Origin of the sequence: Streptomyces sp. NPDC048191 (assembly GCF_040652655.1) — a bacterium.
Lineage (GTDB): Bacteria > Actinomycetota > Actinomycetes > Streptomycetales > Streptomycetaceae > Streptomyces.
This window is the reverse complement of the sequence record NZ_JBEZMO010000014.1, coordinates 131,233-186,122: the sequence shown is the minus strand read 5'-3', so window position 1 is coordinate 186,122 and position 54,890 is coordinate 131,233. Positions and strand designations below refer to the sequence as shown.

The 54,890-nt window shown below is 71.8% G+C and carries 55 protein-coding genes, 4 pseudogenes and 1 riboswitch (2 of these 60 only partly in view); of the genes and pseudogenes, 35 read left to right on the top strand and 24 right to left on the bottom strand.

Features of this window, described 5'->3' with window-relative positions; all coding sequences use genetic code 11:
• From AB0D93_RS23460 to AB0D93_RS23430, 7 genes and pseudogenes are all read left to right on the top strand, one after another.
• Positions 1-914, top strand: partial view of a cytochrome c oxidase assembly protein gene (locus AB0D93_RS23460; protein WP_362122271.1) — the 3' portion only. Its footprint begins 37 nt before the window's first position; 914 of the gene's 951 nt are visible here — the last part of the coding sequence; its start codon lies off the left edge, out of view; it ends in the stop codon at positions 912-914.
• 155 nt (positions 915-1,069) lie between these two features.
• Positions 1,070-1,237, top strand: a complete 168-nt coding sequence (locus AB0D93_RS23455) for a hypothetical protein (protein WP_107093214.1) — start codon at positions 1,070-1,072, stop codon at positions 1,235-1,237.
• A 37-nt stretch (positions 1,238-1,274) separates the two neighbouring features.
• Positions 1,275-1,760 carry an Lrp/AsnC family transcriptional regulator gene (locus AB0D93_RS23450; protein ID WP_362122269.1) on the top strand — a complete coding sequence of 162 codons (486 nt, stop codon included), beginning with the start codon at positions 1,275-1,277 and terminating at the stop codon, positions 1,758-1,760.
• 152 nt (positions 1,761-1,912) lie between these two features.
• A complete protein-coding gene (gene ddaH / locus AB0D93_RS23445) occupies positions 1,913-2,722 on the top strand; it encodes a dimethylargininase (protein WP_362122267.1) in 810 nt (269 codons plus the stop codon).
• Entirely contained in the window at positions 2,722-3,942 is a 1,221-nt protein-coding gene (gene rocD, locus AB0D93_RS23440; protein WP_362122265.1) for an ornithine--oxo-acid transaminase, read from the top strand. Before ddaH ends, rocD begins: the two co-directional genes overlap by 1 nt.
• Positions 3,943-4,066: 124 nt before the next feature.
• Positions 4,067-6,523 (top strand): SpoIIE family protein phosphatase, encoded by a 2,457-nt coding sequence (locus tag AB0D93_RS23435; RefSeq protein ID WP_362122263.1) that lies wholly within the window; start codon positions 4,067-4,069, stop codon positions 6,521-6,523.
• Between the two features lie 40 nt (positions 6,524-6,563).
• Positions 6,564-7,499 (top strand): annotated as a pseudogene (locus AB0D93_RS23430) (SpoIIE family protein phosphatase); the annotation flags it as partial.
• 5 nt (positions 7,500-7,504) lie between these two features.
• On the opposite strand, the gene AB0D93_RS23425 reads toward AB0D93_RS23430, so the two are convergent.
• The 3 genes from AB0D93_RS23425 to AB0D93_RS23415 are packed head-to-tail and all read right to left on the bottom strand — an operon-like array spanning position 7,505 to position 11,246.
• Positions 7,505-8,512 carry a substrate-binding domain-containing protein gene (locus tag AB0D93_RS23425; protein WP_362122261.1) on the bottom strand — a complete coding sequence of 336 codons (1,008 nt, stop codon included), beginning with the start codon at positions 8,510-8,512 and terminating at the stop codon, positions 7,505-7,507.
• A gap of 56 nt (positions 8,513-8,568) precedes the next feature.
• The gene (locus tag AB0D93_RS23420) at positions 8,569-9,660 is read right to left on the bottom strand and encodes an ABC transporter permease (RefSeq protein ID WP_362122259.1); all 1,092 of its coding nucleotides are present in this window, start codon (positions 9,658-9,660) and stop codon (positions 8,569-8,571) included.
• Positions 9,657-11,246 carry a sugar ABC transporter ATP-binding protein gene (locus AB0D93_RS23415; RefSeq protein ID WP_362122257.1) on the bottom strand — a complete coding sequence of 530 codons (1,590 nt, stop codon included), beginning with the start codon at positions 11,244-11,246 and terminating at the stop codon, positions 9,657-9,659. Before AB0D93_RS23415 ends, AB0D93_RS23420 begins: the two co-directional genes overlap by 4 nt.
• A gap of 416 nt (positions 11,247-11,662) precedes the next feature.
• Between AB0D93_RS23415 and AB0D93_RS23410 the strand changes: the two genes are divergently transcribed.
• Positions 11,663-12,388: a lysophospholipid acyltransferase family protein gene (locus AB0D93_RS23410; protein WP_362122255.1), complete on the top strand. Its 726-nt coding sequence runs from the start codon at positions 11,663-11,665 to the stop codon at positions 12,386-12,388.
• A gap of 62 nt (positions 12,389-12,450) precedes the next feature.
• Positions 12,451-13,475 (top strand): annotated as a pseudogene (locus AB0D93_RS23405) (NAD-dependent epimerase/dehydratase family protein).
• 53 nt (positions 13,476-13,528) lie between these two features.
• Here the strand turns inward: AB0D93_RS23405 and AB0D93_RS23400 are convergent.
• Complete coding sequence (locus AB0D93_RS23400; RefSeq protein WP_362122253.1) at positions 13,529-15,127, bottom strand: alpha/beta hydrolase; 1,599 nt, start codon at positions 15,125-15,127, stop codon at positions 13,529-13,531.
• Between the two features lie 536 nt (positions 15,128-15,663).
• On the opposite strand from AB0D93_RS23400, the gene AB0D93_RS23395 reads away from it, so the two are divergent.
• Positions 15,664-16,194: a hypothetical protein gene (locus AB0D93_RS23395; protein ID WP_362122251.1), complete on the top strand. Its 531-nt coding sequence runs from the start codon at positions 15,664-15,666 to the stop codon at positions 16,192-16,194.
• Here the strand turns inward: AB0D93_RS23395 and AB0D93_RS23390 are convergent.
• The 8 genes from AB0D93_RS23390 to AB0D93_RS23355 form a co-directional block, all read right to left on the bottom strand.
• The gene (locus AB0D93_RS23390; protein ID WP_362122249.1) at positions 16,184-16,786 is read right to left on the bottom strand and encodes a hypothetical protein; all 603 of its coding nucleotides are present in this window, start codon (positions 16,784-16,786) and stop codon (positions 16,184-16,186) included. The genes AB0D93_RS23395 and AB0D93_RS23390 overlap by 11 nt on opposite strands.
• Positions 16,787-17,008: 222 nt before the next feature.
• Positions 17,009-17,767: an urease accessory protein UreD gene (locus AB0D93_RS23385; protein ID WP_362122353.1), complete on the bottom strand. Its 759-nt coding sequence runs from the start codon at positions 17,765-17,767 to the stop codon at positions 17,009-17,011.
• Positions 17,764-18,441, bottom strand: coding sequence for an urease accessory protein UreG (gene ureG / locus AB0D93_RS23380; RefSeq protein WP_362122247.1), 678 nt, complete (start codon positions 18,439-18,441; stop codon positions 17,764-17,766). The genes AB0D93_RS23385 and ureG overlap by 4 nt, the downstream gene beginning before the upstream one ends.
• A 46-nt stretch (positions 18,442-18,487) precedes the next feature.
• Positions 18,488-19,162, bottom strand: coding sequence for an urease accessory UreF family protein (locus AB0D93_RS23375; RefSeq protein ID WP_362122245.1), 675 nt, complete (start codon positions 19,160-19,162; stop codon positions 18,488-18,490).
• A 10-nt stretch (positions 19,163-19,172) separates the two neighbouring features.
• On the bottom strand, positions 19,173-20,894 hold the full coding sequence (locus tag AB0D93_RS23370; RefSeq protein ID WP_362122243.1) for an urease subunit alpha: 1,722 nt from the start codon (positions 20,892-20,894) through the stop codon (positions 19,173-19,175).
• Positions 20,887-21,198: an urease subunit beta gene (locus AB0D93_RS23365; RefSeq protein WP_362122241.1), complete on the bottom strand. Its 312-nt coding sequence runs from the start codon at positions 21,196-21,198 to the stop codon at positions 20,887-20,889. Before AB0D93_RS23365 ends, AB0D93_RS23370 begins: the two co-directional genes overlap by 8 nt.
• A 9-nt stretch (positions 21,199-21,207) precedes the next feature.
• Complete coding sequence (locus AB0D93_RS23360; RefSeq protein WP_362122239.1) at positions 21,208-21,510, bottom strand: urease subunit gamma; 303 nt, start codon at positions 21,508-21,510, stop codon at positions 21,208-21,210.
• Positions 21,511-21,738: 228 nt separating this feature from the next.
• Positions 21,739-22,017, bottom strand: coding sequence for a type II toxin-antitoxin system Phd/YefM family antitoxin (locus AB0D93_RS23355; RefSeq protein WP_362122237.1), 279 nt, complete (start codon positions 22,015-22,017; stop codon positions 21,739-21,741).
• A 252-nt stretch (positions 22,018-22,269) separates the two neighbouring features.
• On the opposite strand from AB0D93_RS23355, the gene AB0D93_RS23350 reads away from it, so the two are divergent.
• The 3 genes from AB0D93_RS23350 to AB0D93_RS23340 all read left to right on the top strand — a co-directional run bounded on the left by AB0D93_RS23350 (position 22,270) and on the right by AB0D93_RS23340 (position 24,250).
• Complete coding sequence (locus AB0D93_RS23350; protein ID WP_362122235.1) at positions 22,270-22,725, top strand: HAD hydrolase-like protein; 456 nt, start codon at positions 22,270-22,272, stop codon at positions 22,723-22,725.
• Between the two features lie 29 nt (positions 22,726-22,754).
• Complete coding sequence (locus AB0D93_RS23345) at positions 22,755-22,934, top strand: hypothetical protein (RefSeq protein ID WP_362122233.1); 180 nt, start codon at positions 22,755-22,757, stop codon at positions 22,932-22,934.
• Between the two features lie 104 nt (positions 22,935-23,038).
• A complete protein-coding gene (locus AB0D93_RS23340; protein WP_362122231.1) occupies positions 23,039-24,250 on the top strand; it encodes a UDP-N-acetylglucosamine--N-acetylmuramyl-(pentapeptide) pyrophosphoryl-undecaprenol N-acetylglucosamine transferase in 1,212 nt (403 codons plus the stop codon).
• Here the strand turns inward: AB0D93_RS23340 and AB0D93_RS23335 are convergent.
• From AB0D93_RS23335 to rfbB, 4 genes are read right to left on the bottom strand one after another with little or no spacing between them, the layout of a single operon-like run.
• Positions 24,204-24,635, bottom strand: a complete 432-nt coding sequence (locus AB0D93_RS23335; RefSeq protein ID WP_362122229.1) for a low molecular weight phosphotyrosine protein phosphatase — start codon at positions 24,633-24,635, stop codon at positions 24,204-24,206. The genes AB0D93_RS23340 and AB0D93_RS23335 overlap by 47 nt on opposite strands.
• Positions 24,620-25,768 (bottom strand): DegT/DnrJ/EryC1/StrS family aminotransferase, encoded by a 1,149-nt coding sequence (locus AB0D93_RS23330; RefSeq protein ID WP_362122227.1) that lies wholly within the window; start codon positions 25,766-25,768, stop codon positions 24,620-24,622. The genes AB0D93_RS23335 and AB0D93_RS23330 overlap by 16 nt, the downstream gene beginning before the upstream one ends.
• On the bottom strand, positions 25,765-26,772 hold the full coding sequence (locus AB0D93_RS23325) for an ATP-grasp domain-containing protein (RefSeq protein ID WP_362122225.1): 1,008 nt from the start codon (positions 26,770-26,772) through the stop codon (positions 25,765-25,767). Before AB0D93_RS23325 ends, AB0D93_RS23330 begins: the two co-directional genes overlap by 4 nt.
• Positions 26,765-27,787 carry a dTDP-glucose 4,6-dehydratase gene (gene rfbB / locus AB0D93_RS23320; protein ID WP_362122223.1) on the bottom strand — a complete coding sequence of 341 codons (1,023 nt, stop codon included), beginning with the start codon at positions 27,785-27,787 and terminating at the stop codon, positions 26,765-26,767. Before rfbB ends, AB0D93_RS23325 begins: the two co-directional genes overlap by 8 nt.
• Between rfbB and AB0D93_RS23315 the strand changes: the two genes are divergently transcribed.
• The 5 genes from AB0D93_RS23315 (at position 27,753) to AB0D93_RS23295 (ending at position 32,307) form a co-directional block, all read left to right on the top strand.
• Positions 27,753-28,526, top strand: coding sequence for a helix-turn-helix transcriptional regulator (locus AB0D93_RS23315; protein ID WP_362122221.1), 774 nt, complete (start codon positions 27,753-27,755; stop codon positions 28,524-28,526). The genes rfbB and AB0D93_RS23315 overlap by 35 nt on opposite strands.
• Positions 28,430-29,302 (top strand): XRE family transcriptional regulator, encoded by an 873-nt coding sequence (locus tag AB0D93_RS23310; RefSeq protein ID WP_362122219.1) that lies wholly within the window; start codon positions 28,430-28,432, stop codon positions 29,300-29,302. The genes AB0D93_RS23315 and AB0D93_RS23310 overlap by 97 nt, the downstream gene beginning before the upstream one ends.
• A 1,006-nt stretch (positions 29,303-30,308) precedes the next feature.
• The gene (locus tag AB0D93_RS23305; protein ID WP_362122217.1) at positions 30,309-30,944 is read left to right on the top strand and encodes an ATP-dependent Clp protease proteolytic subunit; all 636 of its coding nucleotides are present in this window, start codon (positions 30,309-30,311) and stop codon (positions 30,942-30,944) included.
• Positions 30,945-30,951: 7 nt separating this feature from the next.
• On the top strand, positions 30,952-31,257 hold the full coding sequence (locus tag AB0D93_RS23300) for a hypothetical protein (protein WP_362122215.1): 306 nt from the start codon (positions 30,952-30,954) through the stop codon (positions 31,255-31,257).
• Between the two features lie 435 nt (positions 31,258-31,692).
• A riboswitch (cyclic di-AMP (ydaO/yuaA leader) is annotated at positions 31,693-31,831 on the top strand.
• A 2-nt stretch (positions 31,832-31,833) separates the two neighbouring features.
• Positions 31,834-32,307 carry a C40 family peptidase gene (locus AB0D93_RS23295; protein ID WP_362122213.1) on the top strand — a complete coding sequence of 158 codons (474 nt, stop codon included), beginning with the start codon at positions 31,834-31,836 and terminating at the stop codon, positions 32,305-32,307.
• A 7-nt stretch (positions 32,308-32,314) separates the two neighbouring features.
• Here AB0D93_RS23295 and AB0D93_RS23290 read toward each other — a convergent pair.
• A pseudogene (locus AB0D93_RS23290) lies at positions 32,315-32,509 on the bottom strand (LysE family translocator); the annotation flags it as partial.
• Between AB0D93_RS23290 and AB0D93_RS23285 the strand changes: the two are divergent.
• Positions 32,481-33,322, top strand: a pseudogene (locus AB0D93_RS23285) (LysR family transcriptional regulator); the annotation flags it as partial. The pseudogenes AB0D93_RS23290 and AB0D93_RS23285 overlap by 29 nt on opposite strands.
• A 21-nt stretch (positions 33,323-33,343) precedes the next feature.
• On the opposite strand, the gene AB0D93_RS23280 reads toward AB0D93_RS23285, so the two are convergent.
• Complete coding sequence (locus AB0D93_RS23280) at positions 33,344-33,904, bottom strand: ATP-binding protein (RefSeq protein WP_362122211.1); 561 nt, start codon at positions 33,902-33,904, stop codon at positions 33,344-33,346.
• Between the two features lie 211 nt (positions 33,905-34,115).
• Between AB0D93_RS23280 and AB0D93_RS23275 the strand changes: the two genes are divergently transcribed.
• Positions 34,116-34,976 (top strand): helix-turn-helix transcriptional regulator, encoded by an 861-nt coding sequence (locus AB0D93_RS23275; protein WP_362122209.1) that lies wholly within the window; start codon positions 34,116-34,118, stop codon positions 34,974-34,976.
• Positions 34,977-34,985: 9 nt separating this feature from the next.
• Positions 34,986-35,207 carry a DUF397 domain-containing protein gene (locus tag AB0D93_RS23270; protein ID WP_362122207.1) on the top strand — a complete coding sequence of 74 codons (222 nt, stop codon included), beginning with the start codon at positions 34,986-34,988 and terminating at the stop codon, positions 35,205-35,207.
• Between the two features lie 75 nt (positions 35,208-35,282).
• On the opposite strand, the gene AB0D93_RS23265 is transcribed toward AB0D93_RS23270, so the two are convergent.
• Complete coding sequence (locus tag AB0D93_RS23265) at positions 35,283-36,410, bottom strand: 8-amino-7-oxononanoate synthase (protein ID WP_362122205.1); 1,128 nt, start codon at positions 36,408-36,410, stop codon at positions 35,283-35,285.
• A 147-nt stretch (positions 36,411-36,557) separates the two neighbouring features.
• Here AB0D93_RS23265 and bioB point away from each other — a divergent pair, with 147 nt between their 5' ends.
• From bioB to AB0D93_RS23245, 4 genes are all read left to right on the top strand, one after another.
• A complete protein-coding gene (gene bioB, locus AB0D93_RS23260) occupies positions 36,558-37,757 on the top strand; it encodes a biotin synthase BioB (protein ID WP_362122203.1) in 1,200 nt (399 codons plus the stop codon).
• Complete coding sequence (locus AB0D93_RS23255) at positions 37,750-39,039, top strand: adenosylmethionine--8-amino-7-oxononanoate transaminase (RefSeq protein ID WP_362122201.1); 1,290 nt, start codon at positions 37,750-37,752, stop codon at positions 39,037-39,039. Before bioB ends, AB0D93_RS23255 begins: the two co-directional genes overlap by 8 nt.
• 1 nt (position 39,040) lies before the next feature.
• Complete coding sequence (bioD, locus tag AB0D93_RS23250) at positions 39,041-39,757, top strand: dethiobiotin synthase (RefSeq protein WP_362122199.1); 717 nt, start codon at positions 39,041-39,043, stop codon at positions 39,755-39,757.
• A gap of 237 nt (positions 39,758-39,994) precedes the next feature.
• Positions 39,995-40,687, top strand: a complete 693-nt coding sequence (locus AB0D93_RS23245; protein WP_362122197.1) for a class I SAM-dependent methyltransferase — start codon at positions 39,995-39,997, stop codon at positions 40,685-40,687.
• On the opposite strand, the gene AB0D93_RS23240 is transcribed toward AB0D93_RS23245, so the two are convergent.
• A complete protein-coding gene (locus AB0D93_RS23240) occupies positions 40,688-41,062 on the bottom strand; it encodes a fic family toxin-antitoxin system, toxin component (RefSeq protein WP_362122195.1) in 375 nt (124 codons plus the stop codon). It lies immediately after the preceding gene.
• A 4-nt stretch (positions 41,063-41,066) separates the two neighbouring features.
• Entirely contained in the window at positions 41,067-41,306 is a 240-nt protein-coding gene (locus AB0D93_RS23235; RefSeq protein ID WP_053666859.1) for a toxin-antitoxin system antitoxin component, read from the bottom strand.
• A 117-nt stretch (positions 41,307-41,423) separates the two neighbouring features.
• Here AB0D93_RS23235 and AB0D93_RS23230 point away from each other — a divergent pair, with 117 nt between their 5' ends.
• From AB0D93_RS23230 to mug, 9 genes are all read left to right on the top strand, one after another.
• A complete protein-coding gene (locus AB0D93_RS23230; RefSeq protein ID WP_362122192.1) occupies positions 41,424-42,230 on the top strand; it encodes an ABC transporter ATP-binding protein in 807 nt (268 codons plus the stop codon).
• A 5-nt stretch (positions 42,231-42,235) separates the two neighbouring features.
• The gene (locus tag AB0D93_RS23225; protein ID WP_362122190.1) at positions 42,236-44,806 is read left to right on the top strand and encodes an ABC transporter permease; all 2,571 of its coding nucleotides are present in this window, start codon (positions 42,236-42,238) and stop codon (positions 44,804-44,806) included.
• 47 nt (positions 44,807-44,853) lie between these two features.
• Positions 44,854-45,741, top strand: coding sequence for an LLM class F420-dependent oxidoreductase (locus tag AB0D93_RS23220; RefSeq protein ID WP_362122188.1), 888 nt, complete (start codon positions 44,854-44,856; stop codon positions 45,739-45,741).
• Positions 45,742-45,786: 45 nt separating this feature from the next.
• Positions 45,787-46,212 (top strand): GNAT family N-acetyltransferase, encoded by a 426-nt coding sequence (locus AB0D93_RS23215; RefSeq protein ID WP_362122186.1) that lies wholly within the window; start codon positions 45,787-45,789, stop codon positions 46,210-46,212.
• A 154-nt stretch (positions 46,213-46,366) separates the two neighbouring features.
• Positions 46,367-47,710 (top strand): hemolysin family protein, encoded by a 1,344-nt coding sequence (locus AB0D93_RS23210; RefSeq protein ID WP_362122184.1) that lies wholly within the window; start codon positions 46,367-46,369, stop codon positions 47,708-47,710.
• Positions 47,707-48,726, top strand: a complete 1,020-nt coding sequence (locus tag AB0D93_RS23205; protein WP_362122182.1) for a hemolysin family protein — start codon at positions 47,707-47,709, stop codon at positions 48,724-48,726. The genes AB0D93_RS23210 and AB0D93_RS23205 overlap by 4 nt, the downstream gene beginning before the upstream one ends.
• 85 nt (positions 48,727-48,811) lie before the next feature.
• On the top strand, positions 48,812-49,600 hold the full coding sequence (locus AB0D93_RS23200) for an SGNH/GDSL hydrolase family protein (protein ID WP_362122181.1): 789 nt from the start codon (positions 48,812-48,814) through the stop codon (positions 49,598-49,600).
• Between the two features lie 74 nt (positions 49,601-49,674).
• Positions 49,675-51,120, top strand: a complete 1,446-nt coding sequence (gene purB / locus AB0D93_RS23195; protein WP_362122179.1) for an adenylosuccinate lyase — start codon at positions 49,675-49,677, stop codon at positions 51,118-51,120.
• Between the two features lie 62 nt (positions 51,121-51,182).
• Positions 51,183-51,680: a G/U mismatch-specific DNA glycosylase gene (gene mug, locus AB0D93_RS23190; RefSeq protein WP_362122177.1), complete on the top strand. Its 498-nt coding sequence runs from the start codon at positions 51,183-51,185 to the stop codon at positions 51,678-51,680.
• A gap of 4 nt (positions 51,681-51,684) precedes the next feature.
• Here mug and AB0D93_RS23185 read toward each other — a convergent pair whose 3' ends face one another.
• On the bottom strand, positions 51,685-52,128 hold the full coding sequence (locus tag AB0D93_RS23185; protein ID WP_362122175.1) for a hypothetical protein: 444 nt from the start codon (positions 52,126-52,128) through the stop codon (positions 51,685-51,687).
• A 307-nt stretch (positions 52,129-52,435) separates the two neighbouring features.
• Here AB0D93_RS23185 and AB0D93_RS23180 point away from each other — a divergent pair, with 307 nt between their 5' ends.
• Positions 52,436-53,590, top strand: a complete 1,155-nt coding sequence (locus tag AB0D93_RS23180) for an ROK family transcriptional regulator (protein WP_362122173.1) — start codon at positions 52,436-52,438, stop codon at positions 53,588-53,590.
• A 136-nt stretch (positions 53,591-53,726) separates the two neighbouring features.
• On the opposite strand, the gene AB0D93_RS23175 is transcribed toward AB0D93_RS23180, so the two are convergent.
• The gene (locus tag AB0D93_RS23175; protein ID WP_362122171.1) at positions 53,727-54,488 is read right to left on the bottom strand and encodes a GntR family transcriptional regulator; all 762 of its coding nucleotides are present in this window, start codon (positions 54,486-54,488) and stop codon (positions 53,727-53,729) included.
• Between the two features lie 239 nt (positions 54,489-54,727).
• On the bottom strand, positions 54,728-54,890 hold the 3' end of the coding sequence (locus tag AB0D93_RS23170; protein WP_362122169.1) for an RNA polymerase sigma-70 factor. The gene runs 722 nt beyond the window's last position; the window shows 163 of its 885 coding nt (coding positions 723-885); the start codon falls outside the window, past its right edge; its stop codon occupies positions 54,728-54,730.

Below are 54,890 nucleotides of genomic sequence, written 5' to 3'. Positions count from 1 at the left end.
CGCCGTTCACGCTGGCACGGGGGCTGGTGTGGTCGGCGGACCCGTTCTTCCTGGTGGCCTGCCTGGCCGGGCTCGGCCTCTACGGCTGGGGCGTCGTACGGCTGCGGCGGCGCGGGGACGCGTGGTCGGCCGGCCGTACGGTGTCGTACGTCGTCGGTGTGCTGACCGTCGCCCTGGTGATGTGCACCAGGCTGAACGACTACGGCATGGTCATGTTCAGCGTGCACATGGTGCAGCACATGGTCATCAGCATGCTGTCGCCGATCCTGATCCTGCTGGGCGCGCCGGTCACGCTGGCACTGCGGGCGCTGCCGACCGCCGGCCGGGGCCGCAGGGGCCCGCGCGAGCTGCTGCTGGCGCTGCTGCACAGCCGGTACATGCGGATCATCACGCACCCGGCGTTCACCATCCCGCTGTTCATCGCGAGCCTGTACGCGCTGTACTTCTCCCCGCTGTTCGACTTCCTGATGGGGTCCAGGGCCGGGCACATCGCGATGATGGTGCACTTCCTCGCGGTCGGCGTGGTGTTCTTCTGGCCGATCATCGGTGTCGACCCGGGCCCGCACCGGCCGGGGCATCTGATGCGGATGCTGGAGCTGTTCGCGGGCATGCCGTTCCACGCGTTCTTCGGCATCGCGCTGATGATGGCGTCGACGCCGATGGTGGAGACCTTCCAGCATCCGCCGGCCTCGCTCGGCATCGACGCGCTGTCCGACCAGAACGCGGCCGGCGGCATCGCCTGGGCGTTCAGCGAGATCCCGTCCGTGCTGGTGCTGATCGCCCTGCTGTTCCAGTGGTACGGCTCCGAGCAGCGGCAGGCCAGGCGCAAGGACCGGGCCGCCGACCGGGACGGCGACAAGGAGCTGGAGGCGTACAACGCCTACCTGGCCTCGTTGAACGCCCGCGAGAGCTGAGCGCACGCGAGAGCGGAGCGCAAGCGGGGGCCGGACGCACGCCGGGGTTGGGCGCACGCGGGGGCCGGGCGCACGCCGGGGATGGGCGGAGCCGTCCCCTCCGGCCCGGAATCGGGGCACCATGGTCATGGACGGACCACGAGGAGGGTGTCGCGATGCCCGGTTCCACGAACGGTTCCACCAAGGCGATGGGGGCTCTCACGGTCGGCGGGCTCGTCGTCGTGACCGCCTACACGGTCGCGCTCGGCAGCAACGGCTGGCTGTGGTTCGGCTGGGTGGTGCTGGGGCTGCTGACACTCGCCATGGTCGTCACGCAGTCGTAGCGAAGACCGGCGGGTACGGGCTGGCTACAGTGCCCGCATGAACAGCAGGACGCCCTCGTTCGACGACCTCGACCGCAAGATCATCACCGCGCTGATGGCGAACGCCCGGACCAGCTTCGCCGAGATCGGCACCGGCATCGGGCTGTCCGCGACGGCGGTGAAGCGGCGTGTGGACCGGCTGCGGGAGACCGGGGTGATCACCGGGTTCACGGCGACGGTGCAGCCCTCGGCGCTCGGCTGGCGCACGGAGGCGTACGTCGAGGTGTACTGCGAGGGCGCCGCCCCGCCCCGGCGGCTGGCGGAGGTCGTCCGCAACCATCCGGAGATCGCGGCGGCCATGACGGTCACCGGCGGCGCCGACGCGCTGCTGCACGTGCGGGCGCGGGACGTGGAGCACTTCGAGGAGGTGCTGGAGCGGATCCGCGTCGAGCCGTTCATCCGGAAGACGATCAGCGTGATGGTGCTGTCCCACCTGCTCCCGGAAAGCCCGGAAGCGGGAGCGACGCACGCCGCACCGGAATGACGCGGACCATGCGCAGCGATGATGCGTGATCCGCTCGAAGGACGCAGTGATGCTGCACATCTGCGCAGCTCTCGTTTCTTGTCCGCCGTCCTCCTCCCTTTCTACCGTGGTGTCACCCCAAGTGACACCCCGCAAAGCGGAGGAAACCCTCTGTGTCCGATAGCCGTGTACAGCGCCCTCGGCGCTTCCTCGTCTGTGAACCCAGACATTTCGCCGTGCAGTACGCGATCAATCCGTGGATGCATCCGGACCGGCCGGTCGATCTGGACCTCGCCCAGGAGCAGTGGCGGACGCTGATCCACGCCTACCGCACCCACGGGCACACCGTCGACGCGGTCGAGCCGGTCGCCGGCCTGCCCGACATGGTCTTCGCCGCCAACGCGGCGTTCGTGGTCGATGGCCGGGTCTTCGGGTCGCTGTTCCACGCGCCGGAGAGGCGCCCCGAGTCGTTGCACTACGACACCTGGTTCAAGGCCGCCGGTTACGACGTGTACCGCCCCGAGTCGGTGACCGAGGGCGAGGGCGACCTGGTGTGGACGGGCCGCTACGTGCTCGCCGGCACCGGGTTCCGCACCACCCGGGAGGCGCACCGCGAGGCACAGGAGTTCCTCGGCCACCCCGTGATCGGCCTGACCCTGGTGGATCCGTACTTCTACCACCTGGACACGGCGCTGTTCGTCCTCGACGACGACAACATCTGCTACTACCCGGAGGCGTTCTCGGCGGGCAGCCGGGAGGTGCTGCGCCGGCTGTACCCAGAGGCGGTGCTCGCCACCCGCGAGGACGCCATGGCGTTCGGTCTGAACTCGGTGTCCGACGGCCGCAACGTCTTCATCGCACCCCACGCCGAGGCGCTCGCCGAACGTCTCGCCGGCCACGGCTATGTCCCCGTCCCCGTCGACCTGTCCGAGTTCCACAAGGCCGGCGGCGGCATCAAGTGCTGCACCCAGGAGATCCGCTGATGAGCGCACCCGCGCGCACCCGTACGTCCGACGACCTGATCCGTGCCGAGGAGCCGGTCCTCGCGCACAACTACCACCCGCTGCCGGTGGTGGTCGCCCGCGCCGAGGGCACCTGGGTGGAGGACGTCCAGGGCCGCCGCTACCTCGACATGCTCGCCGGCTACTCGGCTCTGAACTTCGGCCACCGGCACCCGGCGCTGATCGAGGCCGCGCACCGCCAGCTCGACCAGCTGACGCTGACCTCCCGGGCTTTCCACAACGACCGGCTGGCGGAGTTCGCCGAGCGGCTCGCGGAGCTGACCGGCCTGGACATGGTGCTGCCCATGAACACCGGCGCGGAGGCGGTGGAGAGCGCGGTCAAGGTGGCCCGCAAGTGGGCCTACGACGTGAAGGGCGTCCCCGCCGACCGGGCGACGATCGTGGTCGCGGCGGACAACTTCCACGGCCGTACGACGACGATCGTCAGCTTCTCCACGGACGAGACGGCCCGGACGGGCTTCGGCCCCTTCACCCCCGGTTTCAGGATCGTGCCGTACGACGACCTGGCCGCGCTGGAGGCGGCCGTCGACGACACCACGGCGGCCGTGCTGATCGAGCCCATCCAGGGCGAGGCGGGCGTGATCATCCCGCGCGACGGCTATCTCGCCGGGGTGCGGGAGCTGACCCGCCGCAAGGGCTGTCTGTTCATCGCGGACGAGATCCAGTCGGGCCTCGGCCGCACCGGCCGCACCTTCGCCGTGGAGCACGAGGACGTCGTGCCGGACGTGCTGCTGCTCGGCAAGGCGCTGGGCGGCGGGATCGTGCCGGTGTCGGCGGTGGTGGCCCGGCGCGAGGTGCTGGGCGTGCTGCACCCCGGCGAGCACGGCTCCACGTTCGGCGGCAACCCGCTCGCGGCGGCGGTCGGCACGGCCGTGACCGAGCTGCTGCGGACCGGCGAGTTCCAGCGGCGGGCCGCCGAGCTGGGCGGGGTCCTGCGGGACGGGCTGACCGAGCTGGCCGGCAAGGGCGTGGTCGGCTTCCGCTCCCGTGGCCTGTGGGCCGGCGTCGACATCGACCCGGCGATCGGTACCGGCCGTGAGATCAGCGAGCGGCTGATGCGGGAGGGGATCCTGGTGAAGGACACCCACGGTTCCACCATTCGCCTCGCTCCCCCGCTGACCATCACGGCGGAGGAACTGCGCTCGGCGCTGGCGGCGCTGGAGAAGGTGCTGGGTTCGTGACCTCGGATGGGGGTGGCCGGCCGGCCACCCCCATCCGCTCGTTTGCGCGCCCCCATCCGATGCCCGCAGGGTGAAGACTGAGCCAGGAGGGGGTAGACCACTCTCAGCTACAGAGAGGTCGGCCGTGAGCACTCACGAGGAGCAGGACGTCGCCCGGCGGCGGTTCGACGTGGCCGACGCCGCGCCCCTGCTGCTCGACGCGCAGGGCGTGGTGACGAGCTGGACACGTGGCGCCCAGCAACTGCTGGCGTACACGGCCGCCGAGGTCGTGGGCACCAAGGTGACCGGACTGCTGTCCCCCGAGGACGCCGCGCGGGTGCCCGAGCTGGCCGACCGGTGCCGCCGGGACGGTGGCTGGGTGGGCCTGCTGACCGCGCGGCGCAAGGGCGGTCGGCCGGTGCGGGTGATGGTGCGGATCACCCCGGCCGTGGAGCCGGGCGGTGCCCCGCACTGGCTGGTTCTGGTGTCCGACGTGGCGGGCGAACGCGGCTGGGACATGACCCGCGGCGTGCTGGAGCAGATGGTGACCGACTCCCCCGTCGGCATCGCGATCGTGGACACCGATCTGCGGTGCGTCTGGTCGAACGAGGCACTGGAGCGGTACGGCGGCGGCTCCCCACGGGAGCGGCTGGGGCGACGGCTGGCGGAGATCCAGCCGGGCCTCGACTCCGAGGGCATCGAGACACAGATGCGGCAGGTGCTGGAGAGCGGCCGGCCGGTGGTCGGGTACGAGCACGTGGGCCAGATACGGTCCGCGCCGCACCGGGAGACGGCGCACATGATGTCCTTCACCCGCCTCGACGACGACCAGGGCCACCCGATGGGCGTGTACTACACGGTCGTCGACATCACCGAGCGGCACCGCGCCCGGCAGCGGCTGGCCCTGCTGGACCGGGCCGGTGAGCAGATCGGCCGCAGCCTGGACATCACGCGGACCGCGCAGGAACTGGCCGACGTGGCCGTACAGGACTTCGCCGACTTCGTCAGCGTGGATCTGCTGGAGTCCGTGCTGCGGGGCGCCGAGCCCGAGCCGCTGGGCGACGCGGACCAGGTGCCGCTGCGGCGCGCCGGGCACCAGTCGGTGAACCCGGGGATCCCGGAGGCCGTCGTCGAGATCGGTGCGGCGGCCACCTACCTCGCCGGATCACCCCCGATCCGCTGTCTGACCACGGGCCGCTCCTGGCGCGAGGAACGGCTCGACCCGCTGGCCAGGGAGTGGGCCACGGACGTCCCGGACGGCAGGCCGGCGACCTTCCTGGAGCTGGGCCTGCACAGCGTGATGATCGTGCCCATCCAGGCGCGCGGCGTCACGATGGGCGTCACCTCCTTCTTCCGGCGCCACCGGCAGGACCCGTTCGACGCGGACGACCTGAACCTCGCCGAGGACCTGGTGTCCCGGGCGGCCATCTGTGTGGACAACGCCCGCCGCTACACCCGCGAGCGGGACTCTGCGCTGGTCCTGCAGCGCAGCCTGCTGCCGCAGCGGCTGCCCGAGCAGGACGCGGTGGAGGTGGCCGCCTGCTACCGCCCGGCCGACGAGCTGACCGGCCTCGGCGGCGACTGGTACGACCTGATCCCGCTGTCCGGTGCGCGGGTCGCCCTGGTCGTGGGCGAGGTGCCGGGGCACGGGATCGACGCCGCGGCGGCCATGGGACGGGTGCGTACCGCCGTACGCACGCTCGCGGCGCTCGATCTGCCGCCCGAGGGGGTGCTCGCGCACCTCGACGACCTCGTGGCGCGGATGGCCCGCGAGGAGGGCGTCCGGCCCCTGACTGCGGAGGAACCCGGTGAACAGGCGGTGGGCTCGGGGTGCGTGTACGTCGTCTACGACCCCGTCGACGGGCAGTGCACGATGGCCGCCGCAGGCCATCCCGCGCCCGCCGTCGTCCTGCCCGACGGCATCGTCCGCTTCGTCGACCTCCCGCAGGGGCCGCCGCTCGGGGCGGGCGGTCCGCCCTTCGAGGCGGTCGAACTGGCCCTGGCCGAGGGCAGCACGCTCGCCCTGCACACCGACGGGCTGCTGGCCCACGTGGACGACGGCGGGGCCCTCGCCACGGACCGCGACCGGCTGCGCCACGCCCTGGAGCAGCGTGTCTCCTCGCTCGACCTGCGCTGCCAGGCCGTGGTCGACGCCCTGGTCCCGGCCCGGCCGCACGACGACGTGGCCCTGCTGATGGCCCACACCAGGCGGCTCGGCGCCGACCGGGTCGCCGACTGGGACCTGGCCGCCGACCCGGCGGTGGTCGCCGATGCCCGCAAGGAGGCCGCCCGGCAGCTGACCGAGTGGGGGCTGGAGGAGCTGGCGTTCACCACCGAACTGGTCGTGAGCGAACTGGTCACCAACGCCATCCGGCACGCGGAGGGGCCCGTGCGGCTCCGGCTGATCAGGGGCCGCGCGCTGATCTGCGAGGTCTCCGACGGCAGCGCCACCGCACCCCATCTGCGCCATCCCCGCGCCACGGACGAGGGTGGCCGGGGGCTGCTGCTGGTCTCGCAGTTCAGCGAGCGGTGGGGTACCCGCTTCGCCCCCGGGGGGAAGGTCATCTGGGCCGAGCAGTCCCTGACGCGTCCACCGGCCTGACGCAAACAGGCCGTGAACCCGGCGGACGGACGGGAGTGCCATGAACGACGCGGCCATCGACTACGGGGGGGTTCCAGGCCCTGCCGGGCAAGGTGGCGCTGCTGACGCCCGACCTGGTCTTCGCGGAGGCCGACCAGGAGTTCCTGCAGGCGGCCGGGCGCCCTCGCGAGCAGGTGGTCGGGCGCTACCTCTTCGACGTCTTCCCGGACAGCCCGAACGACCCCGGCGCGTCCGGCGGTCACAATCTGGCCGCCTCGCTTGCCCGGGTGGCGGCCACCGGCGGGCGCGACACCATGGCCCTGCAGCGCTACGACGTCGAGGATCCCGAGCGGCCCGGGGAGTGGGAGGAGCGCTACTGGAGCCCGTTCAACGCGGCGGTGTTCGGCCTGGACGGCAAGGTGGTCCTGCTGGTGCACCGGATCGAGGAGGTCACCGAGCTGATCCGGAGCCGCGGCGGGCCCACCGGCGGCGGGGCCGGCTTCTCGAGGCCGAGCTGTACACGCGCGCCCGCGAACTGCAGGAGCTCAACGAACAGCTGCGGCAGGCCCATAGCCGCGAGCGCGAAGGGGCCCTCGCCCTGCAGGAGGCGATTCTCCCCGCCTGCCGGCAGGTCGGCCACCATCGCGCCGCCGTGCGCTACCGGCCCGCGGTCGGCGCGCTGAACGTGTGCGGGGACTGGTACGACCTCGTCGACCTGGTGGACGGCAACTGCTTCGGTGTGGCCGTGGGCGACGCGGTGGGGCACGGCCTCGGGGCCGCCGGCGTGATGGGTCAGCTGCGCAGCGCGCTGAGCGCCGCCTCCCGGGTCGCCGCGGGGCCGGCCGAGGCCCTGAACGTGCTGGGGCGGTACGCGAACGTCGTCGACGGCGCCGAATCGGCCACCGCCGCGACGACGTTCATTGGCTGCGACGAGCACACGATCACCTACAGCAGCGCCGGACATCCACCGCCCCTGCTGGTCCACCCCGACGGCCGTCCGGATCAGCCGAGCTTGGCCGACATGTCGTACTGCTTGTAGATGTCGGCGGCGTTGTCCTTGGTGATCTGGGTGGTCTGCAGGGTCTGCTTCTTGCCGACGGTCTTTCCGTGCACGACGGCCTCGGCGGTGGCCGCCGCCTGCTGGGCGCCGGTCGGATAGATGAAGGTGGTGTACATCTGGCCGAGTTGGACGGCGCGGATGCCGCCGGTCGGGATGGCGAGGCCGTCGATGCCGATGAACTTGATGCCATCGGCCTTGCCGGCGCCGCGGGCGGCGAGAACGGCACCGAGGGCCATGTCGTCGTTCTCTCCGTAGAGGAGATCGATCTTCTTGTTCTGGTCGAGCCAACGCTGCGTGATCGTGGTGGCGTTGGCCTTCAGCCACTTCGCCTCCTGGTGGTACACGATGTTGATGCCGTGTCCGGCGATGGCGTCTCTGAAGCCCTTGTCGCGGTCGATCTGCGGCTGGTCGGACAGGGTGCCCTGCAGCTCGGCCACGTTGCCGCCGTGCGGCAGGGCCCGCACCGCCGCCTCACCGGCCATCTTGCCGATCTTGTAGTTGTCGCCGCCGATGAAGGACGTGTAGCAGTCGGTGTTGACGGTGCGGTCCAGGACGACGACCGGGATGTGCGCGTTGCACGCCTGCTGCACCGCGGCGGTCAGCGGGGCCGGCTCGTTGGGCGAGAGGATCAGGACGTCGACCTTCTGCTGGATGAAGTTCTGCACCTGGCTCACCTGGGTGGCGCTGTCCTGGTGGGCGTCGGTGATGGGCAGCAGCTTCAGGTCCGGGTACTTCTTGACGAAGTACTCCAGCTGCGCGTTGAGCTGGGCGCGGTACGGCTCGGCGTTGTTGGACTGGGAGTAGCCGACCACGAACGTCTTCTTGGCGCCGCTGCCCGAGCCGGCGGCGGCGGTCTTCGGCGCGTGGGCGGCACAGGAGGTGAGGGCGGCGACGGTGGCGACCGCGCCGGCGACGGCCACAGCGGTGCGGCTCAGGGACACAGCGGACACAGCGGACTCCTTGCGAGGGTGAGGGTGGTGGGGGCGAGCGGTGGTGCGGGGGAAGGTCAGGCGCGGGCGCGCAGGCGGCGCAGCGGTTCGACGAGGGGCTGGAGGAAGCCCGGACGCTGCAGCACGACGGCCACGACGACGATGAGGCCCTTGATGATCATTTGCATGTTGTCGCTGATGGCGTTGAGCCCGAGGATGTTGTCGAGCAGGGTGAGGATCAGCGCGCCGACGGCGGTGCCGGTGATGGTGCCCTTGCCCCCGGCCAGGCTGGTGCCACCGATGACGGCCGCGGCGATGGCGTCCAGCTCGTAGGAGGTGCCGGCCAGCGGGTCGGCCGAGGCACTGTAGGCGGCGTCGATCGGACCGGCGAAGCCGGCCAGCAGACCACACAGCGTGAAGACGACGATGACGACCAGGCTGACGTTGACCCCGGAGAGCCGGGCGGCGGTGGGGTTGCCGCCCACGGCGTACACATGTCGGCCGAACCGGGTTCTGGACAGCAGCAGTTGGACCGCGACACAGACCGCGACGAACGCGATCACCGGGTAGCCGATGCCCCCGATCAGGGTGTGGCCCGGGGTGCCGAGCGCGGCGAACGCGGCGGCCTTGGGCGTGAGGTGGCCGTGGGGGTCCACCAACTGCACGCCGATGGCCACGTTGTTGCTCAGCTGCCGGTCGATGCCGCGTACCACCGAGAGCATGGCCAGGGTCATCACGAAGGACTGGATGCGCAGCCAGGTGGTGCCGATGCCGTTGAGGAAGCCGAAGAACGCGCCCACCAGCGCGCACAGCGGAACGATCGCCCAGGGCGACAGGCCGTGGTGGACCAGCAGCATGGCCGCGGTCATGGAGCCGATGCCGAGCACAGAGCCCACGGACAGGTCGATCCCCGCGGTGAGGATGACCAGGGTGACGCCGACCGCGAGGATGCCGCGTGAGGCGAAGGCGGTGACGGCGTTGGTGAGGTTGTCCTGGTTCCAGAAGATCTGGCCCTTGGTGACGATACCGACGGCGACCACCAGCAGCAGTCCGACGTAGCTCTGCAGGGAGCCGAGTGCCGGCAGCGCCCGGGACAGCCGGTCGCGCAGCGCCTGGGGGTGCTCGCCGGTCCCGGTGGCCGTCTCGGCCGGTGGGAGTGTCTTGCTCATATCGCTGCCTCGTTCCCGTCCGCCGGTGGTCCGGCCACAACGTCCTGCCGTGCCATCGCCGCGGTCAGGATGGCTTCCTGGGTCGCGGCCGGCCCGTGGGCCGGGTCGCGGTGGAACTCGCCGGTCAGCCGCCCCTCGCACAGGACGATGATCCGGTCGCACATGCCGATCAGCTCCGGAAGCTCGGAGGAGACGGCGATGATCGCGGTGCCCTGGGTCGCGAGGGCGTCCATCAGGGCGTGGATCTCCGCCTTGGCCCCGACGTCGATGCCCCGCGTCGGCTCGTCGAGCAGCAGCACCGAGGGCTCGGTGAGCAGGCACTTGGCCAGCACCACCTTCTGCTGGTTGCCGCCGGAGAGAGTGCCGACGACGGCGTCCAGGCTGTGCGTCTTGGTGCGCAGCTCCGCGACCTTGCCAGCCGCGGCCGCCTTTTCCCGGCGGGCGTCCACGGTGCGCCAGGGCCTGAGGTAGCGGTCGAGGGCGGCCAGGGTGGTGTTGAACCGCACCGTGTTGCCGATCACCAGGCTCTGCGCCTTGCGGTCCTCGGCCACCAGGGCGATGCCCCGGCGGATCGCCGTACGGGGAGTGTGCGGGGTGTATGCGCGGTCGTTCAGGGTGATCTCGCCGCGCACGCGGTCGCCGACCCCGAAGAGGGCCTCCAGCACCTCGCTGCGCCCGGCGCCCATCAGCCCGGCGACGCCGAGGATCTCCCCGGCCCGCACCTGGAAGTCCACCGAGTGCAGGGGCGTACGGGTGCCGGCGGGCGCGGGAGTGGTCGTCAGGCCCCGCACGCACAGCCGTACCGGGCCGTCGGACCGCTGTTCCGCCGCCCTGGGGAACAACTCCCCCAACGGCCGTCCGACCATCAGCCGCACCAGCTCGGCGCGGTCGGTGCCGGCGATCGGGCGGTGGCCCGCGAAGGTACCGTCGCGCAGCACGGTCGCTGAGTCGGCGATCTCCTCCAGTTCCTCCAGCCGGTGGGAGATGTAGATCAGCCCGACACCGCGGGCCGCCAGCCGGCGGATGACAGAGAAGAGCCGCTCCACCTCCGCCTCGGCGAGCGCGGAGGTCGGCTCGTCCAGCACCAGGATCCGCAGGGTGCCGTTCAGCGCCTTGGCCACCTCGACGAGCTGCTGCTCGGCGATGCGGCAGTCGCGGACCAGCCGCCCGGGGGGCAGAGTGAGGCCGAGGTCGGCCAGCAGCTCCGCGGTGCGGGTGTGCATCGCCGTTCGGTCCAACATGCCGCGGGCGGTGCGCAGTTCGCGGCCGAGGAAGACGTTGTCGGACACGGACAGCTCGGGCACCAGGTTCAGCTCCTGGTGGATCATCGCGATGCCGTGCTGCTGGGCGTGCTTCGGTGAGTGGATCCGCACCGGCTCGCCGTCGATCTCGATGGTGCCCGCGTAGTCGGCGTGGACCCCGGCGAGGATGTTCATCAGCGTCGACTTGCCGGCGCCGTTCTCGCCGAGCAGTGCCACCACCTCGCCGGGGTGGACGGTCAGTTCGACGTCACTGAGCGCCCGGACGCCCGGGAACTCCTTGCTGATGCCCCGCATTCGCAGCAGGGCGGGCGGTGCGCCGCTCATGCCGCGCCGTCCGCGTTCATCCGCGCCATCGCGGACCTCCATGGTGCACAGGTGACTTGGTAGGAATCGATCTAGGGAGAAAACGATTTCAGGAGAATGCGCGCCGATTCCCTTCGGCAAGAGCTGGGTGGTTCAGGAAGGGCCGTAGTCCAGCGCAGTTCGACCGGCAACGCCTCTGAAATCCTTTTCAGAGGGAACGTAGGGTTTGATCTCCGAGGGTGTCAAGAGTCCGGTACGGTCGCCCGTTCGCACGAAGGCCCTGCCCAGCCATCAGCCAACTCGGCACGGGTCGGCATGAGACCGGCCGAACGTGGTTACGGATGACGACGGATGCACATCGGCCAATGTTGGTGATTGCTGAGCTGACCTGGGGAAACGCAGGTATCAAGGGAAGCCGGCAAAGTGAGGAGCGAGCCGTGTTCTACTACCTGCTCAAGCACGTGTTGCTGGGGCCCCTGCTCAGACTCGTCTTCCGGCCCCGGATCGAGGGGCTGGAGCGTGTGCCGGCCGACGGACCCGCGATCGTCGCCGGCAACCATCTGTCCTTCTCCGACCACTTCCTGATGCCGGCGATGCTGAAGCGCCGGATCACGTTCCTCGCCAAGGCGGAGTACTTCACCGGGCCGGGGCTGAAGGGCCGGCTCACCGCGTTCTTCTTCCGCAGCGCCGGGCAGATCCCGGTGGACCGCTCGGGCAAGGACGCCGGGCAGGCGGCGATCCGCGAGGGCCTCAAGGTGCTGGGCAGGGGCGAACTGCTCGGGATCTACCCGGAGGGCACCCGTTCGCACGACGGCAGGCTCTACAAGGGCAAGGTCGGCGTCGCCGTGATGGCGCTGACGGCGGGCGTGCCGGTCGTACCGTGCGCCATGATCGGCACGTTCGAGGCCCAGCCTCCGGGGAAGGTCATCCCGAACGTGCACCCGGTGACGATCCGCTTCGGCAAGCCCCTCGACTTCTCGCGCTATGCCGGCATGGAGCACGAGAAGGCGATCCTGCGGGCCGTCACCGACGAGATCATGTACGCGATCCTGGTCCTGTCCGAGCAGGAGTACGTCGACGAGTACGCGGCCGTCGTCAAGGAGCGGCAGGCGGCGGAGAAGGGTGCCAAGGAGCGCAGGTTCCCCCGGGCGCCGCTGAGTTGACGGGCTCTGCCGTCGGCAGAAGGGCCCCGGCGGGGGCGGCCCCGCGTGCCTAGGCTCGTCGTATGAAGAGTGCTGTGGTGATCGGGGCGAGCGGGCAGATCGGCCGTCCTACGGTGGACGCGCTGGTGCGTGACGGCTGGGAGGTGACGGCCGCCTCGCGGGGCGGCGGCCGGGACGAGGCATGGGACCCGGGGGTACGGACGGTCCGGCTGGACCGCTCCGACGACGCGGCCTTGGCGGAGGTGGTCGGCGACGGCTGCGATCTGGTGGTCGACCTGGTCGCCTACGACGCCGCGCACGCCCGCCAGTTGACGTCCCTCGCGGGCCGGATCGGCTCGGCGGTCGTGATCTCCAGCGTGGCCGTGTACGACGACGGGAAGGGCCGCAACTTCGACACGATGGACGAGCCGGACGGCTTTCCGGTCTACCCCGTCCCGGTCCCCGAGACCCAGCCGACGGTGGCCGCGGGCGAGGCGTCGTACAGCGCGCGCAAGGTGGCGCTGGAGGATGAACTCCTCGCGGCCGCCGACGAGTTGCCGGTCACCGTGCTGCGGCCGGGCGCGGTGCACGGGGCCCTGCAGTCCGTTGCCCCGCGAACTGTATTTCGTGAAGCGGAATCTGGACGGACGGCGCCGGCGGGTGCTCGCCTTCCGGGGGGGAGAGCCGGTTCCATCCGTCCGGCGCGCGGAACATCGCCGAGCTGGTACGGCTGGCGGCGGCCCGGCCGGGTGCCCGGGTGCTCAACGCCTGTGACGACGAGGCGCCGACCGTCGCCGGGATCGGCGCGGCGGTCGACGCGGTGATGGGCGTGGAGACGGAGACGACGTTCCTCGACGGTCCGCCCGACGGCTCCGCCGGGAAGACCCCGTGGTCGGTTCCGCTGCCGGTCGTCTTCGACATGTCCGCCGCCGAGCGGGAGTTGGGGTACCGGCCGGTGGTGTCGTACGCGCAGAGCCTGCCGGAGACGGTGGAGTGGCTCACCGGTCGCCTCGCCGAACGCGACTGGCGGGAGTGCTTCCCCCTCCTCGCCCGGGTGTATCCGGACCTGTTCGACTACGCGGCCGAGGACGCCCGGTTCACGGCATGAGCGAGGGGCGGCCGGTGAGAGTCCGGCCGCCCCTCGTCACCGCGTGAACCCGGTTACGGCTTGGGCGTGGCGTGCGGGCCGCAGGTCACGTCCGCACCGTCCAGCCTGCCGTCCACCAGGTAGGCGTCGACGCGCTGGTTGATGCAGGGGTTGACCAGGCCGGTCACACCGTGGGAGCCCGCGTCCTTCTCCGTGATCAGACGGGAGCCCTGGAACCGCTTGTGCAGTTCGACGGCGCCTTCGTACGGGGTGGCGGCGTCCCGGGTGGACTGCACGATCAGCACCTGCGGCAGGCCCTTGTGGGTCTTCACGTCGACCGGGGTCAGCTGCTTGACCGGCCAGGTGGCGCAGGGCAGGTTCATCCAGGCGTTGGCCCAGGTCATGAACGGGTAGTCCTGGTTGAGCCGGGTGTTGTCCCGGTTCCACTTCCGCCAGCTGGTGGGCCACTTGGCGTCGGTGCACTCGACGGCGGTGTAGACGGCGTTGCCGTTCTCCGCGGAGAAGTTCCCGGCCGTGTCCGACGGGTCGGGGGCGGCCGCGTCGACCAGCGCCTGGGTGTCACCGGCGACGTACTTGCTGAACACCGTGGCGACCGGCACCCACGAGGAGTCGTAGTACGGCGCGCTCTGGAAGAAGGAGATCAGCTCGGCCGGGCCGACGACCCCGCCGATGGGGCTCTTCTTGGCAGTGGCGCGCAACTGGAGCCACTTGGCCTGGACGGCGTCGCGGGTGGTGCCGAGGTGGAAGGCGGCGTCATTGGCGGCGACCCAGTCCTCCCAGTCCTTCCAGCGGCCCTCGAACGCGATGTCCTGGCCCAGGTTGGCCTGGTACCAGATGTTCTCGCGGGCGGGGTTGACCACGCTGTCCACGATCATGCGGCGCAGGTGGCCCGGGAAGAGGGTGCCGTAGACGGCGCCGAGGTAGGTGCCGTAGGAGACACCGAGGTAGTTGAGCTTCTTCTCGCCCAGCGCGGCGCGGATGACGTCCAGGTCGCGGGCGGTGTTCGGCGTGGTCATCTGCTGGAGCATCGCGCGGCCGGTGCGGTCCAGGCAGCCGTCCGCGTACTCACGGGCGAGCTTGCGCTGGGCCGTCTTGTCCGCCTCGGTGTCCGGCACCGGGTCCATCTTCGGCGCCTTGACGAACTCCTGCGGGTCCTCGCAGGAGATCGGCGCGGAGTGGCCGACGCCGCGCGGGTCGAAGCCGACGAAGTCGTAGGCCTTGGCGACGTTGGCCCAGACGGCGTTCTTCGTGGTGACGCGGCGCGGGAACCTCAGGCCCGAGCCGCCCGGGCCGCCCGGGTTGTAGACGAGCGCGCCCTGGCGCTCCTGCGGGGTGCCGGTGTTGCCGATGCGGTCGACGGCGAGCTTGATCTGCTTGCCGTACGGGTGCGCGTAGTCGACGGGCACGCTGACCCAGCCGCACTGGATGGGCTTCTCCAGCCCCCAGTCCGCCGGGCAGTCCTGCCAGTCGATGCCGGCCTCGGCGGCGCGGGCAGCGGCGATCTCGGCGCCCTTGGCCTCCCGGTCCTGGCCGGTCCGGCCGGCGGCGCTGGCCGCGGGCGCCGAGACGGCGCCGGCGATCAGGGTGGCGGTGACGAGCGCTCCGGCCGAACCGAGCGCCAGCAGGCGGCTCTTCGGTCTGTTCTCCCTCAAGTGGGCCCCTCCCCCTACATCAGGATCACTGCGAGTGGTCAGTCCCGGGATCCTCTCGGCTGTGAGCCGCCTGAGAACAGGGGTCGCCGTTCATCTTTACCAATCCGATAACCGGACGATCATGTTCGCGTCGGGAGGGCCTCACCGACCGACCGCCGGCCGTGGCGCTCGCCCGAAGCCGCCCGCGACTCTCCACCTCCGCCGAGACTGCTGCAGCTGAGTGACAAGAAGCGCGATTTCCCGCAGATGCTCATGATCTGACGAGCTGACTTCTTTTACCTTCGTCCGGGATTCGCATGTGCCACCCAGCAGGCGGCCGCCTGCTGGGTGGCGCCCATGGAGGTCGTCGTATGAAGCTTCGAGTCTGGGTCGGTGCGCCACTGGCGGCTGCGGCTGTCGCCCTCGTGTCCATGTCGCCGTGTGTCGCTGCGCAGGCGTCCGCACGGCACGCGTCCACCTCCCTGCGGCTGCACGAAGACGACAACGACGATGGGCCCCACGGCCCCTGGCGTCGCTGCCACAGTTCACGGGGTGTCGTGCTCATCGACAAGACGCTGAGGGCGATTCTGACCAATGGCCGACGCGGGCCGGAGGCTGTCGTCCTCCAAGGGGACACGGGATCGTCCTCGTCACCGGCGGCACCCTGGACCAGCTTTTCCGTCACGACGTATCTGGACGTCACATACCCCCTCCAGAGCACCGGCCAGTACCAGTTCGAGATCCGTGACTTCTTCAGGGTGCACCCGCTCTTCGTGGTGAAGGCCTTCGACGACCACCGGCGAGCCTTTCCCTTCCCGGCCGCCCACTGCAGCGACGGCCAGGACGACGCGGACCGTGAGGACCGCGCTCATCCGCATGGTGGTACGCCTCAGGGAAGGAATGGCCCGTCCGACTCCCCGTTGCCCCGGACGGGCAGCCTTTCCCCTCTTCCGCGTCGCAACACGGCCGACGGCTGGAGCGCCGGCCTTCTGAGCGCGAAGAACATCGCGATCGCGGTCGGCGGTCTGCTGATGGTTGCGGGAACGCTGGCCGGGGCCTGGCTTCGCCGACGTCGATCTACCGGCTGAAAGGCCGCATCCAGGAGTCACGGTCGTGGCCCATGTGGCTGGATGTGGATGTGGGGCTGGGCTTGACGGAGTAGTAGGGCTTGGCCGAGTGGCGGGGTCTGGACGAGTGGAGGGGCTTGGCCAAACGGCTGAGCGGGACCGAGGAATCCTTGCTTCCGTCGTCACTTCCGTCGTCGTTTCCGTCGTCGTTTCCGTCGTCGTTTCCGTCGTCGCTTCCCGAGGAGGCCGAGGCATCGGAGGGGCCGGCGGTGGCCGCGGCACTCGGGAGCGGGTCGTGGGGACAGAGCCAGTCAGGGTCCTTGAACCCGAAGCTCAGGCCCCACTCCCTGTCGCAGCCGCCCCAGTAGGTTGCCACCCAGCCGCAGTAAGGGCCGCCGTAGCTCCAGCAGGGAAGCGCTGATTGCTGCGGGACCGGTTCCGCGGAGGGCGACCCGGACGCTTCGGCTTCACCCCGCGAGAGGCCGGCGGCGCCGACCATGCGGACCTGCGTGGCATCGGTACCCTGCGGCCAGTCCGCGAAGAAGGCCAGGCCGACGGCTGAAGTGGAAGCCGCCACCGTTGCAGCGGCGAGAGCGCCGCGGATCAGGTGCATGACTGTTCCTCTCGGCGTCGCGGTCTGTGGCGGGGCGGACGAAGGTCTGTGCACGAGTGCCCCGCTGTGAGCGCTGGAGCCGAACATATGCTTTGAACACGTTCCGAACGACCAGCGAACCGGCGGTCAGGTCGCCTCGCTCCGGTTTTTCACTCGAAGAGTCGCGCCTCGATCCAGGCTGATCACGGCCTCCCCGTTCGCCCCCCTGCCCACCACCCCGCTTCAGCTGAGCCGTCCCAGTGCCTCGTCCAGGAGTCGCCGTAGCCGCAGCGCGTCCGGCGCCACGGCGCTGACCAGTGCTGCCGGGCCGGCAAGCGGTATCAGGGCGGCGCACTCGTCCAGCATCCGGGGCTCGACCGGCTGCTCCGCGAACTCGGGGCGTACGACGACCAGCTGACCCACCGCCCGGTGCCCCGCCAGCACCGCCGGCCCGTCCCAGCCGCCCGGCGCCCCGGGCCCACAGGCCAGTTCCTGGTCCAGCACTGTCCGGGCCGCGACCCGTACGGTCAGCCGGCTGCTGAGCCGACCGGGTTCCTCCCCCACCCGCCCGAGCACCTGCTCCTCGCGCAGCACGAGCCGGGCACCGGCGGCGAGTTCGGCCCGGGTGGTGACCTGCAGGTCGCTGCCCCGGGCCGAGATCAGCTGTTCGGGGAGCCAGTGCAGTTCGGCGTCGTCGGCCACCTCCAGCCGTACGTGGTAGCGGGCCTCGCCCTTGGACTGGCCGGGCAGGGCGAGGGTGGCGGCGGCCGAACCGACGTGCAGCCGGGCGCCCTCCGCCACGCTCGCGGTGAGGGAGAAGCGGTCGCCGCCGAGCGGGCCGCTCATCGCACCGACGACCATGACCCTCGCCTCGGGGCCGCCGGACCGGGTACGGCGCAGGGCCAGCGGACCGTCGCCGTCCAGCACGGGCAGCGCGGTGCCGCCCCGGCCGTCGGCGCGGGCCACGATCCGAGCGTCCGCCCGGACCCCGGCCGCTGTCACGCGGTCCACGCGGCGAGCCGCTCGCGCACCCAGGCGGACACGTCGGCGACTCCCCGCTCGCCGCGCAACGACTGGAAGACCACGGGGAGTTCGGCCCGCTGGGCTTTGGCGTCGGCGGCCATCCGGGTGAGGTCGGAGCCGACGTGGGGCGCGAGGTCGGTCTTGTTGACGACGAGGAGGTCGGCGGTGGTGACGCCGGGCCCGCCCTTGCGCGGGATGTCGTCGCCGCCGGCCACGTCGATCACGAAGACCTGCGCGTCCACGAGCCCCTTGGAGAAGGTCGCGGTGAGGTTGTCGCCGCCGGACTCGACGAGGATCAGATCCAGCGGACCGACGGCGTCCTCCAGGTCCTCCACGGCTTCGAGGTTGGCGGAGATGTCGTCACGGATCGCGGTGTGCGGGCAGGCGCCCGTCTCCACGGCCGTGATCCGCTCGGGCGGCAGCACGGCCTCCCGGAGCAGGAACTCGGCGTCCTCACGGGTGTAGATGTCGTTGGTGACGACGGCCAGCGAGAACTCGTCGCGCAGCGCCCGGCAGAGCGCGGCGACGGTCGCGGTCTTCCCGGACCCGACGGGCCCGCCGAGCCCGATGCGCAGGGCACGGCGCGAGCCGTCGGGCCGGTGGGCGTCCGCGCTGAGGGCGGCGGGGCCGGAGTGGGTGTGGTCGAGGTGCATGTACGGCTCCAATGTCTGACACGTTGTGTGGGGCCCGGCGCCGGGCTCAGGAGGCGAACAGCCGCACGGGCCAGGCCGCATGCCACTGCGCGCCGACCTCCAGCAGGGGTCCCGACGCGGCCGGCAGCGCGTCGACGCCCTCGTCGAGCACCCTCCGCGCCGCTTCCACCCCCGTGTCCGCGACGCGGTCCACCTCCGGCGCGAGCCGGGCCAGTACGCCGGTCGCGTCGAACGGGTCGAGGCTCAGCAGCCGTACGGTCGCCGTCGCCGGCCCGCTCACACTCTCGTACGCCGCGCAGTACGCGGCGTCGTCCGGCCCCAGCCCGGCCGCCCGCGCGGCCAGCCCGAGCACCACCGGCTGGTGGGCACCCTTGGGGAACCGCCGTGCCAGCGCGTCGAGTTCGGGCGACGGCCAGCTCGCCCGCGCCGCCCGCAGCAACTGCCGGCCGAGACGGCGCGCAGCGGCTCGCAGGGCGGGGGACGGCGTACGGGCGTCCGCCGCCGCGTCCAGTTCCCCGGCATCCACGCCGAGTACGGCGGCGGCCGCCAGCGCCCCCGCGACCAGTCCCGCGGTGTGCAGCCGGCCGCGGCAGAAGTCCTCCAGGCTCGCGGCGGAGGTGATCCGGCCCGCCTTGACGGCGGCCTCCGCCCCGCCGGAGTGCGCGTGCCCTCCGGCGGGGAAGCGGCCGTCGGCCAGGACGAGAAGTGCTGCCCGTGACATCAGAACACCATCAGAAGAGGAAGTAACGCTGGGCCATGGGCAGTTCAACAGCGGGCGCCGCCTCCACCAGTTCGCCGTCGATGTGCACGGCGAAGCTGTCGGGGTCGATCCGGACGTCCGGCCGGGCGTCGTTCTCGCGCATGTCGGCCTTGGTCACGGCCCGCGTGGACGCGATCGCCGTGAACCGCTTGCCGAGCCCGAGCCGCTCCGGCAGCCCGTCCTCGATCGCCGACGGGGCCACGAAGTTGACGGAGTTGGCCGCGGGGGCACGGCCGATCGCGCCGTACATCGGGCGGGGCAGCACCGGCTGCGGGGTGGGGATGGAGGCGTTGGCGTCACCCATCTGCGCGTAGGCGATCTGTCCGCCCTTGAGCACGAGGTGGGGTTTGACCCCGAAGAACGCCGGCTCCCACAGCACGAGGTCGGCGAGCTTGCCGGTCTCCACGGAGCCGATCTCGGCGGCGAGGCCCTGGGCGAGCGCCGGGTTGATCGTGTACTTGGCGACATAGCGACGAACGCGATGGTTGTCGGCGCGTCCGTCACCGGGCAGGGCCCCGCGCCTGCGCTTCATCACATGCGCGGTCTGCCAGGTGCGCAGGATCACCTCGCCGACGCGGCCCATGGCCTGGGAGTCGGAGGAGATGATCGAGATCGCGCCGAGGTCGTGGAGGATGTCCTCCGCGCCGATGGTGGACGGCCGGATCCTGGACTCGGCGAACGCCAGGTCCTCGGGCACCGCCGGGTTGAGGTGGTGGCACACCATCAGCATGTCGAGGTGTTCCTCGGCGGTGTTGACGGTGAACGGCCGGGTCGGGTTGGTGGAGCTGGGCAGCACGTTGGGCTGCGAGACCACGGTCATGATGTCGGGCGCGTGCCCGCCGCCGGCTCCCTCGGTGTGGTACGAGTGGATGCCCCGGCCCGCGATCGCGGCGAGGGTGTCGCCGACGAAGCCGGCCTCGTTGAGGGTGTCCGTGTGGATGGCGACCTGGATGCCGGTGCGGTCGGCGACGGTCAGCGCGGCGTCGATGACGGCCGGGGTGGACCCCCAGTCCTCGTGCAGTTTCAGGCCGGCCGCCCCGCCGCGGATCTGGGAGAGCATCGCCTCGTGGGAGACGGTGTTGCCCTTGCCGAGGAGTCCGACGTTGACCGGGTAGGCCTCCATGGCCTCGAACATCCGGGCCAGGTGCCAGGGGCCGGGCGTGACGGTGGTGGCCTTGGAGCCCTCGGCGGGGCCGGTGCCGCCGCCGACCAGCGTGGTGACGCCGGAGGCCAGCGCCTCGTCGGCGATCTGCGGGCAGATGAAGTGGACGTGCGCGTCGATGGCGCCGGCGGTGAGGATCCGCCCGTTGCCGGCGATGATCTCGGTCTCGGGGCCGATGACCAGGCCGGGGTGGACACCGTCCATGGTGTCGGGGTTGCCGGCCTTGCCGAGGGCGGTGATCCGGCCGTCGCGGATGCCGACGTCGGCCTTGACGACGCCCCAGTGGTCGACGACGACCGCACCGGTGATCACGGTGTCGGGGGTGCCGTCGGCACGGGTGGCGCGGGACTGGCCCATGGACTCGCGGATGACCTTGCCGCCGCCGAAGACCGCCTCGTCGCCGGAGGTTCCGGGGCCGCCGGAGCGGTCCTCCTCGATCTCGATCAGCAGGTCGGTGTCGGCGAGCCGGATGCGGTCACCGGTGGTCGGCCCGAACAGGTCGGCGTAGGCGCCGCGGGAGATCTCAGGCATCGAGGGCGCCTCCCGTCTCGCCCCGCAGGCCGGGCACGACACGGGCGCCCGTGAGGGGCACCAGTTCGACCTCGACGGGGATGCCCGGCTCGAAGCGCACGGCGGTGCCCGCGGCGACGTTCAGCCGCTTGCCGCGGGCCGCGGCACGGTCGAACTCCAGGCCGGGGTTGGCCTCGGCGAAGTGGTAGTGGGAGCCGATCTGGACGGGCCGGTCGGCGGCGTTGAGGACGGTCAGCCGGGTGACCTCGCGGCCCTCGTTGACGAGGACTGGGCCGTCCGCGAACAGGATCTCTCCGGGAATCATCGCGGCCCCTCAGATGATCGGCTCGTGGACGGTGACGAGCTTGGTGCCGTCCGGGAAGGTGGCCTCCACCTGCACGTCGTGGATCATCTCCGGGACCCCGTCCATGACGTCGTCCCGGGTCAGGAGCTTGCGGCCGGAGGACATCAGCTCGGCGACCGTACGGCCGTCACGCGCGCCCTCGAGGACGTGCGACGTGATGAGGGCGACCGCTTCCGGGTGGTTGAGCCTGAGCCCGCGGGCCCGGCGCTTCTCGGCGACGTCGGCCGCCACATGGATCAGCAGCCTCTCTTGCTCGTGCGGGGTCAGTTGCACGTCCCACCTCACAGTCCTCGCTCCGGACCGTGCGGGGTCCGGCTGCCGCAGCCACCACGACGGGGATACATGTAACACGCATACAAAATCCACCGAATCGCCGTCAATCCAGGCAGACAAACCCCTGATGGCGTGGATCGGCAGGCTAGTTCGCCGGAGTTTCAACGACGTTAAACAGACCTTGATCCACCGATGACCGCGCGATGGGACCGCCGATACCCGCGCGGGTCAGGACTCGCCGGGTCGGCGATGTTCGGCGGCGAGCCCGAAGCGCCGCTGTTCGCGGGCGGCGGAACCGGCCTCGTGGACGCCCGAGACCGAGCTGATGACCTGCTCGTCCGCCGCCTTGTCGAGCGCGTCCAGCCGGTCCAGATCGGCGGCCGAGACGAGCGCGACCAGTGGTTTCCCATGGCGGGTCACCACGACGCGCTCACCGCCGTACACCACCCGGTTGATCAGGTCGGCGAGCTCAGCCCTGGCTTGAGTCACCGGAATCTCGTAGGCCATACCACTAGCTTACGGAGCGTCCATGGTGTCCAAGGGGCCCGTGGAATCGCCAGAAGGGAGCAGTCGGGGCGCGCCTTGACCGTCGTCTCACGCAGGGACTGTGAGCTATGTGCGAGATGGCAGCCCGCCGGAAGGCGCTGCCCAGACATGGCACAGGCCCCGGCTAGGGAGGTTTCCGGTCCTACACTCGCCGGGGCCGTGCGGACTGACATTACCCAGATCTTCGAACATCCGTTCCCGCATGCTTGACATATGCCTGGCAAAAGCCCGCCCCGCCGGAGGTTTCCGGTCCTCCAGGCAGGGCGGGCACGCGCTCCCGGGGCTGCCGCGGTCCTCGCCGCGCTCGCGGACCGCGGAGTGCGCCAGTCCGTCGTCACCGGCAACGTGCGCGCGGCAGCCGAGGTCAAGCTGGCCGTGTTCGGCCTGGACAGCTACCTGAACTTGGACTGTGGCGCATACGCAGAAGACGGCGAACGCCGCCCCGAGCTGCTCCGCGCCGCCCTCGCGCATGCCGAGGTCGCCCCGGAGAAGACCGTCTTCCTCGGCGACACCCCAGCCGACGTGGCCGGCGGCCAGGCGGCTGGCGTCCGGGTGGTCGCGGTGGCCACAGGCCGCACTCCAACGACTGAACTGCGGTACGCGGGCGCCGACATCGTGCTCGAGGGGCTGTCGGATACTGAGCACGCATTGGCGGCCATCGGAGCCTGATTGTCAGTGCGGCCCCGTAGCCTGGATTCATGTCCCCAGGATCCAGCCCCTGCGATCCCGTGCGGTCTGCTGCCACGGTCAACCAGGACATCCGCGCGCTCATGCTCCGCGCCGGCGGGCACCTGAAACCCGAGGACAGGCCCACGTACCAGCGGCTCGTCGCCGAGTGGGCAGAGGCAATGCGCAGCAAGGTCGTCACAGCCGCGTAATCCGATCACTTCCAGCCGCCAGCGTCGGCCTGGTCCTTCTGTCACGGGGCCCGCGCTACTGTGGCGGCTCGTCTGATCACCGCCGGACTTTGGAGCCGTCCCAGATGAACAGCGCCGCTTTCCGTCTCGTCGTCACGGGCGGCGGGACCGGTGGACACACCTACCCCGCGCTCACCGCAGTGCGCACGCTGCAGGCTCGGCTCGCTGCCGAGGGGCGGCCGCTCGAGGTGCTGTGGATCGGCACGGCTGATGGCCTGGAGGCTCGTGTCGCCCCGGCCGAGGGCCTCGCCTTCACGACGGTGGCGACCGGCAAGATCCGCCGCTCGAAGAACCCGCTCAAGCTGGCATCCCCGGCGAACGTCAAGGACATGGCCCGGGTGCCGCTCGGCGTGCTCCAGGCCCGCAGGGCCATCGACCAGTTCCGACCGGATGTGGTGCTGGCTACGGGTGGCTACGTGGCGGTCCCGGCTGGGCTGGCGGCGCGGATGTGCCACCGGCCGCTCGTGCTGCACGAGCAGACGGTGCGGCTGGGTCTGGCGAACCGGAGGCTGGCGGCGTCGGCGGCGCGGATCTGCGTGTCGTCGGAGTCGACGCTGCCGCTGTTGTCGGAGTCGGCGCGGGCGATCGCCGTGGTGACGGGGAATCCGGTGCGGCCCGAGGTGCTGTCCGGACAGGCTGAGCGGGCTGTACAGGCGCTGGGGTTGTGGGGTTTCGACCGGCGGCTGCCGACGGTGTACGTAACCGGTGGGGCGCAGGGTTCGCAGCAGATCAATGAGCTGGTCGGCGAGTCGGCGCAGTGGCTGCTGCAGCGGGCGAACGTCATCCACCAGTGCGGCCCGGCCAACGAGGCGGCCATGCGGGCGGGGGCGGCTGGGCTTCCGGCCGAGCTGGCGGCCCGCTATCACCTGGCCGGGTTCGTCAGCGGCGAGCTGCCCGACGTCCTGGCCCTCGCCGACGTCGTGGTGTCGCGCAGCGGCGCCGGGACGCTGGCGGAGCTGACCGCGCTCGGCAAGCCCGCAGTGTTCGTGCCGCTGGCGTCGTCGGCGGGTAACGAGCAGGTCCACAACGCGCGGCATCTGGAGCAGGCCGGGGCGGCGGTCGCGCTGACCGGCGAGGTGACGGCGGCCGGGCTGCAGACGGCGGTGGGCCCGCTCCTGGCCGATGCCCAGCTGCGGCAGGCAATGGCGGAGCGGGCCCGTGCGTACGGCCGCCCGGACGCGGCGGACAGGCTCGTGGACGAGATCCTGGCCGCCGCACAGGGGCAGCCGGTCACTGCTGGTGCTGGCCGACGTGGAGAGCCGTCCCTGCCTCAATGAGTACGGCGCACGAGTTGAACGCCTGCTGGTCCTTGCCCATCGGGTCGGGAACGTCGCGGTCGTTCAGGTACAGGCGGAGTTTGGGCTGAACGTCGTCGTCGGCGATCTCGCGGAGGACTTCGAGCACGGAGGCGTCCATCGCGAGGACACTGTCGGCCCAGCCGAGCATCTCCCGGGTGAGCTGCTGGGCGCGGTGGCCGGCGAGGTCGAGGCCGAGCCGCCGCGCGGCCTCGATCATCTGCTCGTTGGCGGGTTCGCCTTCCCACTTCCCGATCAGTCCGGCGGAGCGGGCCTCGAGTTCGCCGGCGCCCCGACGGGCGAGCGCCGCGGCGGCGAACGGCGACCGGCAGTAGTTGCCGAGACAGACGGTCAGGACTTTGCGCACGATGCGGCTCCCACGGTCTTGAGGGCCTCGCCGAGGACGGTGACGACCTGGTCGATGTCGTTCTCTGTGAGGTGCTGGTGGAACGGCAGCGTCAGCACTTCGCGGCCGGCTCGCTCGGTGGCGGGCAAGTCGCGCCGCCACTCGGCGAAGGCCGGCTGCAGGTGGTTGGGCGGGTAGTGGACGCCGACGCCGATGCTGCGGGCCTTCATCTGCGCGTGGACCTCGTCCCGGCCCGGGATGAGGACCTGGCACAGGTGCGGCACGGAGCGGTCGGGGTCGACGTCGACCAGGCGCACGCCGTCCAGTCCGGCGAGGGCCCGCCGGTAGGCCCGCCACAGGATGCGGCGGGTCGTCTCCGCCTTGTCGACGTGGTTGAGCTGAGCCAGGCCGATGGCGGCGTTGATGCCGGACATCTGGTAGCGCAGCCCGAAGCCGTCCACCTGGTAGCTGGTCGTCCGGCCGCGTTCGGCCTGGGACTGGACGACGCCGAGCATCCGCAGGCGGCGGAGCGTGTCGGCTTCGACGCGGGTGCGCGGGATGACGATGCCGCCCTGCCCGCAGGTCAGGTTCTTGATCGGGCCGAAGCTGAAGCAGGTGAGGTCTCCGGTTGCGCCGACGCGGCGGGAGCCATTGCGGGAGCCGAAGGCGTGCGCGGCGTCCTCGATGATGCTGATGCGCCGCGCGTCCAGCTCCTTGCGGATCGGGTTGAGGTCGATGGCCCGGCCGCCGAACAGGACCGGCATCACGGCGCGGGTGCGGTCGGTGAGAGCGTCAATGACGAGCTGGTCGGTGACGCACAGCGTGGCCGGGTCGATGTCCACGAAGTGGGGCGTGGCGCCGACGGCGAGGATCGCTTGGACGCTCGCGCAGAACGTCATGGACGGCACGACCACCTCATGACCAGGGCCGACCCCGGCGGCGAGCAGCGCGGTGTGCAGGGCCGCGGTGCCGGACATGACGGCGACGGCGTCACGGACGCCGAGGAATTGGGCGATGCGCCGCTCGAACTCTTCGGTGACCTCGCTGTGCCCGTACTGGCCGCCCTCCAGCACGCGGGCGACCGCGGCGGCCTCGCCGCCGTACAGGTACGGCGTGTTGTTGCGTCCGGCGTCGGGCCTGACGGTGGTGGTCATGCGACGGCTCCCTTCGGAGCGGCTGCGACGTCCAGCTCGGCGACATCGCCGACGCGCAGCGTCTCCAGGTAGTTCGTGAGGAACACGCCGGTGCGGTAGGTGAGCTGGTCGTGGTCGACCGGCAGACCGAACAGGCCGTTGACCATCTGGCCGATCAGGTCCGCGCCGGCCGACTCGGTCAGCGCGTAGCCTCCGGCGAGGCGGACGTTCAGCTCGGTGATCGAGACCCGGCCGTCGTCGGTGCTGAACCCCTGCACGCAGCACAGCCCCTGGGCGCGGACAGCGCGCAGCGTGTCCAACACCAGGTCGTGGACGGCCTGGTCCTCGAACGTGCTGGAGACGGCGACGCAGCCGGCCTTCACCAGGTCGCGGCGGCGCAGGACTACCGAAGCCTTCCCTTCGCGGTCCACGAGGCAGTCAGCGGTGAACTCGGTTCCCCGGCCGCGTTCCTGGACGATCGCGCCGGGGACCAGCTCGCACAGCACGCGGGCGTGCCGCAGTGACGTCACCATGTGCACGCCCTGGCCGCCGTGGCCGCCGCGCGGCTTGACGACCAGCTCGGTGCCGGCGGGTACCAGGTCGAGGTCTTCGGGCTCCCAGGTGCGCGGCGTCGGGATGCCGTGTTCGTTCAGGACGTGGTGGAAGCGTGCCTTGTCGATGCAGTCGTGCACCGACTTGGCGTCCGGCAGCCACAGGCGTACGCCGTCGGCGTCGAGGCGGGGCCGCAGGTCGAGCAGTGGCGGCAGGTCGTTCTCGATGCCGGCGACGATCGCGTCCACGGCCAGCGCCTGGCACAGGCCCATGATGGCCTCGGGGTAGTCGGGGTCGGTGGCGAGCGGGATGGCGTACGGCGAAACGTCGTCCAGGAAGAAGCCGGTGGCGAGCGGGTTGGCGTCGACGGCGACGACCCGGTGCCCGAGCCTGAGCAGGCTGCGGGCCAGGCCGAAGCCGGGGTTCGCTCCGACGCCGGTGACAAGGATCCGGCGCGGGGGCTGCTCAGGCATGCTGGTGCTCCTTCACAGACGTCGGGGCGGTGCGCGGGGATGGCACGGCGACCAGGAAGTTGCGGGAGAGCGGGGCCCACCGGTCGGCGTTGCGCCGGTACCAGTCGGCGGTCTCCTCCAGCCCGACCTGGAAGTCGCGCTCGGGCCGGTAGCCGAGGGCGGCGAGCTTGCCCCAATTCATGGCGTACCGCAGATCGTTGGACAGCCGGTCGGGGATGTAGGTGACGCGATCCCAGTCGGCGCCGCAGATCTTCAGCAGCTTGTCTGTCAGGTCCTTGCTGGACAGGTCGGTGCCGCCGCCGACGTTGTAGACCTCGCCGGGCGCGCCCGCGCGCAGGACGAGGTCGATGCCGGCGCAGTTGTCCTCGACGTGCAGCCAGTTACGGATGTGCTGGCCCTCGCCGTGGAGGGTGACCTGCTCGCCGCGCAGGAGCCGCGTCACGAACAGCGGGATGATCTTCTCGGGGTGCTGGCAGGGCCCGTAGTTGTTCGAGGAGCGGGTGACGCAGACCGGCGCCCCGTACGTGTGCCAGTAGCTGAGCGCGACCAGGTCGCTGGCGGCCTTCGACGCGGCGTAGGGCACGGTCGGCCGCAGCGGGGAGTCCTCGGTGGCCGCGCCTTCCAGCAGCGGCCCGTACACCTCGTCCGTGGAGACGTGCACAAACCGCTCGACACCGTGCCTCATGGCCGCGTCCGCGAGGGTCTGTGTGCCGATGACGTTCGTGGTAACGAACGTGCCTGCCGTGGTGAACGAGCGGTCGACGTGGGACTCGGCGGCGAAGTGGACGACTGCGGTGTGCCGGGCCATGAGGTCATCGACCAGGGCGGCGTCGCAGACGTCGCCAACGACGAACTCCAGCCGCGGGTTGAGGAAGGCCTGACCGAGGTTGCCCCTGCTGCCTGCGTACGTCAGTGCGTCGAGCACGGTGACCTGTTCGATGTCGCCGGCGCCGAGCATGCGCCTGACGAAGTGAGAGCCGATGAATCCGGCGCCGCCGGTGACCAGCAGCTTCATAGGTGCCTCCGGTGAGCATGACCGGACGGCGGCATGGGTGTGCCACACGTTGGGGACCGGTCGAGGAGACGCCCGGCTGTTGCCGGGTGCGGTCCCACCATGGCCGCCCGCAGGCCAGGCTGGGCCAAGCCGATGTCGATCGGCACGCCATGTGCGGACCACGCACACGGCGTGCATCCGCGCGCCCTCGCCAGGCGTCGACAGCTTCGCTAGGTTCTCCACCACCCGCCCGGGGGAGGTGCCCATGGGCGCAGAAGAGATCGGCGCAGTCTTACGCGGCGCCCGCTGCGCCGCACGGCTCACGCAAGCCGAAGTCGGAAAGGCCTGCGGCTACTCGGCGTCGGCGGTCTCCCGAATCGAGTCCGGGAAACTGCACGTCGACTACCCAACCCTGCTGCGGTTCGCAGTCTTCCTGCGGATCCCACCTCACCAGCTCCGTGCGTCCGCCGTACCGAGCATGAGCAATATCGCTACGGTGGCCGAAGGTTGCCAGCCGGACGAGGAGGATGCGGTGCGTCGTAGGGAGCTGCTGACGGGAGTGGTGGCAGCAGGAGCGACGGCCTTCGTCGGCGCCGGCCCCGCCGCCGCCACGGCGTCCCCGATCTGGACGTGGCCCTGTTCCGGCTGCCGCAGGCGGCGCCGATGCCACTTCCTCGGCTGGTCGCGCAGGTCGCTGCCGCGCGCCGGGATTACTGCGCCACCCAGTACACACGCCTCGGGCAGGCACTGCCTGCGCTGATCGCGGCAGCGGAGGCGACCCGAGACGTATCGAAAGGCCAGGCCCGGGACGAGGCGAACCTGGCGCTGGCCCGCTCCTACGTGCTGGCCGCCGAACTCGCCAACAAGCAGCACTCGGACTCGGCGTGGGTGGCCGCCGACCGCGCGCTGTCGGCCGCACGCTCCAGCAGCATTCCGGTCGCCGTCGGCGAGGCGTCCCGGCAGCTGGCGATCGCCATGCGCCGCTCGGGCCGCTCCACGGCCGCGGTGAGCCTGCTCACCAAGGAGGCCGCCGACTTGGACCCAGCTCACGCCCAGACCGCCGCGGTCCGTACGACCCTGCTCCTGACCGGCGCTTACTCGGCAGCCACTGGCCAGGACCGGACGACCGCGCTGGCCCTGATGGAAGAGGCCGGAGAGGAAGTCGACCGCAGGCCAGCTGTGGAGGGCCTGTTCACCGTGGAGGCCACCCGCGCACAGGTGGACGCGTACCGGATCAGCGTGCTGAACGCCCTCGGCACCCCGGACGAGGGCGTCGACATCGCGGCCGGGCTGGACGTCGACCGCATGCCGACGGCGGAGCGACGCGCGCGGGCGTGGACCGACATCGCACGCATGTGGAACGCGCTCGGCGACGCATCGCAGACGTTCGCTGCCCTGCAGCGCGTCGAACAGGAGGGACCGCAAGAGGTTCGCCGGCCCGCCCTGCGCGCGCTGACGGCCGGCCTTCTGTACGGGCCAACCCGAATCGAAGGGGTGCGCGAGTTCGCGAAGCGCACTGGAGCAATGGCTGGCTGAAAAACGAAACTGCCCCCGCTGCCGAAGCAGCGGGGGCAGCTCGATCAGTCGGTTTCGTCTTCGGTGGCCAGTCCGGCTCGCGGAACAGGCCCTCGTCGGCGTCGACGGCGGAGGCCCGGATTTATCTGGTGTTCAGTCGCACCGAGGAGCCGACGGGCGAACCCACTGGCCGGGCCGCACGTGTACGTCACGCCGCCGTAAGTGAACGACCAGTCCGCGGGCGGGCTGCCATCCTTCCCATCACGGCCGGCCTGGCCGTGCGGCCCAGCGGGCCGGAGGGACCCTGCGGTCCCGCAGGCCCAACTGACCCTGCGGGGCCGCAGGTGCCCGGCGCGCCCGGCTCGCAGGACGCTCCTGCCTGGACGGGCCATGAGGGTCCTTTCACCAGTGGCCAGGTCGTCCTGGACATGCGAGAAGCCCCTGAAGGTCGCGGGGGGGGTGAGGGTGTGCGGCTCAGCCCTGGCCGGGCCTGTCGCCGACGTAGAGGTGCAGTTCCTCGCGGTGCGCCCCGGAGCGCGGCCTCGATGACGGCCGCGTGCCGGGCCGCGACGCGGCGGGCACGGGAGTGCGCCGACCCGGCCAGCGGCACCCAAAGGGCGTCCGCGAGCAGGTGAGGCCACACCTGGGCCCACGTGGACGCGATCCCGGCCACTACGTGCGCTCCGGCCAGACCACGTCCCGCCCTTGAGCGTGGCCTCCGCCCACCCGCACGCGCAGTAGCGGAACGGGCTGCCGGGCGTGGCGGCATCCGGGCAATCCGGGGAGCCGGCCTGCTCGCCGCCGTCATCGGGCGAACACCCACCGGCGGCCAGCGGGTGGACGAGCTGCCCCGTGAGATTGAGCACGCACAGGCCGACGCGGTTGGGGTCCTGCGGATCAACCTCTGTGATGATCGCGGCTCGACATGCGGACGAGAACGTTTAGGTGCCAGCACTATGTACGTCCTGTACATTTTTTACAGACGCCGAGCCCAACCCGAGGCCGTGCGATGAGAAGGGGTATGCCCATGTCCCGAGCGTCCGCCCGACATGTCCTTCCAGAGTTCACCGAGCGCACCAGCAGCGGCGCCCGCACGCTCGACCCCTACGGCAAGCTCTTCGAGGACCGGATCGTCTTCCTCGGCACCCCGCTGGACGACGCGGCCGCGAACGACGTGATGGCTCAGTTCATGTACCTCGAACACGCCGCCCCGGAGCGGGACATCACGCTGTACGTCAACTCCCCCGGCGGTTCGTTCAGCGCACTGACCGCCGTCTACGACACGATGCGCTACGTCAGTTGCGACGTGGCCACCTACTGCCTGGGCCAGGCCGCGTCCCAGGCGGCGCTGCTGATCGCGGCCGGCACGCCGGGCAAGCGGTTCGCCCTGCCCGGAGCGCGCCTGGTGATCTCCCAGCCCCAGCTGGCCGAACCGGTGCAGGGACAGCCCAGCGACCTGCTCATCGAGGCCGAGGAGTTGACCCGGGTCCGCGCCGTGACGGAGGAGATGCTCGTACGGCACACCCGGCGCACGGCCGAGCAGGTCCACCGCGACCTGGAACGGGACTTGGTGCTGGACGCCCCCGCGGCCGTGGACTACGGGCTGGTGGACGGCATCGTACTCAGCCGGCGGAGCATGCCCGGCGCACCGGACGCGAGGTGAGCCGCCGATGCTGCCGGAGTTGCCGCCGCTGCCCGCGCTGACGCGCGCCGAGGGCGATCTGATCGACCGTTACCTGGAGGCGGTCGACCTGCTGGGCCGCATCAATCCCGCGCACGACGGGGACACCTATCGCGGACTGCGCGCGGCCCAGGCCCTGGTGCGCAAGGCCGCAGAGCTGCGTGACGCCCTCGCGTTGATGCACCGGCGGGGCGAGACGGAGCTGCACGGTGACACGCTGGCACGGGCCTTGCGGGTGCTGGACGGCCGGCGTCGTGCCGCGCGCGTCGCGCTCCCGCCCGACGGTGACGGCTGATCCGGACACCGGAACCGGCCGGGCGGACCGTGCTGTCGACAGCCGCCGCTCGGACCGGACTTGAAACGGCCCGAACGACGTACCGCCGACCGGTGTATATCCGGATCGTTTTTCGGGCCTCCCGACTTGCGCACCGCGCCGTCGCACGCACCGGAAGAACACGCTCCGCCCCAGGTCCGGGGCTACGACCGGGACCTGACGGCGCCTCGAACACGACACTGTCCACCCGAACGGGTGAGTGGTGAGTAACGCCACAAATCCCCGGATGCATTGGGATTTTCCGACAGTCATGAGTGAAGATCCCTGTCCGACGACAAGCCCCCGCCACCGCGGCGGGGCGGTCCGGGCGGACGCCGAGTCCTGCCGCCGCCCGGATGACCGGTCGACAGGAGTGGATCGGCAGGAGTGGAGGACCCGAGCAAGACGGGTCGCCGGGACGGACGTTCGTCTGTACGTCGCAGACGGCCGGAGGTTCCGAGCAGCCCTTGGGGTGAAGCCGCGGCAACGCGGCCGGGCAACTTCGCCAGCCCGAATCCGACAGGTCATCCTTCACAGGCGGCTGACGAAGGGTTGCGCATGACTGCGCTCAATCGTGTCCCGTCACTCATGGCCCGGGCCGGCACGGCCTCGGCTCTCACCCTCGCCGCCGTCGGCGGCTCGATCACGGTCCCCGGTCTCGCCACCGAGGCCTCGGCCGCCGGCGTCGCCGCGAAAGCGCTGCAGGTGGCGGCCTCCAAGAAGGGCGCCCCGTACCAGTACGGGGCCACCGGGCCGCGCAGGTTCGACTGCTCGGGGCTCACGCTCTACTCGTTCAAGAAGGCGGGCAAGCGCCTGCCGCGTACCGCCGCCGCGCAGTACAACAGGACGCACCACATCTCCGCCGGCCGCCGCAAGGCCGGTGACCTGGTGTTCTTCCACTCGGGTTCGTACGTCTACCACGTCGGCATCTACGCCGGTCACGGGAAGATCTGGCACGCGCCGAGGACCGGGGACGTGGTGAGGCTCCAGAAGATCTGGACCAGGAGCGTCTGGTACGGCCGGGTCAGCTGACCTGACGTCAGGTAAGGAGCGGCTCCAGCAGCAGGGCCGCTCCCAGCACCGTCAGCGCCACCCCGGTGCCCGCCTGGAGCCCACGGGCGGCCCGGGGCCGGCGCAACCACCTGGCCAGCCGGTCCACCAGCGGCGTCACCATCTGGAACCGCACCAGTGCCGGCGCGCACACGATCACCGCGAGCAGCAGCGTCCGGGGCAGCGCGTGCCCCCCTGCGGGCTCGCCGGTGGCCGTGGCGGAGGCCGGCTCGATCACCCGGGCCGTCGACCGGCTCGGCAACACCCCGCCCGCGCTGTCCCAGCAGCTGGCCAAGCCGGAGCGGGGGGCGGGCACGGCTCTGCTGGGGCGTCATCACCGCGGGGCCCGGCCGGCCGAGGCCGGCGAGGTGCTGGTGGCGCGGGTCTGGGGGCACCTCCCGCGCCTTCGAGGCAGGGAGGGAGGGGCCTCGACGGGCTGGACCGGGCCCGGGCACGCACTGGCGCGGCTGACCGGCCTGACGGGCGGCGCGCTGAGGCGCGGCACCTTCCCGACCGCCGGCGAGATGGGCCTGGCGCTGACCCACACCTACCACCCGGCCGAGGTCTCGCCGGTGCCGTCGTCGGTGCGTCCGGAGGACGTCCTGGTGGCGGAACTGGTCCTGGTGACCGCGCCGGGACACGCCCTGAGCAGCGTCTCGTCCCGGCTGCCGCTGACGGAGCCGGCCGGAGAGCCACTGATCGGCAAGGCACCGCAGCATGCGGCCCGCCGGGAGATCGAGGCCCTGCTCTCCGCCGTGGGCGCCACGCCGTCGCTACGGGTGCCGACGCCCGGGTACGCCGTGGTGTGCGCGCGGGGCTGGGCGGGGACGTCGTACTGGAGATGGTGGCCCGCACCGCGGCCACACCCGTCGGCGTACGCCCCCTGGAGGCGGGTCGCCTGCACCGGACGATCTCGGTGGCCTACCGACCGGACGAGACGACCCCGGCCGCGGGCGCCTTCCGGGCGCTGCTGCGAGGGGCCTTCGGCCGGGCCGCACGCCAGGGCCGGTCCGGGGTGCTACGGCGGGTCCGGAGTGCGGTCGTGGCCGGCCGCTCCGGCGCTGTCGGCTTCGCTGGAAGGGGGAGCGCCCCATCGCGGCGGGGTCGCGTTCGGGAACAGCCCCACGCCCCTGTGGGGCACCGCCGGTACCGGCTCCGCCGGGGCCGCCCAAGGGAGTTCGATGGAGACCGTCTTGCCGCCCTCGCGGGTGGGCCGGACGCGGAGTCTGCCACCGCACTCCGCGGTCAGCCAGCGGATGATGACCATGCCGCGACCGTTGTCCTGCTGGACGGCGGCGGGCAGTCTCTTCGGAAAGCGCGGATGACTGTCCGTGACGCCGATGCGCAGGTGTTCGTCACGGTCCAGCGCGATGTCGACCGTGAAGGTGGGTGACTGGCCGAAGGTGTGCTGTACGGCGTTCGTGGCGAGTTCGGAGACGATGAGCCGCACGGTGTCGGCTGTTTCGGTGTCCGACGGCAGGCCCCACTCCGCGAGCGTGCTCACGACATAGGTGCGGGCGGCGGAGACCGAGGCGGGATCGCTCGGCAGAGTGACGGATGCTTCCAGATGGTCTGCCATGGCGACGTCGTCCCTTTCCCACGGGACCGCAGTCCGACACGGAGCGGATGGTTCGAGTACGGTCCCGGACTGGTGCTTGCTCGTCAGCCTGCCATCACCGGGCGGTCACGGGGAGCGATCCACCAAGATATGCATATATCTGTCGCTCGATGCGGTGAACTCTACGACGCGAGACCGTATTTGGGCGGCCCGGAAGGAGTAGGAGGAGCCCATGCAGAACGGGCCGGCAGTGCGCCGCCGCAAACTGGGCGCCGAACTGCGCATGCTGCGTACCGGTGCTGGGCTCACGAGCGGCGAGGCGGCCCGGCTGGTCGGCTGGCACCAGTCGAAGGTGAGCCGTATCGAGACCGGTGCCAGCGGTGTAAAACCGGCCGATGTGCGGTTACTGCTCGACGCCTACGAGGTGCGGGACGAGCAGCTGCGCGAGTTGCTGCTGATGCTGGCGGGTTCCGAGGAGGCGGGCGACCGGCACCGCTGGTGGCACGCCTACCGCGGGGTACTGCCGCCGACGTACCGGGACTTCATCAGCCTGGAGTCGCAGGCGAGCGCGATGCGCACCCTGGAGACCACGGTCGTGCCCGGACTGCTGCAGACGCGCGAGTACGCCCGCGCGGTGACCCGGGTGGCCGTGCGGGACCTGGACGACGAAGACCTGGACGCGCTGGTGGAGGTGCGGCTGGCCCGGCAGGACGTGCTCCACGCGGCACGGCCGCTGAGGCTGAGCGCGGTGCTGGACGAGGCGGTGCTGCGGCGCGAGGTCGGCGGCCCCGAGGTGATGGCCCGCCAGCTGGAGCGGCTGATGGACGCGGCGCGCCTGCCCCAAGTGCGGCTCCAGGTACTACCGTTCGGCGCCGGGGCGCATGTCGGCCTCACCGGGCCTTTCGTTATTTTCTCATTTCCGAGCACTTCTGATCTGGACGTGGTTGTTCTCGACCACTTGACGAGTAGCCTCTACCTGGAACGGAAAGAAGACCTCATGGCCTACACCGAGGCCTTCGACACCCTTCGGTTCCACGCCCTTTCCCCCGAGGACTCGTTGGACTACATCGCCGGGATAGGTGACGGCGCGTAAGGAGGCACCATGACCGCTCTGCCTCGGAACGTCCCTGCCAGTACCGACCTGCACGACGTGCGCTGGCTGCGCAGCAGCTACAGCACGGGAGCGAACAACTGCGTGGAGACGGCCCGGCCGCGCTCCGGCCCCTGGGCCGGACTGCTCGCCGTGCGCGACTCCAAGAGCCCGGCCGGGCCCGCGCTGCTCTTCTCCACCGCCAGCTGGACCGGTTTCGTCACCGCCATCTGATCAGAATCGATCACACGCAGTCATTCGGATCACGCCGGACCACTCCGGCTCGAGGCACGGCCGTGTCACGCCGACTCATGGTCGCGTTTCGCCGATCACACGTACAGCGCGTTCGATCTCGGCCCCGGACAGGTCCGCTCGGGCGGTCAGCCGCAGCCGCGAGATGCCGTCGGGCACGGAAGGAGGACGGAAGCAGCCCACGGCCAGCCCCGCGGTACGGCAGTCGGCCGCCCAGCGCACCGCCTGCTCCGGGGAAGGAGCTCGTACGGAGACCACCGCGGCGTCCGGACGCACCGCTTCCAGACCCGCGGCGGTCAGCCGTGCGTGCAGTTCCGCGGCCACCTCACGGGCGCGCGCCGCGCGCTCCGGCTCCCGCACGAGCAGCCGCAGCGCCGCGAGGGCCGCACCGGCCGCCGCCGGGGCCAGGCCCGTGTCGAAGATGAACGTCCGGGCCGCGTTGACCAGATGGTCGATCACCCGCGCCGGGCCGAGCACCACCCCGCCCTGACTGCCCAGCGACTTGGACAGGGTGGCCGTGACCACCACGTCCGCGGCGCCCGCCAGCCCGGCCGCCTGCGGCGCACCCCGGCCGCCGTCGCCCAGGACCCCGAGCCCGTGCGCGTCGTCCACGACCAGCCCCGCGCCGCGCTCCCGGCACGCCGCGGCCAGTCCGGCCAGCGGCGCCCGGTCGCCGTCGACCGAGAACACGGTGTCGGAGACGACGATCGCCGGTCCCTGATGGGTGGCCAGCGCCTTGCGCACCGCGTCCGGGTCGGCGTGCCCGACGACCTGCCTGTCGCCCCGGGCGAGCCGGCAGCCGTCGATGAGGGAGGCGTGGTTGCCCGCGTCGGAGACGATCAGCGAGCCGTGCGGGCCCAGCGCGGTGACCGCGGCCAGGTTGGCGGCGTACCCGGAGGAGAAGACCAGCGCCGCCTCGAAGCCGCAGAACGCGGCCAGCTCGCGCTCCAGCTCGGTGTGCAGCTCGGTGGTGCCGGTGACCAGCCGGGATCCGGTGGACCCGCCGCCCCAGGTCCGGGCGGCCCGCGCGGCCCCCTCGGTGACCTCGGGGTGGTGGGCGAGACCCAGGTAGTCGTTGCTCGCCAGGTCCAGCAGCGGCGAGTCGGCGGGACGCGGGCGCAGGGTGCGTACGAGTCCGGCGCGGCGGCGCGCCTCGGCCTGGTCGTCGATCCAGCCGAACGCCATGGGTCCTCCGGGGCTTTTGTAGGTAGCGGACAGACCATAGCGGCACGTCGGGCCACCCGAGGTGTGGCAATACCCACACGGTCAACCGTCTCTGTTGTGCAAACTCTCCTTGGCCCGGGGCGGCCCCGTAGGACAGGATCAGGGCTCATGGACCTGCTGAACACGCTGGTGGACAAGGGGCTTCGGCGCGAGCTGCCGACCCGCGAGGAAGCGCTCGCCGTTCTGGCCACCTCCGACGACGACCTGCTCGATGTGGTGGCCGCGGCCGGAAAGGTGCGCCGCCACTGGTTCGGGCGACGGGTGAAACTCAACTACCTGGTGAACCTCAAGTCGGGCCTGTGCCCTGAGGACTGCTCCTACTGTTCCCAGCGGCTCGGCTCGAAGGCCGACATCCTGAAGTACACCTGGCTCAAGCCGGACGAGGCCTCCCAGGCGGCCGCGGCCGGCCTCGCGGGGGGCGCCAAGCGGGTGTGCCTGGTGGCCAGCGGGCGCGGTCCGACGGACCGGGACGTGGACCGGGTCTCGGAGACCATCAGGACGATCAAGGAGCAGAACGAGCAGGTCGAGGTGTGCGCCTGCCTCGGTCTGCTCTCCGACGGCCAGGCCGAGCGGCTGCGCGAGGCGGGCGCGGACGCCTACAACCACAACCTCAACACGTCCGAGGGGACGTACGGGGACATCACGACCACGCACACGTACTCCGACCGGGTGGACACGGTGCAGAAGGCGCACGCGGCCGGTCTGTCCGCCTGCTCGGGTCTGATCGCGGGCATGGGCGAGAGCGACGCGGACCTGGTCGACGTGGTCTTCTCGCTGCGCGAACTGGACCCGGACTCGGTTCCGGTGAACTTCCTCATCCCGTTCGAGGGCACGCCGCTGGCCAAGGAGTGGAACCTCACCCCGCAGCGCTGTCTGCGGATCCTCGCGATGGTCCGGTTCGTCTGCCCGGACGTGGAGGTCCGGATCGCGGGCGGCCGTGAGGTCCACCTGCGTGCGATGCAGCCGCTCGCGCTGCACCTGGCCAACTCCATCTTCCTCGGCGACTACCTGACCAGCGAGGGCCAGGCCGGCAAGGCCGACCTGGAGATGATCGCGGACGCCGGGTTCGAGGTGGAGGGCGCCGGCGAGGTGACGCTGCCGGAGCACCGGGTCGAGGCGGCGGGCGGCTGCGGGTCGCACGAGAGCGCCGGGTGCGGTTCCGTCTGCGGCTCGCACGAGGGGTGCGGCTCGCACGAGGGCGCGGACGCGTGCGGTACGGCGGTCACGCCGGCGGTGCAGGAGCCGCGCACCGACCTCGTCGCCGTACGCCGCCGGGGCGCCGGAACGGACCTCGCGCCCAATGCCTGACCTGCCCGGCCTGAGCGTGCCCGAGCTGCTGGAGCTGGACCGCCGGCATGTGTGGCATCCCTACGGCCCGATGCCCGGACGCGTCGAACCGCTCGTCGTGGAATCGGCGAGCGGCGTCCGGCTGCGGCTCGCGGACGGCTCGGGCGAGCTGGTGGACGGGATGTCCTCGTGGTGGTCGGCGATCCACGGCTACAACCACCCGGTGCTCAACGAGGCGGCGCACCGGCAGCTCGGCCGGATGAGCCACGTGATGTTCGGCGGGCTCACGCACGAGCCCGCCGTACGCCTGGCGAAGCACCTTGTCGACATGTCGCCAGAGGAGCTGGAGCACGTCTTCCTCGCCGACTCCGGTTCGGTGTCGGTCGAGGTCGCGGTGAAGATGTGCCTGCAGTACTGGCGCTCGCTCGGCCGGTCCGGCAAGCAGCGGCTGCTGACCTGGCGCGGCGGCTACCACGGCGACACCTGGAACCCGATGTCGGTGTGCGACCCCGAGGGCGGGATGCACGGGCTGTGGTCCGGCGTGCTGCCGCGCCAGGTGTTCGCCGACGCACCGCCCACGGAGTACGAGGAGTCGTACGTGGAGCATCTGCGCGAGCTGATCGCACGCCACGCGCACGAGCTGGCAGCGGTGATCGTGGAGCCGGTCGTGCAGGGCGCGGGCGGGATGCGCTTCCACTCCCCCGCCTACCTCCGGGTGCTGCGCGAGGCGTGCGACGCGCACGACGTGCTGCTGGTGTTCGACGAGATCGCCACCGGTTTCGGCCGCACGGGCGCACTGTTCGCGGCGGAGCACGCGGGCGTCACCCCTGATGTCATGTGCGTGGGCAAGGCGCTGACCGGCGGCTATCTGACGCTGGCGGCCACACTGTGCACGGCACGGATCGCCGACGGCATCTCGCAGGGTGCGGTGCCGGTGCTCGCGCACGGGCCGACGTTCATGGGCAACCCGCTGGCGGCGGCCGTGGCCTGCGCGTCCATCGAGCTGCTGCTGGCACAGGACTGGCGGGCGGAGGTCAAGCGGATCGAGGCGGGCCTGTGGGACGGCCTGTCACCCGCTCGCGACCTGCCCGGCGTACGGGACGTCCGCGTCCTCGGGGCGATCGGCGTCGTCCAGCTCGACCACGAGGTGGACATGGCGGCGGCGACCTCCGCCGCCGTGCGGGAGGGCGTCTGGCTGCGCCCGTTCCGCGACTTGATCTACACGATGCCGCCGTACGTCACCTCGGACGAGGACGTGGCAAGGGTCGCGCGCGCGGTGTGCGCCGCGGCGCGGAAGGGATGACATGCCGGTACTGGTGATCACGGGCACGGGCACGGAGGTCGGCAAGACCGTCACCACGGCCGCCGTCGCCGCCGCCGCGCTCGCGGCCGGGCGCTCGGTGGCCGTGCTGAAGGCCGCGCAGACGGGCGTTCGGCCGGACGAGCGCGGGGACGCCGACGAGGTGGCGCGGCTCGCGGGCCCGGTCACGGCCACGGAACTGGCCCGCTACCCGGAGCCGTTGGCGCCCGGCACCGCGGCCCGCCGGGCGGGCATGACACCCGTGCACCCGCACGACGTGGCCGAGCGGGCGTCCAAACTGGCCGCGGAGCACGATCTGGTGCTGGTCGAGGGGGCGGGCGGGCTGCTCGTCCGCTTCGACCCGGCCGGCGGCACGCTTGCCGACGCGGCCGTGCTGCTGGGCGCGCCGGTGCTGGTCGTCACCCAGGCCGGCCTGGGCACGCTCAACGCCACCGAACTCACGGCGCTCGAACTACGGCGCCGGGGCCTTGAGTTGGCCGGCCTGGTCATCGGCAGCTGGCCCGACTCCCCCGACCTGGCCACCCGCTGCAACGTGACCGACCTGCCGGAGGCCGCGGGAGCCCCCCTGCTCGGCGCGATCCCCTCCGGGGCGGGCGCGCTCTCACCGTCCGGTTTCCGCGCGGCGGCCCCGACCTGGCTGGCCGCCCGCCTGGACGGCGCCTGGGACGCGGAGGCCTTCCGGGTACGCGAGGCACCGTAGCCGACGTGACGGGGACCGGGCGCGGGAGACGGCGTGCCCTGAACGGCCTCCGTCCCGGCGGCACGCGACCCGGCCTCCCCAGCCGACCGAACCGAGTGACGGGCCCACCCTCCGGCCGACCGGGCCGGGGGTGGGTGGGCGAAGGCGGGGGTCCAGGGCGGAGCCCCTGGCGGGCGAGGGTGCGGGAGCCGTCGTACGGGGGAAACTCTTCCTAGGCCGTCCCCCGGGAGGTTCACCATGCGGCTGTTGTCCTCCGGTTCCGACCATGTGGCACGGAGTCCTGTTCACCATCCGCTGTTCGCCCGCTACTACGCCCGCTTCAGCGTGAGCGCCGAGACCCGGCTGGGCATGGCCCGAGTCCGTGAGCGGCTGCTCGCCGGGCTGTCCGGACGGGTGATCGAGATCGGCGCGGGCAACGGGCTGAACTTCTCGCACTATCCCGGCACCGTCGCGGAAGTCGTCGCGATCGAACCGGAGCCGCTGCTCAGGCAGTTGGCGCTGGAGTCGGCCCTGCGCGCCCAGGTGCCCGTCGACGTGGTGCCGGGCGCCGCGGAGGCGCTGCCGGTCAAGAGCGAGGCCTTCGACGCGGCCGTGCTGTCCCTGGTGCTGTGCAGCGTGCGGGACGTGCCACGGGCACTGAGCGAGGTACGGCGCGTGCTCAGGCCGGGCGGCCAGGTGCGGTTCTTCGAGCACGGCCTGGGCGGCAGCCGTGTGATGACGCTGACCCAGCGCACCCTGGACCGCACGGTCTGGCCGACGCTGACCGGCGGTTGCCATCTGGCCCGGCAGCCGGTGGCCGCGCTGCGCGAGGCCGGGTTCGCGCTGGGACCGCAACGGCAGGTGATGATGCCGGACAAAGGCCCGGCACTGCCCTCCTCGTACTGCGCGCTCGGCGTCGCCTGGCGCCCGGACGAGGCGGACGGGCGCTGATCACAGGCTCCAGCGCCGCAGTTCGCGCGCGATCTCGTCCACGTCCGCCGCGCCCTCCTTCACCAGCCGGGCGAGGTCCCGCACCCGCTCGGGTGAGGTGGCCACCTTCACACCGCTGGCGACCAGGTAGGCATAGGCGACCGCGGAGGCGAACAGCGCGTTGGACCGCTCCAGCGCCGGCAGGTGGATCAGCAGCTGGAGCAGCGAGGCGGCACGGGTGTGCGGATCGTCGTATACGGGCACGCCGAATATCTCGGCGCGGTGCCGTGCGACGGCGGCGACCAGTGCGCCCCAGTCGGTGACCTGCGGGTCCCCGGGCGTCTTCTGTTCGGCGAGCATGAGGAGCCAGGCGAGGTCGATGCTGAGCTCGTTCAAGGGATCAGCGGCCGTCGCCGGTCCCGGTGCCTCGGGTCTCGGTGAACTCCTCGGCGAACACGGTCTCGTACTGCTTCATGAAGTCGGCGGCGGCCTCGACGAACGTACGGCCCGCCTCCCCGGTGTCCTGTCTGACCAGTTCCTCGATGTAGCGGTTGACGCTGATGCCGCGGGCCAGGGCGCGTTCGCGGGCCGCGCGGGCGGTGCCCTCGTCCACGCGCACGTTCAGCTGGGTCTTCGCCATGCTTCGACGCTAGCGCCGGACTGCTAGCAAGGCAAGGGCGCGCGGAACCGGTGCGCCGGGTCGGCTTGTCCCCTACGCTCGCCCGGGACAGGCGGTTCCGGCGACCGGGAGGCGGTCTTGTCCACACCTGCTGCGCAGCACGCGCCGGACGGCGCCGTGGCGGCCCGCACCCGCGGCCTGACCAAGGCCTACGGCTCCGGCGAGACGGCCGTCATCGCCCTCGACTCGGTGGACGTGGACATCGCACGGGGCCGTTTCACCGCCGTGATGGGCCCGTCCGGCTCCGGGAAGTCCACGCTGATGCACTGTCTGGCGGGCCTCGACACGGTGTCGGCCGGTCAGGTGTGGCTGGGCGGCACCGAGATCACGGGGCTGCGGGAACGGGAGCTGACCCGGCTCCGGCGGGACCGCGTCGGGTTCATGTTCCAGTCGTTCAACCTCATCCCGACGCTCACGGCCGCCGAGAACATCACCCTGCCCATGGACATCGCGGGTCGCAGACCCGACCCGCGGTGGCTGGACCAGGTCATCGACACACTCGGCCTGCGCGACCGCCTGAGGCACCGGCCCGCCCAGCTCTCCGGCGGTCAGCAGCAGCGGGTCGCGTGCGCGCGGGCGCTGGCCTCCCGTCCCGAGCTGATCTTCGCGGACGAGCCGACCGGAAACCTCGACTCGCGGGCCGGCCTGGAGGTGCTGGGCTTTCTGCGCCAGGCGGTGGACGATCTCGGGCAGACGGTCGTCATGGTCACCCACGACCCCGGCGCCGCCGCCCATTCCGACCTCGTGCTCTTCCTGGCCGACGGGCGGATCGTGGACGACATGGAACGGCCCACGGCTCAGGCCGTACTGGAACGCATGAAGCGGTTCGACGTCGTCCGGGGCCGGCTCGGCGACGGTGACGACGGCACCGCCGTGGAGGACTGACCCCCGTGCTCAAGGCGACCCTGAGGAGTTTCCTCGCGCACAAGGGGCGGCTCGCCCTGTCCGCGCTGGCCGTCGTGCTGTCCGTGGCGTTCGTCGCGGGCAGTCTCATCTTCTCCGACACCGTCACGCGTACGTTCGACCGGCTGTTCGCCTCCACCGCCGCCGATGTGACGGTCCAGCCGAAGCAGCAGGACCTGCGATCGGCCCGGGTGAGCGGTTCCGTGCAGACCGTGCCCGCCGCGCTGAGGAACCGCGTGGCGAAGGTCGACGGGGTCGCGGCGGCCCGCGCCGAGGTGTCGGTGCAGAACGCCGTCGTGATCGACGGCCACAACAGGTCCGTCGGCCCGACCACCGGCGCCCCGACCATCGCGACGGCCTGGTACGTCACGCGTCGCAGCCCGGTGAGACTCACCTCCGGCCACGCGCCGCACGGTGCGGGGGAAGCACTGCTCGACGCCGACACGGCCGGCAAGAAGGACGTACGGATCGGGGACACGCTGACCGTGCAGGCGCAGCCGGGCACGTTCCGGGTGCGGGTCGTCGGCATCGCCACGTTCACCACCACCAACCCCGGCGCGGCCCTGGTCTTCCTGGACCCGGCGGTGGCGGGCCGCGAACTGCTCGGGTCCGCCGCGAAGGCGACCGGCATCGCGGTGGACGCGGCCAAGGGCGTGTCCGACACCGAGCTCAAGCGCCGGGTCGGCCGGGCGGTCGGCACCGGCGCCTACGACCTGAAGACCGCGAACGAGCAGGCCAAGTCGGCGGCGGCCGGCCTCGGCACGTTCCTGGACGTGATCAAGTACGTGATGCTGGGTTTCGCCGGTGTCGCCCTCCTCGTCGGCGTGTTCCTCATCGTCAACACCTTCTCCATGCTGATCGCCCAGCGCACCCGTGAACTGGGCCTGCTGCGGGCCCTCGGCGCGGACCGGCGGCAGGTGCGGCGCTCGGTGCTCACCGAGGCGCTGCTGCTCGGGCTGGTCGGTTCGACCCTCGGTCTCGCGGCCGGGATCGGGCTCGCGCTGGGCCTGATCCGGCTGATGAGCGCGTTCGGGATGAACCTGAAGGCGACGGAGATGGTGATCGGCTGGGGCACCCCGGTCGCGGCGTATGTCGTGGGTGTCGGCGTCACCTTCGTGGCCGCCTATCTGCCGGCGCGGCGCGCGGCGGCCGTCTCACCGATGGCGGCGCTCGCGGACGCCGAAGTCGCGGGTGTGGGCAAGCCGTTGACGGTGCGGGCCGTCGTCGGGGCGGTGATCGGGGCGGTCGGCGCCGCGGCGCTGGCCGGATGCGCGGCGGCCACCAAGACCGCGCAGGCGGCCTCGCTGCTCGGGCTCGGCGTGGCCCTGACCCTGATCGCGACCGTCGTCGCCGGTCCGCTGCTGGTGCGGCCGTTGATCCGGGTACTGGGCGGGGCCTTCCCCGCGCTGTTCGGGCCGGTCGGCCGGATGAGCCAGCGCAACGCCCTGCGCAACCCGCGTCGTACGGGCGCCACGGCCGCCGCGCTCATGGTGGGCCTGGCCCTGGTCGGCGGGATGTCGGTGGCGAGCAGTTCGATGTCCGCGTCGTTCGATCGGCAGATCGACAAGAACCTCGGCGCCGACTTCATCGTCCAGAACACGAACTTCACCCCGTTCACCAAGGAGGTACGGGGCGGCGTGGCCCGCACGCGCGGGGTGGGGCTCGTCGTACCGCAGCGTCTCACCGAGGTCGCCGTACGGCTGCCGAACGGCAAGCGGGTCCGGACGACCGCCGTCGGGTACGGCCCGGGGCTCGACGACGTCGTGCACCTCACGTACGTGCGGGGCGGTACGGCCTCCGCGCTGGCGGTCGGTCACCTCGCCATGGACGCCGACTTCGCCAGGGACCACGGGGTGCGCGTGGGCAGCGCCCTCCCCGTCGAGTTCCCCGGCGGGCGACACGCCGAGCTGACCGTCGGAGCACTCACCAACCAGGACACGGCGGAGGGGTTCGGCGCCCAGGGCGGCCTCTTCTTCGGCCTCGGCACTCTTCAGAAATACGTGCCGGACGCCCAGGACTCGGTGCTCTTCGTGAACGCGGCCACCGGCACCGCGCCCAAGGACCTGCGCCCCCGCCTGGAACGGGCGCTGAAGGGATTCCCGCAGGTCCAGGTGCGCAACCAGACCGACTACAAGAAGCTCGTCCACGACCAGATCGCCGTCCTGCTCTACCTGGTGTACGCGCTGCTCGCACTGGCGATCGTCATCGCCGTGCTCGGTGTGGTCAACACCCTCGCGCTGTCGGTGGTGGAACGCACCCGCGAGATCGGGCTGCTGCGCGCGATCGGGCTGGGCCGGCGGCAGTTGCGCCGGATGATCCGGCTGGAGTCGGTGGTGATCGCCGTGTTCGGCGCGGTGCTCGGGCTGGCGCTGGGGCTGGTGTGGGGCGTGTGCATGCAGCAGGTGCTGGCGCTGCGCGGGCTGACCGCGCTCGCCGTGCCCTGGGGCACGATCGTCGCCGTCGTGATCGGATCTGCGGTGGTGGGCGTGGTGGCGGCCCTGCTGCCGGCGCTGCGGGCGTCGCGGATGAACGTGCTGGCGGCGATCGCCCACGAATGATGGAATCGCGGCAGGTACCCCAAACCGCCTGCCTCCCGGGAGAGTTCATGCCGCGTCCGTTCCGCTTCGGGGTCAATCTGCTCACGCCCGCGCCCACCGACGAGTGGCGCGCGAAGTGCCGCCGGGCCGAGGAGCTGGGGTACGACGTGATCCTCGTCCCGGACCACCTGGGCATGGTGGCGCCATTCCCGGCGCTGGTCGCGGCGGCCGGGGCCACCGAGCGGCCCCGGCTCGGCACGTTCGTGCTCAACGCGGGGTTCTGGAACCCGGCACTGCTGGCCCGGGAGGTCGCGACCACCGACGCGCTCACCGGCGGGCGCCTCGAACTGGGGCTGGGGACCGGGTATGTACAGGCCGAGCACGAGACGGCCGGGCTGCCGTACGGCTCGCCGCGTGAGCGGGTGGACCACCTCCGGCACACGGTGGCGGAACTGGACCGGCTGCTGGGCCGGGGCGAGCACCAGCCCCGTACCGCCCAGTCCCGGGTGCCGCTGCTGATCGGCGCCAACGGTGACCGGATGCTGCGGCTGACCGCCGAGCACGCGGACATCGCGGCCTTCACCGGGGCCCGCCCGGGGTCCGCCCCGGGGACGCTGGAGCCGCTCACCGCCGAGGAGCTCGACGAGCGGGTGACGCGCTACCGGGACCTGGCGGGCGGAAGGCCCGCACCGGCGGAGCTGAACCTGCTCATCCAGCTGGTGGCCGTCACGGACGACCCGGAGCCCATGCTGAAGCCGCTGATGGAACGGCAGCCGCAGCTGACCCTGGACGAGGCACTGGCCCTGCCTATCGTGCTGGCCGGCCCGCTGGAGGACGTCGTCGCGCGGGTGCGGGGACAGCGCGAGCGGTTCGGGTTCTCGTATCTGACCGTCCTGGAGCCGTACATGGAGGACTTCGCGCCGGTGATGGAGCGGCTGCGCGCGGAGTCCGCATGATGGAAATCCCCGCCCGGGAAGGCCGCCTCGTGCTGCGATGATCACATGACTGATCTGCGGATACGCCCCGCGACCGACGCCGACCTCGACACCGTGCTCGCCTTCTGGCGGACGGCCGCCGAGGGCACCAGCATCAGCGACGACCGGGACGGGGTGGAGCGGCTGGTCGCCCGTGATCCCGAGGCGCTGATCCTGGCCGAGCGGGGCGGGGAGCTGGTCGGCACGGTGATCGCGGGCTTCGACGGCTGGCGCTGCCATCTGTACCGGCTGGCGGTGCATCCGCAGCGGCGCCGGCAGGGCATCGCCTCGGCGCTGCTGGCCGCCGCCGAGGAACGGTTCGTACGGCTCGGCGGGCGGCGCGTGGACGCGATGGTGCTGGTCCGCAACGAGACCGCGCACCGCGCCTGGGGTGCCGCCGGTTACGGCGCGCAGGAGCACTGGCGGCGCTGGGTGAAGCCGCTCACGGACTGACACCTCCCGGAGTTCCTTTGCCCATCCTTTACGCTTGACGGAGCACTCGGCCCTCTGTGAAAGGTTGTGAGCGTCCGCCCATGGGCGAGCCTCCCGGTCCGCGCCGCCGCGCATCCCGTCCCGGCCTGTCCGATCATGGGACGGGGGTGACCCGATGACCGAAGTGCTCCTGCTTCTGGTGGCGATCCTGCTGTCGCTCGCCTGCGGTGCCTTCGTGGCGGCGGAGTTCTCGCTGACCACGGTGGAGCGCGGTGAGCTGGAGCGGGCCGCCGAGCGCGGTGAACGCGGCGCTCCCGGTGCCCTGAAGGCCGCACGGAACCTGACCTTCCAGCTCTCCGGTGCCCAGCTCGGCATCACCGTGACCAACCTGGTGGTCGGCATGCTCGCCGAGCCGTCGATCGCCAAGCTGCTGGCCGGCCCGTTCCGGGCGATGGGCCTGTCGGACACCACGGCGAGCTCGGCCGCCCTGGTGCTCGGTACGGCCCTGTCGACGGTGTTCCTAATGGTCGTCGGCGAGCTGGTGCCGAAGAACTGGGCGATCTCCTCACCGCTGGCCGTGGCCAAGCGGGTCGCCACCCCGCAGCGCTGGTTCAGCGCGGCCTTCCGGCCCTTCATCACGCACCTGAACAACACGGCCAACCGTGTGGTGCGCCGGTTCGGCATCGAGCCCGCCGAGGAGCTGGCCTCCGCGCGCGGTCCGCAGGAGCTGGCGGCCCTCGCCCGGCACTCCGCCAAGGAGGGCGCGCTGGAGCCGGACACCGCCGAGCTGTTCGTGCGGACGCTGAACCTGGCCGACCTGACGGCGGAGAACGTGATGACCCCGCGCGTCCAGGTCATCGCCCTCGAAGCCCAGGCGACCTGCGAGGACGTGGCGAACGCGACCCGGGCCACCGGCCTTTCCCGGTTCCCGGTCTACCAGGGCGGCCTGGACTCGGTCGTCGGCACCGCCCACATCAAGGACGTGCTGGCGGTGCCGGCCGGGGAGCGCCGTCACCGCCGCGTCCACCAGGTCATGCGCGAACCGCTGCTGGTCCCCGAGTCCCTGACCGTCGACCGGCTGCTGGACCGGCTCGGCGGCAGGCGGACCATGGCCGTCGTCATCGACGAGTACGGCGGCACCGCGGGCGTGGCGACCCTGGAGGACATCGTCGAGGAGGTCGTCGGTGAGGTGCGCGACGAGCACGACCCGCACGAGACGCCCGACCTCGCCCCGGCCGGGGCGGACGAGCGGGGCCGGGCCCTGTACTCGGCCGACGGCGCCGCCCGCACGGACCAGCTCGCACGCGTGGGCCTGCGCGTGCCCGAGGGGCCGTACGAGACCCTCGCCGGGCTCGTCGCGACCCTGCTGGGCCGGATACCGGTGACCGGTGACACGGTCGAGGTCGCCGGGTGGCGGCTGGACGTGGTGGACGCCACGGGCCGCCGGGCGGCGCGGGTGCTGCTGCACGCCCCGCTGGACGACGAGCAGGCCCGCGAGAGGGCGGAGGGGCCGCGATGACCGCCGTACAGCTGCTGATCGGCCTGTCGACCCTGGTCGTCAACGCCTTCTTCGTCGGGGCCGAGTTCGCGCTGATCTCGGTGCGCCGCTCACAGGTCGAGCCGCTGGCCCAGGAGGGCGACCGGCGGGCGAAGGCCGTGCTGTGGGGTCTGGAGCACGTCTCCGCGCTGCTGGCCGCCGCCCAGCTCGGCATCACGCTGTGCACGCTGGTCCTGGGTGTGGTCGCCGAGCCGGCGATCGCGCATCTGCTGGAGCCGGTGTTCCACGCGGTCGGCGTGCCCAAGAGCGCGGGCCAGGCCGTGTCCTTCGTGATCGCGCTGACCCTCGCGACGTACCTGCACATGCTGCTGGGTGAGATGGTCCCGAAGAACATCGCGCTCGCGGAGCCCGTGCGCAGCGCGCTGCTGCTCGGCCCGCCGCTGGTGGCGCTGTCCCGGGCGCTGCGCCCGGTGATCTTCACGGTCAACGCGTTCGCCAACGGGCTGCTGAAGCTGCTCCGGGTGGAGGCCAGGGACGAGGTCGCGGCGACGTTCACGGACGCCGAACTCGCCGAGATCGTCAAGGACGCCAGCGAGGCCGGCCTGATCGACGGCCGGGCGCAGGAGCGTCTGCACGACGCCCTGGAGCTCGGCAGCCGGCCGGTGCGCGATGTCGTGGTGCCGCTGGCGCGGGTGGTGTATGCGCATGTGGGCGTCACCCCCGAACAGCTGGAGAGGCTGTCGGCCGACTCGGGCTTCTCCCGGTTCCCGGTGGTCGACGTGGGCCGTCGGATCGTGGGCTATCTGCACGTCAAGGACGCGCTGGACGCCTCGCCACGGGATGTGCCGTTCCGGCTGCGCGACATGCGGTCCATCGCGCGGGTACGGGAGCGGACCCCGCTGGACGACGTGCTGACCGCGATGCGCGGCAGCCGTACGCATCTCGCGGCGGTGCTCGGCGACGACGGCCGGCTGGCCGGCCTGGTGACCATGGAGGACGTGCTGCGGCAGCTGTTCGGGCACCCCGCGCCGGGGTGACCCGTCGGCGGACCGGGGTCCGGTCACCGGTGATTCCGGGGCGACCGACCGATGGGTATGGAGCCGGGATACCATCGCTCACGCCATGCAGACGAATCCCACACCTCCCCCGTACAACAGCCTGGTCGCGGTCGGCGACTCCTTCACCGAGGGCATGTCGGACCTGCTGCCCGACGGCTCCTACCGGGGCTGGGCCGACCTGCTCGCCACGCGGATGGCCGCCCGCACACCGGGCTTCCGGTACGCCAACCTGGCGGTGCGCGGGAAGCTGATCAAGCAGATCGTCGACGAGCAGGTGGACGTGGCGGCCGCCATGAACGCCGATGTGGTCACGCTGGTCGGCGGGCTCAACGACACCCTGCGGCCCAAGTGCGACATGGGCCGGGTCAAGGGCCTGCTGACCGAGGCCGTGGAGCGGCTGGCGCCGTCCTGCAAGCAGCTGGTGCTGATGCGCAGCCCCGGCCGGCAGGGCCCGGTGCTGGAGCGGTTCCGGCCGCGCATGGAGGAGCTGTTCGCCTGCGTGGAGGAGCTGGCCGACCGGCACGGCGCGCTCGTCGTCGACCTGTACGGGGCGCCCGCGCTGGGCGACCCCCGGCTCTGGGACGTGGACCGGCTGCATCTGACGGCGGAGGGGCACCGCCGGGTCGCCGAGGCCGTGTGGCAGAGCCTCGGGTACGAGGCGGAGGACCCGGAGTGGCACGTCCCGATGGCGGCCACGCTGCCACCGGGCTGGATGACGCGCCGGGTCGCGGACGTGCGGTTCGCCCGGCAGCACCTGCTGCCGTGGATAGGGCGGCGCCTGACCGGCCGCTCCTCCGGGGACGGCCGCCCGCCGAAGCGTCCGGAGCTGCTGCCGTACGAGGCTCAGGCATAGCCCGGCCCCTTGTAGCTTCCGCCGAACAGGGGCATGGCGTTGGCCTGCACGAATCACCAGTAGAATCCGTCTACGTGACTTCCGCCGCGCCCGCCAAGCCCCGCATCCCGAACGTCCTCGCCGGACGCTACGCCTCCGCCGAGCTCGCCACGCTCTGGTCCCCCGAGCAGAAGGTGAGGCTGGAGCGGCAGCTCTGGCTCGCCGTGCTGCGCGCCCAGAAGGACCTCGGCATCGAGGTGCCGGACGAGGCGATCGCCGACTACGAGCGCGTCCTCGACACCGTCGACCTGGCCTCGATCGCCGAGCGCGAGAAGGTCACCCGGCACGACGTGAAGGCGCGGATCGAGGAGTTCAACGACCTCGCCGGGCACGAGCACGTGCACAAGGGCATGACCTCCCGCGACCTCACGGAGAACGTCGAACAGCTGCAGATCCGGCTCTCGCTGGAGCTGATGCGCGAGCGTACGGTGGCCGTCCTGGCGCGCCTCGGCAAGCTGGCCGGCGAGTACGCCGAGCTGGTCATGGCCGGCCGCTCGCACAACGTGGCCGCGCAGGCCACGACCCTGGGCAAGCGTTTCGCGACCGCCGCCGACGAACTGCTGGTCGCCTACGGCCGCGTCGAGGAGCTGCTGTCCCGCTACCCCCTGCGCGGCATCAAGGGCCCGGTCGGCACGGCGCAGGACATGCTGGACCTGCTCGGCGGTGACGCGGCCAAGCTCGCCGAGCTGGAGCACCGGATCGCCGGGCACCTGGGCTTCTCGCAGGCGTTCACCTCGGTCGGCCAGGTCTACCCGCGCTCGCTGGACTACGAGGTCGTCACGGCGCTGGTGCAGCTGGCGGCGGCGCCGTCCTCGCTGGCCAAGACCATCCGGCTGATGGCCGGGCACGAGCTGGTCACCGAGGGCTTCAAGCCGGGCCAGGTCGGCTCGTCCGCGATGCCGCACAAGATGAACACCCGCTCCTGCGAGCGCGTCAACGGGCTCATGGTCATCCTGCGCGGCTACGCCTCGATGACCGGCGAGCTGGCGGGCGACCAGTGGAACGAGGGCGACGTGTCCTGCTCGGTGGTGCGCCGGGTCGCACTGCCGGACGCCTTCTTCGCGCTCGACGGACTGCTGGAGACCTTCCTGACGGTTCTGGACGAGTTCGGCGCCTTCCCCGCCGTCATCGCCCGCGAGCTGGACCGCTACCTGCCGTTCCTCGCCACCACCAAGGTGCTCATGGGCGCCGTCCGGGCCGGTGTGGGCCGTGAGGTCGCGCACGAGGCGATCAAGGAGAACGCCGTCGCCACCGCGCTCGCGATGCGCGAGCAGGGCGCCGAGCGCAACGACCTGCTGGACAAGCTCGCCGCCGACGGCCGTCTGCCGCTCGACCGTGACCAGCTGGCCGCGTTGATGGCCGACAAGCTGTCCTTCACCGGCGCCGCCGCCGACCAGGTCGGGGTCGTCGTCGGCCGGATCGAGGAGATCGTCAAGCAGCACCCGGAGGCGGCCGGTTACACCCCCGGAGCGATCCTCTGACGCGCGCTCCCCGCTCACCGCGTCCGACCAGGGCGGACCTGGAGGCCGCTCGCGACCGTCTCGTGCCGGACGTCGTCGCGGACGGCCTGCAGGTGCTGTTCTGCGGCATCAACCCGGGGCTGATGACGGCCGCGACCGGACATCACTTCGCCCGCCCCGGCAACCGCTTCTGGCCGGTGCTGCACCTGTCCGGTTTCACCCCGAGGCTGCTGGAGCCGGCCGAGCAGCGGGAACTGCTGGCATACGGGCTGGGCATCACGAACGTCGTGGCACGGGCGACCGCGCGGGCCGACGAGCTGACCGCCGAGGAGTACGTCGCGGGCGGCCGGCTGCTGACCGAGAAGGTGGCTCGGCTGCGGCCGGGGTGGCTGGCCGTGGTCGGGGTGACCGCGTACCGGGCCGCCTTCGGCGACCGTAGTGCACGGGTGGGGCCGCAGGATCGGACCATCGGGGACAGCCGGGTGTGGGTGCTGCCCAATCCCAGCGGGCTGAACGCGCACTGGACCGCGGCGACCATGGCGGAGGAGTTCGCCCGGCTGCGGGACGCCGCGCGGGCCTAGGCGGTCACGGCGGGTCGCTCTCGGTCACTATGCCGAGGAGCTGGAACGGAAGCCCCTCGTACCCGTGGGACACGCCGAGGGCGAACCATCTGTCCGGCACGGAGGTCTCCCACAGGTGGACGTCCGGTACGTGCTCGCTCAGTCCGGCCCAGGGCTCCGCCACGTCCTCGCCCTCCATCGTCCGCAGGAAGACGCTGCGCAGGCTGAAGCGCTGCGGTGGACCCCACCGGCTGGTGAGCCGCTCCGTGAGCCCGTCCCGGTCGGCCTCGTACTGCGCCGCCGTCTCCTCCCGGTCCGTGCCGTCGCCCTCCCAGAAGTCGCCACTCGTCTGTAAGACGGCCGTGTGGTATCCGGGGCCGCTCGCGCCGTGTTCCGTCCTGCCGTGGGACGCGGGGAACTCCCGGGCGCACAGCAGATCTATGACGGTCAGACAGTTCGCGATGTCCATGTGATCCAGTAAAGCGGGCGCCACTGACAATTGGCGGGCCGTCACAGTCCGCTGCTCCTGGGGCCGCAGGCGCCGAGGGCGCCGTCCCGGGCGCTGTGCGGGGCGACTTGGGGGCCTGGGCAGGGAGGAGGACGGCCCGGGGCCCGTCGAACGTGGCGATCGCCGCGCAGGCGGCCGTGGGCGTGCAGAGGGCCAGGCCACACGTGCGGGGTGGGCCGGGCCGGCCCTGCGGAACCCGGCACTCGCCGGGGGCGTGCCGGGCCGAGTACGATCCGGCCAACACGCCCGCGAGCTGGAAGGACGTACGGTGGGGCAGCTGACCGGCGGCGATCCCTCGCTGCTGCGAAGGATCAATTCCGCGGTGGTGCTGCACGCACTGCGTACCACGGACTGCGCGACGCTCACCGAGATCACCCGCGTCACCGGCCTGTCCCGGCCGACCGTCGAGGGGGTGGTCGAAGGGCTCATCGAGAGCGGGCTCGTCGTGGAGGCCGCGGCCGACGAGGGCACCGCGCGGCGGCAGGGGCGGCCCGCGCGCCGGTTCCGGTTCCGGGCCGAGGCGGGGCATCTGCTGGGCCTGGAGATCGAGCCGCACCGGGTCGCGGCACTGCTGTCCGACCTGGACGGGCGGGTGCTCGGCACGCAGGCCAAAGAGGTCGACGAGACGGCTCCGGCGGACGAGCGGCTCGACCGGCTGCGTGGTGCGGTCGCCGAGTTGCTGCGGCGCGCCGGGGTCGCGCGGAGCTCGCTGCGGGCCGTCGGGGTGGGCACCCCGGGGATCGTGGAGGGCGACGGCACGGTGCGGCTGAGCACGGCGTTGCCGCAGTGGACGGGCCTGAACCTGGGTGAGCGGCTCAGCCGCTCCTTCAAGTGTCCCGTGCTGGTGGAGAACGACGCCAACGCGGCGGCCCTGGCCGAGCATTGGAAGGGCGCGGCGTCCGGCACGGACGACGTGGTGTTCGTACTGGCCGGACTGAGTCCGGGCGCGGGTTCGCTGATCGGCGGGCGGCTGCACCGTGGCTACGGCGGGGCGGCCGGGGAGATCGGCGCGCTGCATCTGCTGGGCCGGGAGGCGACGCCGGAGACGCTGCTGTCGACCACCGACGAGCCCCTGCACCCGCTGGACGAGCAGGCGGTCGCCGAGGTGTTCGCGCTGGCGCGGGAGGGCGACCAGCGGGCGCGGGCGGCCGTCGAGCGGTTCATCCAGCGGCTCGTGCACGACGTGGCCGCACTGGTGCTGGCACTCGATCCCGAGCTGGTCGTGATCGGCGGGTGGGCGGCCGGTCTGGACGGTGTCCTGGACCCCCTGCGCCGTGAACTGGCCCGCTACTGCCTGCGGCCGCCCCGGGTGACGCTGTCCCTGCTGGGCGAGGCGGCCGTCGCCACGGGTGCGCTGCGCTTGGCCTTGGATCACGTGGAGGAGCAGCTGTTCGCCGTCGACGGCGCGGTGCCGCGACGCTGAGCCTTCACCGCGCCGGGTGCCGCCCGCTGTCCTGCCGCGGCCACGCCGTCGTACCACGGCCGCGCCGTCGTGGCTGGGCGCGCAGTCACCCGCGCACCCGCGGGCCCAACCCCGACCTCTCAGTGGTGCGCGGAGTTCAGGACGCCCGGCGCTCCGGGTCGTGGTGTATTTCCACGTCCGGTGAGTCGCCGAAGGTCAGCCGGCAGGTGTCGGCGCGGTAGGTGGCGACGGACAGGGCTGCCGTGCGGCCCGCGGCGAAGAAACGGGTGGTGACGACGAGGACGGGCGAACCGGGAAGCCGGTCGAGTTCCTTGGCGTCGTCGGCGCGGGCGGAGCCCAGCTCGACGGCGCGGTCCTGGCCCTCGAGCGTCAGGTGCTGAAGTTCGCGCAGCACGGCACGCGCGCGTGCCGGTCCGGACGGGGCGTCGATCGCGGTGAGGTCGGGCACCGAGGCCGCCGGGACGTAGAGCAGTTCGGTGGCGACCGGCTGGCCGTGGGACATCCGGGAACGCCGCACGGTGTGGACGGGCTCGTCGGCGCCCGTCTCCAGGGCCGTGGCGACGGCGGCGGGCGGCGCCGCCTGCTCGCAGTCGACGGACTGCCAGGCGTCCGAGCCGGCGCCCGGCCAGGTGTGCTGCTCGGTCCCGACCGCCACGCCCATCCGTGGCGGCGCGACGGTCGTACCGACGCCGCGGCGGCGCTGCAGCCGGCCTTCCAGCTCGAGCTGTTCGAGGGCCTGGCGGAGCGTGGCGCGAGCCACGCCGAAGCGAGCGGCGAGGTCGCGCTCGTTGGGCAGGATCTCGCCGACCGAGAACTCGGAGTCCAGTGCCTCGCTCAGCACGGTCTTGAGATGCCAGTACTTCGGCTCCGGCACCGATTCCAGCTGCGTGGTCCCCACCCTGTCCTCCGCAAGTGCCGTGGTCCGGCGGTTTTTAGCGCCCTTGTTTATTAAAGGTTGTTGCACTTCTCTGCGACCATAGGGCGGCCCGCACCCTTGGTCAAGACCAATCCTCGATCCCTTGGGCAGCGCACGCCTGACCTGCCGCGGAGCGTTCACGCGGCGTTCGTACACGGCGGTGTCCGTGACATCGCGGCAAAGCCCCCGTCGCAGGACGGGGGCTCGTGGGGCGGGTGGGGTCAGCGACCGGCCAGGTGCCGCAGCTTGTCCGGGTTGCGGACGACGTACACGGTCGTGACGCGGCCGTCGACCACGTCCAGCTGGAACAGGGTGTCGGGCCTGCCGCCGGACAGCACCAGCACGGCAGGTCCGCCGTTGGCCTCCAGGAGCCGGTAGGACGCG

Coding starts and splice junctions, on each gene's coding strand:
- AB0D93_RS23455 (WP_107093214.1), top strand. CDS start 1,070: ATGCCCGGTTCCACGAACGGTTCCACCAAGGCGATGGGGGCTCTCACG.
- AB0D93_RS23450 (WP_362122269.1), top strand. CDS start 1,275: ATGAACAGCAGGACGCCCTCGTTCGACGACCTCGACCGCAAGATCATC.
- rocD (WP_362122265.1), top strand. CDS start 2,722: ATGAGCGCACCCGCGCGCACCCGTACGTCCGACGACCTGATCCGTGCC.
- AB0D93_RS23420 (WP_362122259.1), bottom strand. CDS start 9,660: ATGAGCAAGACACTCCCACCGGCCGAGACGGCCACCGGGACCGGCGAG.
- AB0D93_RS23415 (WP_362122257.1), bottom strand. CDS start 11,246: ATGAGCGGCGCACCGCCCGCCCTGCTGCGAATGCGGGGCATCAGCAAG.
- AB0D93_RS23390 (WP_362122249.1), bottom strand. CDS start 16,786: ATGCACCTGATCCGCGGCGCTCTCGCCGCTGCAACGGTGGCGGCTTCC.
- ureG (WP_362122247.1), bottom strand. CDS start 18,441: ATGCACCTCGACCACACCCACTCCGGCCCCGCCGCCCTCAGCGCGGAC.
- AB0D93_RS23375 (WP_362122245.1), bottom strand. CDS start 19,162: ATGTCACGGGCAGCACTTCTCGTCCTGGCCGACGGCCGCTTCCCCGCC.
- AB0D93_RS23370 (WP_362122243.1), bottom strand. CDS start 20,894: ATGCCTGAGATCTCCCGCGGCGCCTACGCCGACCTGTTCGGGCCGACC.
- AB0D93_RS23365 (WP_362122241.1), bottom strand. CDS start 21,198: ATGATTCCCGGAGAGATCCTGTTCGCGGACGGCCCAGTCCTCGTCAAC.
- AB0D93_RS23355 (WP_362122237.1), bottom strand. CDS start 22,017: ATGGCCTACGAGATTCCGGTGACTCAAGCCAGGGCTGAGCTCGCCGAC.
- AB0D93_RS23350 (WP_362122235.1), top strand. CDS start 22,270: ATGCCTGGCAAAAGCCCGCCCCGCCGGAGGTTTCCGGTCCTCCAGGCA.
- AB0D93_RS23345 (WP_362122233.1), top strand. CDS start 22,755: ATGTCCCCAGGATCCAGCCCCTGCGATCCCGTGCGGTCTGCTGCCACG.
- AB0D93_RS23340 (WP_362122231.1), top strand. CDS start 23,039: ATGAACAGCGCCGCTTTCCGTCTCGTCGTCACGGGCGGCGGGACCGGT.
- AB0D93_RS23330 (WP_362122227.1), bottom strand. CDS start 25,768: ATGACCACCACCGTCAGGCCCGACGCCGGACGCAACAACACGCCGTAC.
- AB0D93_RS23325 (WP_362122225.1), bottom strand. CDS start 26,772: ATGCCTGAGCAGCCCCCGCGCCGGATCCTTGTCACCGGCGTCGGAGCG.
- AB0D93_RS23315 (WP_362122221.1), top strand. CDS start 27,753: ATGAATCCGGCGCCGCCGGTGACCAGCAGCTTCATAGGTGCCTCCGGT.
- rfbB (WP_362122223.1), bottom strand. CDS start 27,787: ATGAAGCTGCTGGTCACCGGCGGCGCCGGATTCATCGGCTCTCACTTC.
- AB0D93_RS23310 (WP_362122219.1), top strand. CDS start 28,430: ATGCCACTTCCTCGGCTGGTCGCGCAGGTCGCTGCCGCGCGCCGGGAT.
- AB0D93_RS23305 (WP_362122217.1), top strand. CDS start 30,309: ATGTCCCGAGCGTCCGCCCGACATGTCCTTCCAGAGTTCACCGAGCGC.
- AB0D93_RS23300 (WP_362122215.1), top strand. CDS start 30,952: ATGCTGCCGGAGTTGCCGCCGCTGCCCGCGCTGACGCGCGCCGAGGGC.
- AB0D93_RS23295 (WP_362122213.1), top strand. CDS start 31,834: ATGACTGCGCTCAATCGTGTCCCGTCACTCATGGCCCGGGCCGGCACG.
- AB0D93_RS23280 (WP_362122211.1), bottom strand. CDS start 33,904: ATGGCAGACCATCTGGAAGCATCCGTCACTCTGCCGAGCGATCCCGCC.
- AB0D93_RS23275 (WP_362122209.1), top strand. CDS start 34,116: ATGCAGAACGGGCCGGCAGTGCGCCGCCGCAAACTGGGCGCCGAACTG.
- AB0D93_RS23270 (WP_362122207.1), top strand. CDS start 34,986: ATGACCGCTCTGCCTCGGAACGTCCCTGCCAGTACCGACCTGCACGAC.
- AB0D93_RS23265 (WP_362122205.1), bottom strand. CDS start 36,410: ATGGCGTTCGGCTGGATCGACGACCAGGCCGAGGCGCGCCGCCGCGCC.
- bioB (WP_362122203.1), top strand. CDS start 36,558: ATGGACCTGCTGAACACGCTGGTGGACAAGGGGCTTCGGCGCGAGCTG.
- AB0D93_RS23255 (WP_362122201.1), top strand. CDS start 37,750: ATGCCTGACCTGCCCGGCCTGAGCGTGCCCGAGCTGCTGGAGCTGGAC.
- bioD (WP_362122199.1), top strand. CDS start 39,041: ATGCCGGTACTGGTGATCACGGGCACGGGCACGGAGGTCGGCAAGACC.
- AB0D93_RS23245 (WP_362122197.1), top strand. CDS start 39,995: ATGCGGCTGTTGTCCTCCGGTTCCGACCATGTGGCACGGAGTCCTGTT.
- AB0D93_RS23235 (WP_053666859.1), bottom strand. CDS start 41,306: ATGGCGAAGACCCAGCTGAACGTGCGCGTGGACGAGGGCACCGCCCGC.
- AB0D93_RS23220 (WP_362122188.1), top strand. CDS start 44,854: ATGCCGCGTCCGTTCCGCTTCGGGGTCAATCTGCTCACGCCCGCGCCC.
- AB0D93_RS23215 (WP_362122186.1), top strand. CDS start 45,787: ATGACTGATCTGCGGATACGCCCCGCGACCGACGCCGACCTCGACACC.
- AB0D93_RS23210 (WP_362122184.1), top strand. CDS start 46,367: ATGACCGAAGTGCTCCTGCTTCTGGTGGCGATCCTGCTGTCGCTCGCC.
- AB0D93_RS23205 (WP_362122182.1), top strand. CDS start 47,707: ATGACCGCCGTACAGCTGCTGATCGGCCTGTCGACCCTGGTCGTCAAC.
- AB0D93_RS23200 (WP_362122181.1), top strand. CDS start 48,812: ATGCAGACGAATCCCACACCTCCCCCGTACAACAGCCTGGTCGCGGTC.
- AB0D93_RS23185 (WP_362122175.1), bottom strand. CDS start 52,128: ATGGACATCGCGAACTGTCTGACCGTCATAGATCTGCTGTGCGCCCGG.